The following is a 42,912-nucleotide window of genomic DNA, read 5'->3' as shown; positions in this document are numbered from 1 at the left end:
TGCCCGGATGGCTCGAAGCGGATGATCCGATGGAACCCGAGCCTCGCAGCTCACATAGGAAAAAAGCCCTTCCGTCCCATCATCTCCACCGCGCATCTCATCCTCCAATCTCTCCGGCGGAATCGAATCACGGACTGGCCCCAGACGAAAGAGTTTTTCCGCAGCCTGTTAGGTCTTTGTTTGATGCATGTCGTTCACCCAAAACCGCTGCGCACTTTTGGGCGACATGCTGTTGTCTTGATGCATGTCGTTGTCCCAGAACCGCTGCACACTTCTGGGCGACATGCATTGGTCAATTGGGCGACGGCAGACCGGTGATGCCGGGACGCGCCGGCCGTGCCTGGCGTTTGAACTCGAGGCCGATATGGACGAGCAGCGCCGTGACCACGATGGCGCCGCCGATGATGGTGCGCACCGACGGCACCTCGGAATGGACGAGCCAGACCCAGATCGGCCCAAGGATCGGCTCGAAGGTGCCGAGCAGCGCCGCGATCGCCGCCGGCACGAGCCGGGCGCCCATGGCGAAAAAGGCGAGGCCGACGCCGAGGTTGATGACGCCGAAGGCGAAGAGGAAGCCCATGTCGCGTCCGGACACGGCAAACTGCGAGGCTTGAGATGCCGCTAACACGCAAGCGAGCAGCGCCGCGAGGCAATTGGCCGGCACCATGCGCACATGGGCGAAGCGCCGGGTGATCACAGTCGCCACGGAAAACACCACCGCAATCAGCAGCGCCAGGCCGTCACCGATGGGGGACACGGCCCCGTCGAGGGATTCGGAGACCATGATCGCGACGCCGGTGATCACTGCGGCAATGGCGACCCAGGTCGCCGGGCTGACACGCTCGCGAAACAAGAGCCACGCAAGGAGCGCCGCCAGCAGCGGCACTCCGGCCTGCATCAAAAGGATGTTGGCGACCGTGGTGTAGGCGAGCGCCACGACGAAGCTGGTGGAGGCGGTGGCGAAGCAGAGGGCGACTCCAAGCCCGGGCAACCCCATGTCGCGGAACAACCTCAACGTGCCGCGCCAACCGTCGCGCCAGACCATGAAGGCAATAAGGAAGGCCACCGCCCAGAGGGAGCGCCAAAACACCACGGTCCAGCTGTCGTCGATATGGATGAAGCGGGCGATGGTGCCGCCGAAACTCCACATCAATGCCGAGAGGAAGACCAGGAGCATGCCGATCCGCTCCTCGCGCGGCGAGACGGCAGGCAAGGCGGCACGGGGCGAGGCGGTATCGGTCATGGACACGATTGTCAGCGAGTTTGCGGGCTGCACGATGCACCAAGGACGACAGAACCGTGTCTCAGACGACAAGACCGCGGCTTAGACGACGGGACTGTGTCGCAATCGCCTAGCGCAAAGACGCCGGGTCGGCGTGATCCAGCGCCCGGCGAAGCTTAGGGCACGTCCGCCCCGTCATCCCTGGAAATCGAAGGCGCTGAGGCCCGTCACCATCTCGTCGAGGCCGAGCGGGCGTGTCACCGGCGGCTCGGCGCGCGCCAGGCAGCCGGCGCGCTCGCAAAGCCTGCAGGCGGGGCCGACCGGGGTGGCGAAGCCTTGCCCGGGCTTGCCGGAGGATCCGGCCGGCAGCGCCGCCCCATAGACGATCTCGTCGCGGAAACCGATATCGCAACCAAGCAGGAGCGCGGTGCGACGCGGCCGTTCGGAGAAGGCGCCTTGCGGGCCTTCCAGCGTGCGGGCGATGCAAAGGAACTCGGCGCCATCGGGCATTTCCACCGCCTCGACCAGGATCTGGCCCGGCTGCGAGAAGGCCGCATGAACGGGAAGCTTGGGGCAACCGCCGCCGAAGCGGCTTTGCGGATAACCCTGGCTGCCGGCCTTGCGGAAGCGGTTGCCGGCATTGTCGACTTCCAGCATGAAGAACGGCACGCCGGCCGCGCCCTGCCGCTGCAGCATGGTCAGGCGGTTGGCCGCCTGCTCGAAAGAGACGCCAAAGCGGGAACGCAAGACATCGATGTCGTAGCGGGCGCGAACGGCGGCGGCGTGGAAGACCTGATAGGGCATCATCAGGGCGTGCGCGGCATAGCGGCCGAGCTCGAAGCGGGCGAGCCGGCGCGCCTCGTCCGTGCCGAGCTTCAGCCCCTGGATCTCGCCCGCGACGGCCACCGACATGCGCATCAGGCTCGCCTCCATGGCGACCTCGCGCAACTGGTCGAAAGGCGACAGCCGCTCCGACAGGAACAGGCGCTGCGAATGGCGGTCGTAGCGGCGGCGCCAGTTGGGCATGGTGGCGACCGGCAGCACCTTGACGACGATGCCGTGCTCGCGCCGCAACCAGGCCTTGAGCGCGCCGAACAGATCGTCGCCGGGATCGAGGACCGATGTGAAAGCCTCCGCCTCCTCCTCCAGCGCAGCAAAGTGGTTCGGCCGGCGTTCGAACACTTCGTGGACCTCGTCGGCGGGAAGGCGCGTGCCGGACAGCGCGGTCACCCTGCCCTCCTTGGCCAGAAGCTGGTTGAGATCGGACAGACGCTCGGCCTGCTCGCGATAGGCGCGAAAGAGCTTCACCATCGCCGCCGAAGCATTGGGCGCTGTCTCGGCGAGGTCGATCAGTTCCTGATCGCCGGGCAGTTCGCCGGCAAGAAGCGGATCGCTGAACGCTTCGCGCAAGGCCGCGATCGAGCCTTTTGTCTCTCCCTGCAATTCATGCGGATCGACCTTGTAGACGGAGGCCAGCTTGAGGATGAGCTGCACCGTCAGCGGCCGCTGGTTGCGCTCGATGAGGTTGAGGTAGGAGGGCGAGATGCCCAGTCCCTCGGCCATTGCCGTCTGGGTCAGCCCCCTGGCGTTGCGCAGCCGGCGCAGCCGCGGCCCGGCAAAGATCTTCTGCTCGGCCATCCGTTCCGCCCTTGACAAGAATTTACATGCGCATCGAGCCCGATGCTCGCCCTGCCGGTTTTACAATCGTGACAAATTTACAGAGCTGACTTGTCAATGGCAACACAGCTTTTCCTTTATTTTTGGCGCCAAATGGCGGTTTCCCTGGGCCTATTTCGCGTCGCAATGTAAACGATGTCACACGCAGACGTCGCGGGATATGTCCATTGCGATGCGGCGCTGAAGCAGTTTCAAACGATCCGGAGTGACCAATGACCGATTTTTACAACCTCGTCCCCTCCGCGCCGGAAGGCCGTTTTGACGGCATCGAGCGCCCCTACTCGCCAGAGGATGTGAAGCGGCTGCGCGGCTCCGTGCAAATCCGCCAGACGCTAGCCGAGATGGGCGCGAACCGGCTATGGAAGCTCATCAACGAGGAGGATTTCGTCAACGCGCTCGGCGCGATGTCCGGCAACCAGGCCATGCAGCAGGTTCGCGCCGGACTGAAGGCGATTTATCTCTCTGGCTGGCAGGTGGCCGCGGACGCCAACACGGCTTCGGCCATGTATCCGGACCAGTCGCTTTATCCGGCCAACGCGGCGCCGGAACTCGTCAAGCGCATCAACCGCACCCTGCAGCGCGCCGACCAGATCGAGACGTCCGAAGGCAATGGGCTTTCGGTCGAGACCTGGTTCGCGCCGATCGTCGCCGACGCGGAAGCCGGCTTCGGCGGCCCGCTCAACGCCTTCGAGATCATGAAGGCCTTCATCGAGGCAGGTGCCGCCGGCGTCCACTATGAAGACCAGCTGGCGTCGGAAAAGAAGTGCGGCCATCTCGGCGGCAAGGTGCTGATCCCGACCGCGGCGCATATCCGCAACCTCAACGCGGCACGCCTGGCGGCCGACGTGATGGGCACGCCGACGCTGGTCGTGGCGCGCACGGACGCGGAAGCGGCGAAGCTCTTGACTTCCGACATCGACGAGCGCGACCGGCCTTTTGTCGATTACGATGCAGGCCGCACGGTCGAGGGTTTCTACAATGTGAGGAACGGCATCGAGCCTTGCATCGCGCGCGCCGTGGCCTATGCGCCCCACGCCGACCTGATCTGGTGCGAGACCTCGAAGCCGGATCTGGCGCAGGCCAGGAAGTTCGCCGAGGGCGTGCACAAGCACCATCCGGGCAAGCTGCTCGCCTACAACTGCTCGCCGTCGTTCAACTGGAAGAAGAACCTCGACGATGCCACGATCGCGAAGTTCCAGAAGGAGCTTGGCGCGATGGGATACAAGTTTCAGTTCATCACGCTGGCCGGCTTCCACCAGCTGAACTTCGGCATGTTCGAGCTGGCGCGCGGCTACAAGGACCGCCAGATGGCAGCCTATTCGGAACTGCAGCAGGCCGAGTTCGCGGCGGAAGCCAACGGCTACACCGCAACCAAGCACCAGCGCGAAGTCGGCACCGGCTATTTCGATGCCGTGTCGATGGCGATCACCGGCGGCCAGTCTTCGACCACCGCCATGCATGAATCGACCGAGCACGCCCAGTTCAGGCCGGCGGCCGAGTAACGGATAACAACCAGAGGAAACGCCCGCAGGGCATTTTTAATCGAGGAGAAGACCAATGGCATCGATAAGCCGCGTCAAGGAAAGGGCGGAAGAGCAATCGAGCGCGATGAGCGTCGACCAGCAGGCGACGATCCGCATGCTCGCCAACGATCTGCACAGGCTCAACCAGTCGGTCATGAAGGCAGTCGAGGCCGGCGTCTCGGTGGAGCTGGTGCGCTCGGCCAGGCACCATGGCGGCGACGGAAACTGGGGTGACCTTCTGATCCCCGTGATCGTCACCCATCAAAGCCATACTTGACGTAACGTCAACAGTCTCGGCGACAGTCTTCCGTGCGTTATACGTTCGGGAGACTGTCGCATTTTTTCGATTTGCCTTTGCCGTCGGGGGGCACGACTTGCGCTGAATTTAGGATTTTCTTGCTATATTTTCGGCCTCGGCCATTTCAGCTTGACACCGGCCGCGATCTCACTCAATTCTGCCTCAGGTTTCAACCCTGCATTGAACCAGAGTGCCAGCCCGCCGATGTGTCCCGCCGACCGTGACGACCACTCCGAAAAACATCCGAGACCGGCAGCCCGCGCGATGGCGGCGGATTTTTCCAAGGTGCTGGTCGTCGGAAAATCATCGATCAACCGGGTCGTGGTGTCGAAAATCGTCGAGAAATCGGGCCTGAAGCCGATCTCGGAACCGCCCGAAGCCGCCGAGAAGACACTGGCCCGCCAACTACCCGGCGCCGTCATCCTGGACGGCGGCCCCGACGACAAGGATTGCGACCGGCTGATGTCGGCCATCGACGCGCTGCGGCGCGTCTCCGGCAAGCCACTGCCCGCGGTTATCCTGCTCTCAACCAGGAATGGCACGCCGGAGAGCCTTGGCCTGTCGAGCGTGGTCGATGCGGTCGTTGCCAAGCCGATCACGCCCGAGAGGCTGCAACCGGTGGTCGATCGCCTGACAGGGCGCGGTTAGATTGGACGGCGTTCAGCCGGCCTTTGCGATGGCTTCGACCAGGCTCGGCAACTCGCCGAGATCGGCGATCTGGCGGAAACGCGGCGCCGCAACCGGCGCCTCGGCATGTTCGACCGCCCAGGTCAATTCGTGCGGCACATGGATGCCCCAACCGCCGGCCTCGATGGCAGGCACGACATCCGACTTCAGCGAATTGCCGACCATCATGCTTTTTTGCGGTCCGTCGCCATGGCGACTGAAGATGCGGGCATAGGTGGCGGCGCTCTTGTCGCTGACGATCTCCACCGCGTCGAAGAGGTCACCCATTCCCGACTGCGCAAGCTTGCGCTCCTGATCGAAGAGGTCGCCCTTGGTGATGAGCACCAGATGGTAGGAGCCCGCCAGCTTTTCGACCGTCTCGCGCGCATGCGGCAGCGTCTCGATCGGATGGCGGAGCATCTCGCGGCCGGCAGCCAGGATCTCGCCGATGATCGAACCAGGCACCTCACCACCGGTGATCTCGACCGCTGTCTCGATCATCGACAGGGTAAAGCCCTTGATGCCGAAGCCGTAGATAGCGAGGTTGCGCCTTTCCGCCTCGAGCAGCCTTGCCGCGATATGCTCGTGGTCGCCGTGCTCCGCCAGCATTTCGGCGAAGCGTTTCTCGGTCATGCGGAAGAACTGCTCATTCTGCCACAGCGTGTCGTCGGCATCGAAGCCGATTGTGGTCAAATGAGAGGCGGGCATGTGTTGGCACCGTTCTTCATGGACGGCCGGTGTACCTGTTGTTGCGGCGCGCCGCCAGCCTGAAGACGGATGCCTGCTTCTCCCGCCTCCCCTTCCCTTCCCCCGTAGCGCCCGGCTATAGTCTGAAATCCGCAACACAATCTGGTGAATGATGCCGCCTGAAAAAAGGGAAGTCCGTCCGTCAAGCCGGGGGGGACGCGCTCGCACGCCTGCCTTCTTGAAAAACGAACGCGGTGTGAAGAACTGGAAGGAGGCCAGCGCCTGGCTGGAGTGGCGCGGCATCGAGGATATCGAGTGCATCACGCCGGACCAGGCGGGCGTCGCCCGCGGCAAGATGATGCCGTCGAAGAAATTCACCTCCAACACCTCGCTGGCGCTGCCGTCGGCCGTCTTCATGACGACGATCTCGGGCGGCTACCCGGAAGACGGCAACGGCTTCCACTATCCCGAGGATGACGGCGACCTGAAGCTGTTGCCCGATCTGTCCACGTTGACCGTCGTGCCCTGGGAAGAAGACCCGACGGCAGCGGTGATCTGCGATCTCGTGCACCAGGACGGCCGCTCCGTCGAATTCACGCCGCGCAACGTGCTGAAGCGCGTGCTTGCCGCCTATGATGAGCGTGGGCTCAAACCGGTGGTGGCGCCCGAGATCGAATTCTATCTGGTGCGCAAGAACCCCGATCCGGACTATCCGCTGACGCCGCCCGTCGGACGCTCGGGGCGGCCGATCGGCGGCGGCGCGGGCTATTCGATCGCCGGCGTCAACGAGTTCGACGAGTTGATCGACGACATCTACCATTTCTCGGAGCGGCAGGGCCTGGAGATCGACACGCTGATCCATGAGGAGGGCGCCGGCCAGCTCGAGATCAATCTGCGTCACGGCAACCCGATCGAGCTCGCCGACCAGGTGTTCATGTTCAAGCGCACCATCCGCGAGGCGGCCCTGAAGCACGAGATCTACGCCACCTTCATGGCCAAGCCGATCCAGGGGCAGCCGGGCTCCGCCATGCATATCCACCAGTCCGTGATCGACAAGAAGACCGGCAAGAACATCTTCTCGGCCGAGGACGGCTCCGAGACAGACGCTTTCTTCCACTTCATCGGCGGCATGCAGAAGCATGTGCCGAACGCGCTGGTGATGTTTGCGCCTTACGTCAATTCCTATCGCCGGCTGACGCAACAGGCATCGGCCCCGGTCAACAACAAATGGGGCTATGACAACCGCACCACCGCCTTCCGCGTGCCGCGTTCGGATCCGGCGGCGCGGCGCGTCGAAAACCGCATCCCGTCCTCCGACGCCAACCCCTATTTGGCACTGGCCGCGTCGCTGGCCTGCGGGCTGATCGGCATGACCAGGAAGGTCAACGCGGAGCCCCCGGTGCTGACCACGGCCAACGCCGACGAGATCGACCTGCCGCGCAGCCTGCTGGAAGCGGTCGACCTGTTCGAAGGCGATCAGGAGCTAGCGGCCATCCTCGGCACATCCTTCGCCGCCACCTACGCAGCGATCAAACGGGCCGAATTCGAGACCTTCATGGAGGTCATCAGCCCGTGGGAGCGGGAATATCTGCTGCTGAATGTGTGAGTGGCGACTTCGTCGCGTGAATGGTGAGTGGTGAATGGTGAGTAGTTTCATCTTGGATGGTTGAACGCGGCCAGCAGGTTTTGCCGAGCTATTCACCATTCACTATTCACCATTCACTGGCTTTCCCGTGCCCTACCAATCCCCCATCTCTCCTGGCCGATCCTGGTATGAGGATACGGTCGGCCCTCGCCCCGAATATCCGCCTCTCGACGGCGACCGGACCTGCGACGTTGTCATCATAGGCGGCGGCTTCACCGGCTTGTCGGCGGCAGCGCATCTGGCCAAGGCCGGCACCGATGTGGTGCTGATCGAAGCTTATCGCTTCGGCGACGGCGCATCGGGGCGCAATGGCGGCCAGCTCGGCACCGGGCAGCGCGCATGGGCCGAGGAACTGGAGGCCGAATATGGCCTTTCCCGTGCCAAGGCGCTGTTCGATATGGCCGAGGAAGCCAAGGCGCATCTGCTTGACTTCGCGGCCAGCAACGCGATCGACATCGACTATATGCCGGGCCAGCTTTCGGTGGCGCACAAGCAACGTTACGTCGACGACTACAAGCGCCACGCCGAGATCATGGCAAGCCGCTTCGGCTATCCGCATGTCAGCTTCATGGACGCGGCGGAGACGGCGCAGCGGCTGGGCTCGACGCGCTACTTCGGCGGCACCCGCGACATCGGCACCGGTCACATCCATCCGCTGAAGCTGGTGATCGGCACGGCGAAAGTGGCGGCGGCCGCGGGCGCGCATCTCTTCGAGCAGACGCCGTCCACCGGCATCGTTTCCAATGGCGGCAAGGTGAAGGTCGCGACGCGCAAGGGCACGATCACAGCCGACAAATGCCTGATCGGGGTCAATGCCTATGGCGGCAATCTCGAGCCGGTGAGCGCGGCGCATATCATGCCGATCGGCTCGTTCATCGGCGCGACCGTGCCGCTGGGCTCGGACTCGAAAGTTCTGCCCGGCGGCGAGTCCGTCGACGACTCCCGTTTCGTGGTGCGCTATTTCCGCAAGTCGAAAGACGGCCGGCTGTTGTTCGGCGGCCGCGAGGTCTATGCCGTCAACGATCCGAAGGACATCCATATCCACATCCGCAGGCAGATCGCCGAGCTCTACCCGGACCTCAAGGATGTCGAGATCACGCATGGCTGGGGCGGCTATGTCGGCATCACGATGCCGAGAAAGCCGTTCGTGCGCGAAGTGATGCCGAATGTGATTTCGATCGGCGGCTATTCCGGCCACGGCGTCATGCTGTCGAACTTCTTCGGCAAGCTCTATGCCGAGACCATTGCCGGCAATCGCGACCGCTTGAAACCGATCGAGGACCTGAATATCCCCGCCTTCCCCGGCGGCCGCCGCTTTCGCGCGCCGCTCTTGTTCCTCGCGCTCAGCTGGTTCGCCCTGCGCGACAGGATTTAAGGCTGGCAGCCCAGCCGGAGCAACCGATTCGACGCAGGCGGCTTGCACGCGGCAGGTTGTGGAAGCCTTAACGGACGGCGAGAATTTCGCAATTTGGCTCACTCATGCCATAATCAGCAGTAAAAGATGCAATTATGGGCGAAAATCCGGGGATTTCGCGGACCTTGTTCGCAATGATTTTCGGGACCGATGCTGATCGAAGCCAATCGTTGTGGCGGTGATCGAAAGAACGTCGGCCCGCTTGTTGGAGGTGGTTTGAGTGAACGAGCCCTTCAGTTTCGGCACGCCGGAACGGCAGCGCTTCACAATGCAGTTCGGCTATAACGTACGGCCATCCTTCTGGCAGAAGATGCAGTCGAACGCGCATCTGGTCATTGCAGCGGTGGGCACGGTCGCGCTGCTCGGCGTGGCCGCGGTGGCGCTCTGGTTGTGCATTCCTGGCGGAGGCCGGCAGGTTGCCGCGGCCAGCGCCGAGCAAACCGTCCCGACAATCCCGGTGAAGACGACGAAGATCGCTCCCGTGGCGGCGGCGGTGACCGTGGCCTCGGCACCGCAGGTCGCGCCCAAGGCGGATGCCGTTACGCCTACGACGGCGGCCCGCGTAGCCAGCATTCCGGCGCTGGCGTCGAACAACCCCCGCTGGACTGCTTCCGACTCCAAATCCCCGTCGGAGCAGGCAGCGGATAAACCAGTTCCATCGGAGCAGGCCGCCGAGCCGACCGCTACGCAATCAACCGACACGGCCTTCGCCGAACCGACCGCGGAGAACGACGCCTCGGACGCGCTGGCGCAGGTTGCCGCACCCGCACCGGCGAGCGAGACGGCCGCGAAGACGCCGGGCGACAAGATGGACGGCGCTCAGACCGCCGCCATTCCCGAGGCCAAGCCGCAGGCTCCCGATGCCGATCCGGCAGCAACGGACAACGCGGCGCAGCCCAAACCGGAACCCCAGAAGGTCGGCGCGACCGCCAACGGACGCATCTTGAGGGCCGTCACCATGCGCTCCGGGCCGAAGAAGGGCGCAGCCGCGATCGTCACCGTGCCCGCCAAGGCATCGGTGCAGGTGATGAACTGCAAGCAGTGGTGCGAGATCGTCTATAACGGCAAGCACGGCTGGGTCTACAAGAGCTACGTCAAGACGGGCGCGTGAGGCCGTTGTGCCGACGCCGCCGCGTCCTAACCGCGATGCCATCAGCCGCCGAAGAGGCGACGCAGGCGCTGCCACCGGCGATCATTCCTGCGTTTTTTGACGAACTGCCGATGCTCCTCGAATGGCACTTCGAAAAGGCCGCAATCCTGGCAACCTTCCTTTTTCCCGCAAGCGGGGATCCAGCATTTGACGTCATGCGTCCAGGCGAGCGCCAGACGCTCCAGGTGAAGACTGGAAGAACTCTTGAGCAGGATGAGTTCGCCGGGCACCGCCGTGCGCCGGAGATGATCCGAAACCTCTTTCGGCGTGCGCAGCTCGACGAACCGGCCGCTGTCGCGATCGGCCTGGCTGGCCTTCGAACGATGCGCATGTTCTCCGACATAGATCACCTGGTCGGCAATCTCGCGCGCACTGTCATAGGCGCGCGCATATTTTGCGTTCGAACCGGCAAAGTCGGATAGCTGGCCGAGCACGATCCGCTTTCGCCCGGCCGCTGATTTCGCCACCATGTCGAAAGCGAGCGGCAGCGAATGCCACGGCGCTTTGGCGGTGTCTACGACGAAATGCGGTCCTCCGTCGGCGACCATAACGTGGCAACGGTTCGCCAACGGCTCGAATGTCGCGATCCTTTCCTCCACCATTCGCGCAGGCACGCCAAGCTCGAGCGCGGTCGCGGCCGCGGCAGCCGTCGGCAGCCAGAAATGCTCGCCCGGAAACGGCGTTTCGAGCTTCAGCGCCCCGCCCCGCCAATGGAGCATAAAGCCGAGCGTGCGTGGATAGGCGGCGCTGATGTCGGTGACGCGATAATCCGCCGTTTCCGACTCGCCGAACGTGACGACCCGATGCGCATCGCCGGATGCCATGGCAAATACATTGGGATCGTCGGCATTGAGGACCGCGAGACCGCCAGGCCCCAACGCCTCGACCAGCGCGCGCTTTTCGCGAGCGACGTTCTCCAGCGTCTTGAAGCTGGAAAGATGCTCGAGCCGCACCATCGTCACGACGGCCACATGCGGCTTCAGCATCTGCGCCATGGGCCTGATCGTATCGACGCCGAAAGCGCCGGCCTCGAAGACGACGTAGTCGACCTCGCCATCCTTGTTCATGCGCTTGTAAAGCGTGCTGACCAACGACTTTATCGTATTGGCCAGGACCCGCGTGTAGACCCGCCGGTGGCCGGCCAGGATGTGTCCGAGCAGGCTCGCCGCAGTCGACTTTCCGGAGCTGCCGGTTACGCCGATGAAAGTGGCCTTGCTTCGCGCCCGCGCACGCTTCGCCCTGTAGATTTTGAGGCGCTGGCCCAGGTCCTCGCGAATTTTTCGCAGTCTGGCATTCATGGCACTCGCCTCATCCGGGCACCGTTATGCCTTTCGCCGGATCGTCGAGTCAAACCGGGCCGCACCTCCATTACCTAGATGCAGCGCCCGCCGTCGACCTCCAGCGCCACCCCGGTTATGAAGGCCGCTTCGTCCGAGGCCAGCCAGAGCGCCGCATTGGCGATATCCAGCGGTGTCGAAAGCCGGCCGAGCGGGATCGAGGCGCGGAATTTTTCACGGATTTCAGGCGTGTCGGCACCCATGAATTTCTCCAGCATGCCGGTCTCTCCGGCAACCGGGCAAAGGCAGTTGACGCGGATGTTCTTCGGCGCCAGCTCTATGGCCATCGACTTGGTGGCGGTGATCGCCCAGCCCTTGGAAGCATTGTACCAGGTCAGTCCCGGCCGCGGCCGCAGTCCGGCCGTCGAGGCCGTCGTCAGGATGACGCCGCCGCCCTGCCGGTCCATGATCGGCACGACGGCGAGCGCCGCATGGTAGATCGCCTTCATGTTGACCGCGGTGATCAGGTCGAAGGTTTCCTCGTCGACGCCGAGCATATCGCCGTTGCGGTGGGTGAAGCCGGCATTGTTGACCATGATGTCGATGCGGCCGAACGCGCTCTTGGCAGCGTAGATCATCTCGTCGAATTCAGAACGCAGCGACACGTCGGTCTGGGTCCAGATAGCCTTGTTGCCGATCTCGTCGGCCACCCGCTCGGCGCCCTTGGCGTTGAGATCCGCGACGACCACGCGCGCGCCCTCTTCGGCAAAGCGCTTCGCCATGCCCGCGCCGAAGCCCGACGCGGCACCGGTGATGATGGCGACCTTGTTTTCCAGACGCATGGCCTTCCCGCTCATTGGATTCCCGCAGATTTTGACGTGACTTTTCCACCTGCCGTCCGCCCGCCCTAGGCCCGGCAATATCTCCCTTAGCTTTCGTCACATTCGCGTTCTATGGTGCAGGTGCGAACGTTGCCGGAAGCCATGGCTTGCCGACAAGCTTGCCGGCAGCGCGCGAGTGTCGGGAAACATGTGGGCCGATGCAAGTGCAAGCGATTGGTCCTGCCTGTGACACCATGGCACTGGAAAATTTAAATCGATTAGAATATACCAACGAAGCTGCCGGTATCAGGCATCAAATCGGACTGACCATGACCAGCCAGATCATTCCTGTCGATCCTTTCGACTTCATCATCTTCGGCGGCACCGGCGACCTGTCGGAACGCAAGCTCCTGCCTTCGCTCTATTATCGCCAGCGCGACCATCAGTTCTCCGAGCCGACGCGCATCATCGGCACCTCGCGCGCCAAGATGACCGACGCCGAATTCCAGGCTTTCGCCAGGCAGGCGATTTCGTCTCACGTCAAGCCGGCCGATATCGACCAGAAGGAACTGGAAGTCTTCCTGGCCAGGCTTTCCTATGTTTCGGCCGACGCGACCAGCGGCGCAGGCTTCGACAAGCTGAAGAAGGCGATCGGCGACAGCGACCGCATCCGGGCCTTCTATCTCGCGGTGGCGCCGGCGCTGTTCGGCGATATCTCGCATCAGCTCAAGCAGAACAAGCTGATCACGCCGAATTCGCGCATCGTGCTGGAAAAGCCGATCGGCCGCGACCTCAGCTCGGCGCGCGCCCTCAACGACGCGGTCGGCGACGATTTCGACGAAGGCCAGATCTTCCGCATCGACCACTATCTCGGCAAGGAAACGGTGCAGAACCTGATGGCGCTGCGCTTTGCCAATGCGCTCTATGAGCCGCTGTGGAATTCGGCGCATATCGACCATGTTCAGATCACGGTCGCCGAGACCGTCGGCCTCGAAGACCGCGTCACCTATTACGACAAGGCCGGCGCGCTGCGCGACATGGTGCAGAACCATATTCTGCAGCTGCTTTGCCTCGTCGCCATGGAAACGCCGTCGTCCATGGACGCCGATGCGGTGCGCGACGAGAAGCTGAAGGTGCTGCGGGCATTGAAGCGCATCAACGGCAACGAAGCGCCCAAGCATACGGTGCGCGGCCAGTATCGCGCCGGCGCCTCGGCGGGCGGTCCCGTCAAGGGCTATGTCGAGGAACTCGGCAAGGACAGCAACACCGAGACTTTCGTCGCCGTCAAGGCCGAGATCGGCAACTGGCGCTGGGCCGGCGTTCCCTTCTATCTGAGGACCGGCAAGCGACTTGCCACCCGGGTCTCGGAAATCGTCATCGAGTTCAAGCCGATCCCCTATTCGATCTTCGGCGACAGCGCCGGACCGATCTTCGCCAACCAGCTGGTGATCCGGCTGCAGCCGAACGAAGGCGTCAAACAATACATCATGATCAAGGATCCCGGCCCGGGCGGCATGCGCCTGCGCCAGATCTCGCTCGATATGAGCTTCGCTCAGTCCTTCGACGCGCGCGCGCCGGACGCCTATGAGCGGCTGATCATGGATGTGGTGCGCGGCAACCAGACGCTGTTCATGCGCCGCGACGAGGTCGAGGCGGCCTGGAAATGGATCGACCCGATCCAGAACGCGTGGGAAAGCGCCCGGCAGGAAGCCCAGGGCTATACGGCCGGAACCTGGGGGCCGTCGGCCTCGATCGCGCTTATCGAACGTGACGGACGGACATGGCACGAGAGCAATTGAGCGAGGTCAGCTACGGCTGGAACGGCTTTGCCGATCGCCAGGACCTGGCGACGGCGCTTGCCGGCGAGATCGCAGACTGGTTGACCCGGGCCGTTGCGGAACGCGGCACGGCGCTGCTCGCCGTGTCCGGCGGGACCACGCCGGCGAAGCTGTTCGCCGCGCTGTCGACCACGCAGATCGCCTGGGACAAGGTCACCGTGACGCTGGTCGACGAGCGCTTCGTGCCGCCCTCCTCGCCGCGCTCGAATGCCGGGCTGGTGGCGGCAAACCTGCTCCAGAACAAGGCGGCGGCGTCGCGTTTCGTGCCGCTCTACCATGAGGCGGCAAGCATCGAGGAGGCCGCGGCGGCGGACAGCGAAGCGCTGCGGTCGCTGCCCTGGCCGCTCGACGTGGTGATCCTCGGCATGGGCGGCGACGGCCATACGGCTTCGTTCTTTCCGGATGCCGGCAACCTCGAGGAGTTGCTCGACCCGGCGTCCCGGCGCATCGTGCTGCCGGTGCATGCGGCGAGCGGCGGCGAGCCGCGGCTGACGCTGTCAATGGCACGCATCGTCGCCGCCGGCTTCGTCGCGCTGCATATCGAAGGCGAGGACAAGCGCACAGCGTTCAACGGCGCGATGGGTCCAGGCGCTAAAAAGCCGATCCGCAGCGTGCTCGAAGCGGCGCCGAGACGGACAGAGGTGTTCTGGGCACCCTGATTTCATATGAGGACAGCCCGGTGGCAGGGGAGGACGCTTACCGAGCTCGAAAGGACGGACCATGACAGCCAGACGCGATATCGAAGCCATCACGGAACGCATCCGCCAACGTTCGAAAGCCGGGCGAGAAGCCTATCTCGGCCGCATCGCCGGAGCGTCAAGCAATACCGCCAATCGGGCGGTGCTGGGCTGCGGCAACCTCGCCCACGGTTTTGCCGTGTGCAGCCCGTCGGAAAAGATCGCGCTTGGCGGGGACCGCGTGGCGAATCTCGGCATCATCACCTCCTACAATGACATGCTGTCGGCGCATCAGCCATTCGAGACGTTCCCGGCGCTGATCAAGGAAGCCGCGCGCGAGGTGGGCGGCATCGCTCAGGTCGCCGGCGGCGTGCCGGCGATGTGCGACGGCGTCACCCAGGGCCAGCCCGGCATGGAGCTGTCGCTGTTCTCGCGCGACGTGATCGCGATGGCGGCGGCGATCGGCCTGTCGCACAACATGTTCGACGCCGCCGTCTTCCTCGGTGTCTGCGACAAGATCGTGCCCGGGCTGGTGATCGGCGCGCTTACCTTCGGGCACCTGCCGGCGGTCTTCATCCCCGCCGGACCGATGACGACCGGGCTCGCGAACGACGAGAAGGCCAAGGTCCGCCAACTCTATGCCGAAGGCAAGGTCGGCCGCGCCGAACTGCTGGAAGCGGAGTCCAAATCCTATCACGGGCCGGGCACCTGCACGTTCTACGGCACCGCCAATTCCAACCAGATGCTGATGGAGATCATGGGGCTGCACACGCCCGGCGCCTCCTTCGTCAATCCAGGCACGCCGCTGCGCGACGCGCTGACCAGGGAAGCGGCCAAGCGCGCGCTGGCGATCACTGCGCTCGGCAATGCTTACACGCCGGTTGGGCGCATGATCGACGAGCGCTCGATCGTCAACGGCGTGGTCGGTCTGCACGCCACCGGCGGCTCGACCAACCATACGATCCACCTGATCGCCATGGCCGCCGCCGGCGGCATCGCGCTCACCTGGCAGGACATTTCCGACCTGTCGGAGGCCGTGCCGCTGCTCGCCCGCGTCTACCCGAACGGGCTTGCCGACGTGAACCATTTCCATGCCGCCGGCGGCCTCGGCTTCCTGATCCGCGAGCTGCTCGACGAAGGCCTGCTGCATGAGGATGTGCAGACGGTGTGGGGCGAAGGCCTGCGGCCCTACGCGGTCGAGGCGCGGCTTGGCGACGACGGCAGCGTGGTGCGCGAAGCGGCACCGGCCATCAGCGGCGACGAAAAGGTGCTGGCCCCAGTGAAGAAGGCATTCCAGCCGACCGGCGGACTGAAGGTGCTCGGCGGCAATCTTGGCCACGCCGTCATCAAGACCTCGGCAGTCAAGCCCGACCGGCGTGTCATCGAGGCGCCGGCAAAGGTGTTCGACAGCCAGCAAGGCCTGAACGACGCCTTCAAGGCCGGGACGCTGACCGGCGACTTCATCGCGGTCATCCGCTTCCAGGGCCCGAAGGCCAACGGCATGCCGGAACTGCACAAGCTCACCACCGTGCTCGGCATTCTGCAGGATCGCGGCCAGCGCGTGGCGCTGGTAACCGACGGGCGCATGTCGGGCGCTTCCGGTAAGGTCCCGGCGGCGATCCATGTAACGCCGGAAGCGGTCGAGGACGGCCCGATCGCCAGAATCCACGACGGCGACGTCATCCGCCTCGATGCGGATGCCGGCACGCTGGAGGTTCTGGTGCCGGGAACGGAATTCGCGCTGCGCCGCACGGCGGACGCAGACCTGATCGGCAACGAATTCGGCTTCGGCCGCGAGCTGTTCGCCGGCTTCCGGCAACTGGTCGGCCGCGCCGACCACGGGGCGGCGGCGTTCGGAAACGCCTGACGTTTCCGGTGTCAAAAGAGAAAGGGCGGCCTCGCGCCGCCCTTTCTCTTTGTTCCGGCGGAAACGACTACTGAACCGCGATCTCGGTCCGCTCGCCGGCCTTGATAGTCACCGGCATTTCCTTGTCCTGGCCCTGGTCGGAGGCGTGACGCACGACCACATAGTCGCCGGCGGGAATCGTCTGCTGCCAGCTGTCTCCATAGGTCAAGCCCAGCGACTTGCGCTTGCCTTCGATATCCTTCTTCGACGAGAACACCTCGATCGAGTAAGCGCCAGGCGCCGACATCGCCAGCACGCCTGCGTCCAGCGTGACCTTGATGTCCTGGTTGTCGCCGGCCTTGATGGTGAAGGGCTGCTCGGCAACGGCCAGATCAAGCGTGGTGAGCGCGACATAGTCGTCCGGCGGCAGCCAGAACTTGCTGTCGGGACCATAGGAGTGCTCGACGCTTTCGCGGGAACCGTCGATCTTCTTCTTAGCCTTGACGATTTCGAAGCTAATGCCGGAATTGTCGGCCTTGTCACCGCCTGCCGTATAGAAGGCATTGAGCACGGCGTGGCCGACGCCGACGACGACGTCCTTCTCGACGGTCTGTCCGGCTGCAAGCTGGATCGTCTCGCTCACCGTGCCGGCGCCGATCTGCACCGTCACCTTCTGCTCGCCGGCGGGCACCGTGGCCTTGGCGTCGCCATAGTGGGTGGTGCTGCCGCCGGGATAGGCGAAGTCGACACGCGCCTCGCCGCTGATCTCCGATCCCTGGCTCGCATGCGGATGGATAACCAGCGTCCCGCCGTTCAGCGTGAACAGCGGCTTGTAAACCTGACCGGCCTCTATTCTGATCTTCTGCTCGCTTCTTGCCTCGTCGTCGCGGCCGACGACGATATAGTCGCCTGGTTCGAGATTGGTTTTCAGCTCGCCATACTCGGTCATGACCTGATCGCCGCGCGAGCCGTCCGCATTGGCCTTGTAGATTTCCCAGGCATTGCTGTTGTCGGATTTCTCGGGACCCCCCTCGGCCATGACCACGCTCGGCATGAAATTGAATTCAGGCTTGGCGGGTTCGGGCGCTGGCGCGGGTGCCGGAGCCGGCTCAGGCGCCGGAGCCGGGGCCGCCACGGTCTCGACCAGGGCGTCCTGCAACGCCTTCTCGTCGGAGGCCTGGATGTATTTGCCGCCGGTATTTTCGGCGAGGCAGGCGATCTGCTTGCCCTCGTCGGCGGTCAGGCCGAAGCCGACGACATCGGCGGTGAAATCGACGCCGCTTTCCTTCAGCTCCTTGCCGAGCGCGCAGGGATCACCGCCGCAGGTCTCCAGCCCGTCGGTGATCAGCACCACTGTTGCCTTGTCCTCGGTATATTTCAGCGCCTCGGCGGCCTGCTTGACGGCGGCCGTGAGCGGCGTCTTGCCCAGGAATTTCATGCTGTCGGCCGCCGCCGAAATGGCGCTGGCGGAGCCAGCCTGCGGCGGCACGATCAGCTCGATGTCGTCGCAGCTGCCTTTGGTGCGGTGGCCATAGGCCATGAAGCCGATCTCGTCGTCGGCCGGCACCGACTGCAGCACCGTGCGCAGCGATTCACGCGCGATCTCCAGCTTCGGCTTGCCGTCGATCTGGGCCCACATCGAGCCGGATGCATCGAGAATGATGATGACCTTGTTGGCGGCAAAGCCAAAACTGGTCATCGACAAAAGGAGGGCCGCCGCAGCGACGCTCCGTATCAGTCCCGCCATGGATGTCTCCTGATTATTCCCTCGTCCCGCGCCCGGAAAGCTATTTTAGGTGGCCTGCGGAGACAAGCTGCAAAGCTGATGCATGTCGCGCAAAACGTGTGGCCGGGTTTGCGTCCGGCGCGACGCGTTTCACTCAGGAGCCTGGCGCCTGTATCGGGACAAATCCCTCGGCCTCGACGATTGCCCGATAGCGCGGATCGGCGCGCAAGCTCCTGAAGGCCGGATCGATACGCACGCCAAGCAGATCGTCCTCCTTGCGCCTTGCCGATTCCTCAAGATAGCGGATCGCGTCGTCGCCGCGGCCGAGCATCGCCGCGGTGGCTGCTACCTTGTAGGCAGGTTCGCGGTCGCGCTGGTATTGCCGCAGCTGCTCGGCGAACATCGCCTTCAACAGGCCATCGCCGCCCTCCTCATCCAGACCCTTTTCGGCGGCATCGGCGATCGCCCGGTGGGCATCGTTGCCGGAGATGACGGCGGCAAGCCGATACTCACGCAGGAAATCGCTCCAGCGATGCTGGTCGAGATAGATGGTGGCGAGATATTCGGGCGGCGAACGCAGGTTCGGCTCCGCCTCGGCAAGCGGCTGCAGGATCGCCAGGGCCTCGTCGACGCGGCCGGTATGGAACAGGATGAGCCCTTTGTTGGCGAGGATGCTGCGCGACTGCGGGTTGAGCTCCTGCGCCTTGCCGATCTCGCTCAGCGGCCGTTCCGTTTCGCCTGCGACCATGAGCGTCAGCGCATACCAGTGGTGGGTCTGGGCCGAGGCGGGATCGAGCCGGATCGCCCGCTCGAACAGCGCGCGCGAGCGGGCAAAGTCCTTGTCCCAGTAGAAAGCCGCGAAGGCGAGCGCGGCATAGCCGCCGGCATTGTTAGGGTCGAGCGCGATGGCGCGATTGGCGGCCGCCTGCGCCTTCGGATAAGCGTCCCTCGCCGGCATCAGTGTGAACTGGCTGACCATGTTGTAGGTGTCGGCCAGCTTGGCATAGGCGTCGGCATATTCGGGATCGAGCGTGGTCGCCTCGGTGAGCAGTTGCATGGCGCGGTTCAGCCCGCTCGCCTGCCTCGTCTCCAGGTAATAGACGGCGTCGAGATAGAGATCCTGGACCTTGGGGTCCGGCCTGTGCGCAGCACGGCCCGGCAAGATGGGAGCATCGCGCATCAAAAGGATTCCGGCGACGGCGACCACGGCAAAGAGCGCGATCGCGCTGGCGATGAGGAGAGCCGGCCGGTAACGGGAAGAGCCGGGCACCCGTGAGGTCCGATCAGAGTCGGCCGATGGAAGCTGCGGCATTTCACCGAACGCCGCCGCGGCGGCCTCGGTCGCGGGCACTTCAGCCGGTGCGGCCGCGTCGCCCCGCAGCCATCGCTCCAGCTCATCGGTATAGGCAAAGACGAGGTTCCTCGCCCCGCCGGAAATCCGGTGAACCGGCAGGCCGCGTTGGCGCTCCCAGCGCCGCACGGTGCGCTCGTCGCGGCCGAAGAAGGCAGCGATTTCCTTCCAATCGTTCAGCCGACGGTCGCGCCCGCTCGCCAAAGCCTGCCCCCTAGTGCCCGTATCTGCCCGCATTTGCCGCACGCGCCCAGGTCGGGCTTCGTCTAGCATCCGGGCATCGCTGGCTCGACGCCAACCGACGGCACATCCCCGGCGGCCAAACTTGCTTGGCTTGCCAAGGATTTCAACCCGGCGAAAATGTGAGGTGCCGGCACCGCCGGATCCGACGATCTTTCTGCGAGATCAATAGGTGGTGCGCCGCTCTTCCGATGGCGGCCGGCCGAACTGCAGCCGATAGCTCTGCGCGAAATAGGAATGCGAGGTGAAGCCGGTGGCGATCGCCACGTCGAGGATCGGCATGTTGGTCTGGCGCAGCAACTCGCGCGCGCGTTCGAGCCTCAGCCGCATGTAATAGCGGCCGGGCGTCACGCTGAGGTGGCGCAGGAACAGGCGCTCGACCTGCCGCACCGAAAGCCCTGCTGACTTGGCGAGCTGCACGGCCGACAGTGGTTCGTCGAGATGGTCGGCCATCAATTCGACGATGCGCCTGAGCTTCTCCGACTTGCCGGTGAGGTCGCGCTCAGGTCCGACGCGCTGGCGGTCGCCTGCCGAGCGGATGCGCTCGTGCTGGAACTGGTTGGCGACGCCATTGGCGAGGTTGGAGCCGAAATCGCCGCGCACGATCTCCAACATCAGGTCGATCGAGGTCGTGCCGCCGGCGCAGGTGTAGCGCTTGCGGTCGATCTCGAAGACGTTGCCGGTGCAGTTGATATCGGGAAAGCGCTCCATGAAGCCGGCGCGGTTCTCCCAATGGATGGTGCAGCGGTAACCGTCGAGCTGCCCGGCCTCGGCCAGAAGATAGGAGCCGACCGACAGCGCGCCGAGCGCATTGCCGCGCCGGCCCCAGCTGCGCAGCGCCGCCAGCACCTTGCTCTTGCCGGGGAATTCCGTGGTGAGCCCGACCGAGACGAACAGGATGTCGACCGGCGGCATGTCTGCGACCGAATAGTCGATCTTCAATGGCAGGCCGTTGGAGGCCATGACCGCGTCGCCATCGGCCGAAATCGTCGTCCAGCCGTAGAAGTCGCGGCCGAGCAGGCGGTTGGCCGAGCGGAAGCAGTCGATGGCCGCGGCCAGCGAGAACATCGAGAATTTGTCGACGAGCAGGAAGCCGAACTGACGGCCGCCCTGGACGGGATCGTTCGTGATCGGCCGTTCGACAGGAGCAGTAAGGTTCGGCAAGGATCTGCTTTCGATCAGAAGGACGGCCGCTTCAGCCCGGCCGCGAGGTAGGCGGAAGCTACAGTGTTCGCCATCAGCATGGCAATGGTCATCGGTCCGACGCCGCCGGGGACCGGCGTGATGGCGCCGGCGACCTTGGCCGCCTCGGCATAGGCGACGTCGCCGACCAGGCGGCTCTTGCCTTCGCCCTTCTCCGGCGCCGGGATGCGGTTGATGCCGACGTCGATGACGGTGGCGCCGGGCTTCACCCAATCTCCCTTGACCATCTCGGGACGGCCGACGGCGGCGACCAGGATATCGGCGGTACGCGCCAGCGCCGGCAGGTCCCTGGTGCGGCTGTGGGCGATGGTCACCGTGCAGTTGGCGGCGAGCAGCAGATTAGCCATCGGCTTGCCGACGATGTTGGAGCGGCCGACGACGACGGCGTTGAGGCCGGAAAGGTCCTTGCCGCGCACGCGCTCGATCAGAAGCATCGAGCCCGCCGGCGTGCAGGGCACGAAGGCCGTCTCGAGCTCGCCGGTGCCGAGCTTGCCGACATTGATGAAGTGGAAGCCGTCGACATCCTTCTCCGGCGCGATCGTCTGGATCACCTTGCCGGCGTCGATATGGCCCGGAAGCGGCAGTTGCACGAGGATGCCGTGGATCGACTTGTCGACGTTGAGATCGCCGATGATCTGCAGCAATTGTTCTTCGCTGGTGTCGGCCGGCAGCGTATGCTGGAGCGAATGGAAGCCGCATTCCTTGGCGGTGCGCGATTTCGAGGCGACGTAGACCTGGCTTGCCGGATCCTCGCCGACGATCACCACGGCAAGGCCGGGCTTGGTGGCTCCCTTGGCCGACAGCTCCGCGGTCAAAGCCTTGACCTTCGAAACCACGTCCTCGGCGACACTCTTTCCATCAATCACTTCGGCCATCACCAATCCTCAGCTTCGCTACGAGGCCGATAGTTGGCCTCATTCCTCGATCGGCATTGTCGATCCACCAAAGCGAGACGCTTGCGGCCGAAATGCAGCGCGGCATTTTCACGAAAATTCGACAAGGCAATCCCGTCAAAGCGTCGTCTGATGCCGTAAACCCGAAACCGGCCGCTTTTATCGAACCGCAAGCGGTCAAGAAATATGGGGTGTCAATAATATGACGCTTCAGAAATAGCGACGGCGCGAGCGGCTTTCGGTCAGCTCGCGCACCGCCTCGCGGAACTCGCGCAGGCTGGCGCGGATCTCGTCGATCTCACCCTGCTGGTCGGCGACTGGCTGACGAGCCTCGTCGCTGATCGGCGACTGCGGATGATAGGATGTGGACGATGCCGGATAGTGATCTCCATAGGGATCGGTGCGGCTATGATCCGGCCGATAGGAATAGGAATAGCCCTGCTCGTATGGCGGTTGAAAATTCTGTCGCGCCGGGGTTTCAGCCCGAGAATAGCGTTGTTCCCGGTCAGGCGCGCGCCAGACGCTTTCGGGCGGGACGGAGTCCAGATCCACAGTTTCAGCCGGCTCGCGCCGCACGAAATAGCGGAGCGCCGAGGCCAGCGAGCCGAAAAGCCCTGGACGGCCGGCGTCATTGTCCGGCGTCGGCGGCGGTGTGACAGGTTGAGCCGCAGGCGGCGCAGCCACCGACACCGGTTTAGCGGCCGGAGGTGAGGCAGGCGGCGGTGTGAAAGACGCGGCTGGCGGCGGTGTGAATGCCGGAGCCGGAGGCGGCGTAAATGATTTGGCCGGGGGTGGCGTGAAAGTGGGAGCGGGAGGCTGCGGCGTGAAAGACCCGGCCGGCGGTGGCGCGACCGGCGGCGGTGTCACAAGCGGCGGCGCTGGCGGAGCGGCACGGTTGGAAATGTGCCCTACCGTTGGAGCACGATCACCGACCCGGCGGCGCGAGCGCGTGTCGGCCGTCTCGCGCAGGCTGGCAAGGATGCCACGCAACGCGCCGAGGCCGATCCCGGCGAACAGGCCGGCAAACAGACCGGCCACGGCCATCACGGCGCGCGACGGTCCCTTGGCCTGCAGCGGCGCATAGGCCTCCGAAATGACGCTGATGTTGGCGGTGTTGATATCCTTCTGCTCGCCGGTCTCCTTGGCGCGCAGCAGGAACTGCTCGTAGACGGAACGCTTGGCGGCTGCCTCGCGCTCCAGCTCGCGCAGCGAGACCAGGTTGTTGTTGACGTCGCCGCTCTGCACCTTGGCCTGCGCCAGGCGCGAGGAAAGGTCCTGCTCGAGCTGGACGGAGCGCTTCAGGTCGACCTGCAGCGAAGACGCGATGCGCTGCAGCTCGGCGCCTATGCGCTCGCGCGCGCCGGCAAGCTGGGCATTCAACGCCTCGATCTCCGGATGGCGCGGCCCGAGCTTGACCTCGGCACGGTCGGCTTCCTGCTTCAGTGCCGCATATTGCGAGCGCAGCTCGCTCATCATGTTGGAGTTGATCTCCTCGGGCAATGTGCCGCTGAGGACCGAATTGACGTTCAGCGAGCGCGCCGAGGCCGCGCGGGCATTGAGCTCCAGCGTGCGGGCGCGGGCGACGGAGAGCTGCTCGTTGAGCTTCAGCATCTGGTCGTCGCTGATCAGGTGGCCCTGCGCGTCGACGAGGTCGTGCGTCGCCCTGAAATCCTCGACATTGCGTTCGGCCGTCTCGACGCCCTTGCGCAGTTCGTCGAGCCTGGCGGTGAGCTCGTCATTGGCGCGGCCCGCGGTGCTCGACTGGATCTCGCTGGAAATCTGCTTGAAAGCCTTGACCATGGTGTTGGCGATCAGCGCGGATTTCTCGGCGTTCTGCGTCGTGGCGCTGACCGAGACCACGAAAGTCTTGCCGCCACGCTCGACGTCGAGGCTGTCATACAGTTTGCCGACCGCCAGCGCGCGCTTGCGCGCTTCGTCCGCAGCACTCGCATCCTGCCGCGACAGGATCGAGCGGAGCGTCGACATCAGGCCGAAGCCGCCATTTCCCTGGCCGTTGAACTCAGGGTCGTCGGTGAGGTTGAGATCGGTGACGACCTTGTTGAGGACGGTGCCAGAGGTCAGGATGCGGACTTGGTTCTCGACGATGGCAAGCGTCGCATCCGAGGCGACCACGTTCTGCGTCAGGTCGCGGTCGGTGAGCTTGAGGTCGCGCGGATCGACGATGACGTCGGTGGTAGCCTCATATTTCTTCGGCGTCGACAAGGCGATGGCGACGCCGAGCGCGGCGCCCAGGATGGTCGTCGACAGGATCAGCGCCTTGGATCGCGTGATACCGTGCACGACCTGCATCGGGTCGATCAATGGCTTCCATTCCTGGGAATCGTCCCCGGCTGGCGACCGGCTCGTGTGACGCGGTTCGGCGGCAGCTTGCGGCCGCTGGCTCTCCGCTGGGGCTTCATGGAGCGGCTCGGGCGACGCAGGCCGATTTTTTCCGCGCCAATCACGTTCGGGCTCGACCGGCTGGGATTCCGCTTGCCCCTGGTCGTGGCCAAATCCGTCGGTACCGGCAGGCCGCGGATTCAACTTCCCTTCGCGCTCGGAACGCGCGGCGCGATGGCGCGCGGCGGCGTCCTCGCGCCAGGAAGAGTTGGCCCGGTCGCCGATCGAAACCGTGTTGTCGTCGCCACGCATGGCCTGACCGAGCGCCAGCAGGGAACGCTCGCGCCTCCAGTCATCACGGTTATCCCTGTCGACCATTGTTCTGGAACTTGCTCTCTGGCGGCTTGGGCGCGGCGGATGGGCTAATCGTTAAGCCACGCTAAACGGGCATAGGAAACAAAGGGTTAATTTTGCGCCCGGACCCGCACGGTTTCTGGCCTTGTTCGCGGTATTTCGGCTCCGCCGGAGCCCGTCGCCAGAACGCCGCGTTAAACTTTCCGGCCTATCTATCGGCCCCGACATGACCCAGGCCAGCGACATGCCGCAAAGGCGGAGCTTCGCGCGGATCGGCCACTTCGTGGCCACCCGCCGGAAACTGGTATTCGACTATCTCTCGGCGATCAGCGGCGCCGGCGGCCGGCTGGTGTTCTCGCTTGCCTATTTCATCGCCCTGGCCAACACGCTTTCGATCGCCGAGTTCGGCATGTTCGCCACCGCCTCGGCCGCCGGCATCATGCTGTCGCGTATCCTCGCCTTCGGCTTCATCTCGGCGCTCTACCGCACCGCCACGATCCGCCCCAACCTGATCGGCACATTCACCGCCGGTTTCCTGCTTCTTAGCGTGTTGTCGCTGCCGTTCCTCGCCGCGGCCTCCTACATCGTTTACCTGATCTTCTTTTCCGGCACCGTGCCGCTGTCGGCCTTCGCGGCGATCGTCTTCGCCGAGGCGCTGTTGTGGCGGCCGGTGGAAGTGGCGCTGATCGTCAACAACGGGCTCGGCAAGTTCGGGCGCGCGGCTGTGCTCGCCATCCTGGCGACGGCGCTGCGGGCGGTCGGCGCGATCCTGATCATGCTTGCCTCGCAACACAGCATCGGCGTCTGGTCGCTATTCTACATCGGCGCCAACGCAGCCTCGCTCATCGTCGCCTTCGCCTTCTTCTATCCGCGCCAGCGGCTGCGGCTGCGCAGCGAGCTCTATTTCCGGCGGCTCGCCGATTCCGTCTATGTCGCCGGCTCCGAAGTGCTGTTCTATCTGCAGATGGAGTTCGACAAGCTGCTGGTGCTGTCGATCGGCGGACCGCATCTGGCCGGCATCTATGCCATCATCATGCGGCTGGTCGATCTCACCGCGATCCCGATCCGCACCTTCTCGATGATGCTGGTGCAGCGCATGATGCGGGCGCCTGAGCTCCTGTCGCGGCTGGCGGTCAAGAGCGGCATCGAGGGCGGGGTGTTCCTGGTCTCGACGATGGCGCTGCTGTCGCTCGGCATCGTGCTGCATTTCTTCCCGAATGCCCTCGGCAAGAACGTCGCAGAGGCGGCACCGCTGGTGGCGCTGGCGGTCTGCGTGCCTGGACTGCGCAACCTCGTCGAATACCAGGCGGAGCTTCTCTTCGCGCGCGGCCAGACGGCGGTCAGGGCGATCAATCTTGGCCTGCTCGCCGGCTTGAAGGCGGTTCTGCTCACCTATGTGCTGACGACCATCCCCGACACGGCCAATCTGGTGCTGTCGCTCAACATCGTCTTCCTGCTGCTTTATCTCGCCTCGATGCTGCTGACCTATTCGGCGATGCGTCGGCCAGCCAAGGCGATCTGATTCAGGTGAGGCCGGTCTGCAAATGGCGGCTTCCTGCGCTTCCGGTGCTCACGTACTTTAAGTACGCTCCGCTCCGGTTCTCGGAACCCACCTTGTTTGGTCGCTTCGCGCCCGTCTTCGACTCCGACTCGGCCTGACCTGAATCTCAGTGCGGCTTATTGCAGTCCGATCAGGCGGCGGATGCGGCCGATGTCGGTGCCGATGAAGGACTGCATGCCGATCGCCACCTGTTCCGGCGCCATGGTGTCGACGAAGCCGCGGAACTCGTCATCCGAGAGAGGCTCGCCGTTCCAGTGGACGCGGCAGAACTCGTCCGAACCGCGGAAATGGCCGGCGCCGTCGAGCACGTCGTCGACATAGCGGCCATAGATCATGCATTCGGAGAATTTTCGCGCCGAGCCGAGGACGCCGACCCAGTCGCGGCCATGCACCTTCTCAATGCGCTCGCACATCGCGTTGACCGTCTCGCGGCGCCAGGCGATCAACGTCGAGATGTAATCGTGGCTCGTTCGATTGGCGGGATCGATGCCGAGTGCTGTGCCGGCATTGCGCGACCAGATGCGATGCTCGTCGTGTCCGTGGTTCGACAGCACGCCGTCACGCCGGAACAGCCGCACCTTGCCGTCGCGCCAGAAGGCGCCGGTGCCGAAGGGCTTCAGGAAGGCGACGTCGGAATCGCAGAAGACCAGCACGTCTTCCTTCGCCTGCCCGGCAATGGCGATGCGGCGAAGCTGCTGCACGTGCCAGCCGCGCAGCGGCTGCGTTTTCAGACTCAGCCAGATGCGGCGGCGAAAGCCACTCAGCGGATCGTCGAAGACATGCAGCCAGCGCGGCAACAGATCCCGCTCGTCGACGACGCTGCGACGGCTGCCCTCCAGCTGGCGAAACAGCGCGACGTCGCGATGCTCGGTGAGGATGTAATGATGCGCCATGCCGGTAACATGACGATCGATGGTTTCGCACAACAGCCGGCAGCGCTCGAAATCCGGCGCATAGCTCGCGGTGACGATCGCGGCCAAGGGTGTGCGCGGCAGCGGTTCGATTTTGGTCGCGGTATCCGGCACGAAGCGGCTGTTCACCGGCGCGCCTCCAGCGGTCGCGGTCCGAGCGACAGCTTCTGCCTGACGACGCGCCACAGGAAGAGCGGATTGCCGACGATATAGCGGCGCCACAGGCGGCCGGGTTCGATCCACAGGCGGAACAGCCATTCCAGCCGCAGCTGGCGCAGCCAGAGCGGCGCGCGCGGCACCGAGCCGCTCATGAAGTCGAGAAGCGCGCCGACGGCGACCGGCAGCGTGCAATGGCGGCTGTCGATATGGCGCTCGATCCACAATTCCTGGCGCGGAACGCCCATGGCGACGAGCAATATATCGGGCCGCAGCCTGGCGATGCGCTCGAGGATCGCCGGCTCCTCGGCGGCGGAGAAGAAGCCGTCATGGATGACAACGAAATTGTGCTGCATGGAAAGCGTCGACAGCTTCGCGCATGCGGCTTCGGCGTTGGCGCGCGTCGTGCCGAGCAGCGCCACCGTCAGCGGATGCGACGACGCCTGCAGGAAGGCCGGAATGAAATCGGTGCCGTTGAGGTTGCTCGGGAAAGGCGCGCCGTAAAGCAGCTTTGCCGCCATGTCGACGCCGACGCCATCTGGAAGGATGAGGAAGTTTTCCAGCGCCTCGGCAAAGACCGGATCGGTGCAGGCAAGATTGGCATTATGGGCGTTGAGGAAGCTTACCTTGGTGAAGCGGCGCTCGTCGATCAGCCTGGTAAGCAAGGCGATGGCCTCGTCCCAGCGTATGGCAAGCACCGGAATGCCCAGAATGGTCTTGAGCGTATCAAAGCCGAAGGCGGCGCGCGCGGTGTGCATGTTCATGCGGCGACCTCCTGCCTGACGGCGCCGAGCTTCTCCAGGCCAAGCCCGATCGCGGCGTCGAGCGCCTTGAGCTGGCGGCGGTGGAAGGCGCTGCCATCGACGTCGCGGACATTGGCGGCGGCCGCTTGGAGCGCGGCGGCAAAAGCGATCGGATCGTCGGTCACCACGCAATTGTCGGGGCGATAGCCGATGCCGCGCAGCGAGCGGCTGGTGGCGACGGACGGCAGGCCGAGCTCGAAGGTCTCGATGGTCTTCAGTTGCACCCCGCTGCCGGCAGTGCTGATCAACGGAACGACGGCGCCGCCGCGCACGAAGGCTTGCGCGTCCGGAACCCTGCCGACAAAGGAAACGCCGGGATGCTGCGAGCTGACGCCGGAAGGCATGTTGCCGGCGATCCTGATGCGGAAATCCGGCTTCAGATGCGGCACGACCTTGGTCAGGAACCAGTCGAGCCCGATACGGTTCGGCTGCCAGGTCCAGGTGCCGATCAGCGCGGCGTCGCAATCGATATGGCGCTTCGCCTTGCTTGCGGGCGCCTGCGCGCGGGTCACCAGCGGCAGCACCGCCGCGCGTGTGTCGGAGGCGACGCCAAGTGCCGCGCGGTCTTCCTCGGCCAGCGTGAAGACAAAGCGCGCCGCGCCGCAAAGGCGCTGCTCCATGACCTTGAGCAGCCTGGCCTCGCGGCGGAACATCCAGCGCTGAAGGGCGCTGCCGGCCGCAGCCGCATTTTCCTCGGCCGAGCTATGCTCGACATTGTGCGCCACGAACACGAATGGACGGTCGGCGAGAACCTTCTCGAAGGCGCCGGCGAACTGCACCGAATTGAGCACATAGCCATCGAAGGGACCGGCGCGCTCGATCGCGGCGCGAACCTCGGCATCGGAAACGACACGCAGCTTGACCGAGGAAAATGTGAGGCCGGAGAGAACCGCCTTGCCCAGCCAGGAAAGCTTTTGCAGCGGCGAAGCGCTTTCGGTGCGGACCTCGACGGCGTCGAGCACGATGGTGTTTTGCGGATCGGACGGGGTCTTCCCTGGCCAGATGAAACCGATCACCGTCACGCGCACGCCGGCGCGCCGCAGCGCATCGATGATCGCGGCATTGGCAATCTCGTAGCCCGAGGCGAGCGCGCCATCGGGCACGATCGATGTGGCGAACAGCAGATGCATCTCACCTATCCTTAGGTGCAGCCGGTAGCAAAACGCGGTGAAGCCTTGATTAAATGGCACCGTCAAAGGCCAAAGACCCGGCTTTTCCGACAGCCGGGCGAGAAGGTGATTAACGAAACGTTATCACCGCGATGCTATCGAGGGCGCAAACCCACGCTGCTCAAAAACGGATGATCCCTTTGCCGTCCGACGCTTCTGTATCGATCGCGGGACGGTCGCCGGGGCTCGCCGCCGAGAGCGTCGAGGTGGTGGTGACGCTGCCCACCTTCAAGCGGCCGCAGCAGGTGCTGGAAACCCTGGCTTCGCTCAAAGCGCAGCGGACCGAAAGGCGCTTCGCCGTCATCGTCATGGAAAACGAGGCCGAGGCGCGCGAGGGCGCCAAGGCAGTGCTGCCGCTGTTCGAAAGCAGCGAGATGCCGGGACTTGTAATCGTCGCGCATGAGCGCGGCAATTGCAGCGCCTACAATGCCGGCTGGCAGACGGCGATCCTGCAATTTCCCAACTTCAAGTACCTTCTTGTCATCGACGATGACGAGATCGCCGAGCCGGACTGGCTGGAGCGCATGTGCAAGGCCGCCGAGACGCTTCGCGCCGACATCGTCGGCGGCCCGCAAGTGCCGGTCTTCGCCGATCCGAGCCACGTCAGATGGGCGGAACACCCGGTGTTCGCGCCGCCCTACCGGGAAACCGGTCGCGTTCCGGCACTCTATTCGTCCGGCAATTTGCTGGTGGCGCGCAACGTGCTCAAGGCCATGGGACCGCCCTTCCTCGATCTCAGGTTCAATTTCATGGGCGGCGGCGATTCCGACTTCCTCAGCCGTTCCGCGCAGAAAGGCTTCGTGCTCGGCTGGTGCGCCGAGGCAAAAGTCAACGAGACCGTGCCGGCGCGGCGCGTCGAGGCCGATTGGATCCGCGCCCGCAGCCTGCGCAATGGCGTGATCTCGACGCTGGTTGAAAAGAAGAAGCGCGCCGGCACACCGCTTGCCGGCGTTAAAGTTTTTCTCAAAAGCCTGGCGCTGCTCGCGGCCTCGCCGCTGCGCGGGGCCATCCGGCTGGCGCGAACCGGCTCGCTGACGAGCGGCCTCTATCCAGTCTATGTCGCGCTCGGCCGGGTGCTTGCCGAATTCGGATATGCCAATGAGCAGTACCGGCAGCCTGAGAAGAATTGAGCGCGCGCCGCTCAGCGCCGCCTTCACCAGACAAGGCGTGGCGACGGCGATCGCCGCGCTCCTGTTCACCGTCATCATCGTCTCGTTTCGGCCGTTCCAGCCGGCCGGAGCGGAACTGACCGGCGACGGCGGCGACATCGTCAACCAGCTCGGTTTCGGCTCGCTCGGCGCGATCTCCATCTTCTCGCTGCTCGCCTTCGCCGATCCGCGCGTGGTTCGCTCGCTGGTGAGCCCCTCCTGGGCGCTGATGCTGGGCTTCTTCTTCCTGTCGGTGGTGCTCGCCACGGATCCGCCCGCGGCGATGCGCGCGGCCTCCTTCACCATGATCGCCATCATCACCATGGCGACGATCCTGGTGCTGCCGCGCGACGCCGATTCCTTCGCCCGCGTGATCATCTTCACCGCCGTCGTGGTGATCGGCCTTTCCTATATCGGCCTGGTCGTCTTCCCGCATGAGGCGCTGCACACCGCCGATTCGCAGGAGCCGGAGCATGCCGGCCTGTGGCGCGGCGTCTTCACGCATAAGAACATCGCCGGTCCGGTGATGGCCTGTTTCAGCTTCGCCGGGCTCTATCTGTTCCGGCGCGGCCAGCGCTGGTGGGGCGCAGGCATCTTCTGCGCGGCAATGATCTTCATGCTGCACACCGGCTCCAAGACGACCGCCGGACTGGTGCCGTTCTCGATTATGATCGTCGTGCTGCCCAGCCTCATCGGCATGCGGCTCGGCACGCCGATCCTGTTCGCGCTGGCGATCGTCGCGACCGCCGTCGGCACGCTCGGCATCGTCTTCATCCCGCCGGTGAAGCATCTGGCGGCGATCTATTTCCCCGATCTCACCTATACGGGACGCACTACCCTTTGGGAGTTCGCCGGCGAGATGCTGGCGAAGAAGCCATGGACCGGCTACGGCTATGAAAGCTTCTGGGGGACGCCGCTTTTGCTCAACCAGGACCAGCCCTTCGACCGGCCCTGGGATATCCGCACCATCGTGCATGGCCATGACGGCTATCTCGACATCGCCGTGCTGATGGGCATCCCGGCGCTGTGCGTCGCCGTCTACACCTTCCTGATCGCCCCGTTGCGCGACTACATGCGCATCCCGGCGCGCAAGGAAAACATCTTCCTCGGCGATTTCTTCATGATGGTGGTGCTGTTCACGGCGCTGAACGGCTTCCTGGAAAGCTTCTTCTTCCACCGCGGCGATCCGGTGTGGCTGTTCTTCGTTCTCGGGGTGCTTGGCCTGAGACAAGTCTCGCTGCGGCCGATACCGGTTCGCCTCTCGCATTGATCCTGGCCGATCGGCCTGCGCCAAACTGGACTTTCCCGGTGCCCCTCTAGCGTCTAAGGAGAACCTTTACGGAGGTTTTCATGACGATCAGGCTCGTTCTCGCCGGTTGCGGCAATATGGGTTACGCCATGCTCTCGGGCTGGCTGAAATCCGCCAAGCTCGAACCATCGGCGGTTTTCGTGGTCGAGCCCAATGCGGAACTACGCCAGCGGGCCGAGCATCTCGGCTGCCGCGCGGCCGCCGAGGCCGCGGGCATTCCGGCCGATGCCGTTCCCGATCTGGTCGTCATCGCCGTGAAGCCGCAGGTGATCCGCGAGGTGACGGCTGACTACAAGCGCTTCGGCGACGGCAGGACGACTTTCGTCAGCATCGCAGCCGGCACGCCGGTCGCCACGTTCGAAACTATCCTCGGCGAGCATGCACCGATCGTCCGCTGCATGCCGAACACGCCGGCTGCGATCGGCAAGGGCATGATGGTGGTGTTTTCCAATCCGCTGGTCTCCGACGACGTCCGCCGCTTCGTCCTTGAGCTGCTTTCGGCAAGCGGCGTCGTGACGACGATCGACGACGAGGGCTTGATGGATGCCGTGACGGCCGTTTCCGGCTCCGGTCCGGCCTATGTCTTCCACTTCATCGAGGCGTTGACGGTCGCGGCCGAGAAGGCCGGCCTGCCGGCCGAGACAGCCAAGCTGCTCGCCATGCAGACCGTTTTCGGGGCCGCCTCGCTCGCCGCTGAAAGCGACGAGGAGCCGGGCGTGCTGCGCCAGCAGGTGACCAGCCCCAACGGCACGACCGCCGCCGCGCTTGCGGTGCTGATGGGCGGCGACCGCCTGACGAAACTTGTTACGGAAGCGGTCGAGGCGGCGCGGCTCAGGTCGATAGAGCTGGGGAAGTGATCTTCGCCCCATACAGCATCTCGTCCTGGAGCTTGCGCAGGGCGTAGAGTCGCGTCGTCTTGTCGGGCGACGCATTGTCCTGCGTCAACAACTCGCCCTTCTTCACCGGCTTCAGCACCTTGCCGCCTTCGAGCAAGCCGACCGGGACGGCGCGGCTCGCCCGGGCATCGGCAATGGTCATGGTCCAGGAACGGTAGCAGGTTTCGCCGATCGCATCGAAGGTCTCCCCGGCGGCAAGGTCGCGCTTGGCGACCGCGCAAACCTCCGCCACCGGCCTCGGCAAAGGCACCATGTCGGGCTTGCCGTGGAGCATGATGCGGGCTGCGGTCAGCGGCACTTCCAGCGAGGTCAGGTGATAGGGCCGGAACAGGCCGTAATAAGGACCCTTGCCGACATGCAGATCGTCCATACGCTCGACGACGCGCGGATGCATCGCCTCGACGATGACGAAGACCCCGGGCGCGACGCCTTTGCCGATTGTGTAGTCGACTACGCCTTTCCTCGACAGGAGGCCGCCGTCCTCCTTCGGGATCAGCACCTTGGCCAGCTGGTCGCGATCGGCCTTGGGACCGTGCATGCCGGGGACATCAGGCACCAGTCCGGTGGCGTTGGCGATGGCGCACATCTCGACCATGGTTTTCGAGCCGTCGACGAATTCGACCAGCATGCGCGGGTTCATGTTCCGGCGCGCCGCCTCTTCGCGGTAGTCGTCCGGAACGGCGTCGTGGTTGAGCGGGTTGTTCTTGCCCTTGCCGGCCGCGACGACGGTCAGTCCAAGCGCCGAGGCGAATTCGATGAGTTCCATGCAGCTTGACGGCTCGTCGCCCGCGCCGACCGAATAGATCACACCCAGCCGGTCGGCCTGCTGCTTCAGGTAACAGCCGATGGTCACGTCGGCCTCGACATTCATCATCACCAGATGCTTGCCATGCTCCATGGCCATCAGGTCGAAATCGGCGGCGACGCCCGGTTTGCCCGTGGCGTCGATGACGACGTCGATCAGCGGATTGGTGACCAGCATCTCGTTCGAGGTGATGGCGATGCTGCCTCCCTCGATCGCCTGGCTGACCTTGGAGGCGGTTTCGGCTTCGGCGGCCATCGCCTCGTCGCCATAGGCGATGCGGATCGCCTCGCGGGCGGTGTGCGGGCGCCGCGTGGAGATGGCCGCGATCGTTATGCCCGGCATCAGCATGCCCTGCGTCACCAGATCGGTCCCCATCTCGCCGGAGCCGATGACGCCGACGCGCACGGGCCTGCCCTCGGCGGCGCGCCGGGCAAGATCACGGGCAAGCCCGGTCAGGACGACATTGGTCATGCAAGAAGATCCACTGCTCTTTGATTCGGCCCGCAATACAGGGAACGATCACCGTTTGCCAACCAAACCAGCCGGACATGGCGATTTCTTGCGCATTGTTTGCAAAGGCGCAGCAGATTTCCCGGGAGCTTGTATCCAGCGGCCGAACGATTCGCCATTTGTTTCAGGCCATTAACCATTGCAGCCCGCTTTGAATCAAAAATCCCCCGCCGCAGCGCGTCCTATTTTCTGTGCCATTTTTGCTACAGGCTTTGGCCCTAATGCCCGGAATCGCACTTTTAAAGCGTGTCTAATCCATTATGCACTCACATCCTCGAAAAATCTGATAGATACTGCCCGCAGGCTCCGGTGGCAGGCTTGGGCAATAAGCGCCAATAAAAAAATAGATGGCGCGGGGATAGTCACGGGGTAGAAATGACCAGGACGGGTAAGGTTACCGTCGGCTGGCGCGTCGCGCTTGCCATTACGGTGTCGATGCTGGCTTGCGGTAGCGCCAGCGCACTCACGCTCAAAGAAGCCGTTGCCGTCGCAGTGGAATCCAATCCGGAGATTGGCCAGGCGATCGAAAACCGCGAAGCGATCGAATTCGAGCTGCGCCAGGCGAAAGGCCTTTATCTTCCGAGCGTCGATCTGGAAGCTTCGACAGGCGTTCGCCGCCTGGACAATGACACACGGCGCGCGCTCGACGAGGATCACAAAGCCCTCTATCCGAACGAGGCCGACCTTACCGTCTCGCAGACGCTTTACGACAGCGGCGCAAGGCGGGCGGAACTAAATCGTCAGGCCTCGCGGGTCGACGGAGCTTCCTTCCGGGTTCTGGAGCGGTCGGAGTTCATCGGGCTCGCGGTCGTCCAGGACTATCTGGAATACATGCTGCAGGCTTCGATCGTGCTCGAGGCCAAGAAGAACCTTGGCTTTCATCAGTCCATTCTCAGCGACATCAAGCAAGGCATCGCGGGCGGCGCGCTCAACGACGCCGACCGGCAGCAGGCCGAGGAACGCCTTTATGCCGCCAAGGCGCGGATGCAGGAGGCAACCGAAGAACTCGAGGCGGCCAAGATCCGCTTCTTCAAGAATGTCGGCAAGCCGCTGACCAGCCCATCGCGGCCGGCTGACGTCTCAGCCGCCCTGCCGCGGTCGCTGGACGATGCGATCGGGCTTGCCAGGCAGAACAATCCGCGTGTCCACATGGCCAATAGCGATATCGACGCCGCGGCTTCGCTGGTCGACGCGGCGCGGGCGAAATACGGTCCGACGATCACCGCCGAGGGTGTTGCCCGCGGCGGGTACGATATCGATGGCGATAATGGCGACACCAGCGACCTGCAGGCTCGGGTGGTGCTGCGCTGGAATCTGTACCGCGGCGGCATCGACAAGGCCAACGAGCAGGAGCAGATCCGCCGCACCAGCGAGCAGCGTCTGGCGCTGCATCAGGTGCTGCGCGAGATCGAGGAAGCCGTCCGCACCTCATGGGACCGCAGGTTCCGCCAGGCGGAACTGGCACAGACGCTGCGACAGCAGGCGGCCACCAACGAAAAGCTCGTGGCTTCCTATCGTGAGCAGTTCAAGGTCGGACAGCGTTCGCTGCTCGACGTACTCGATGCCCAGAACACGCGCTTCAACACCGCGACACTGGCCGACACGTCGTCCTACGCGTCGCTGTTCGCGGAGTACCGGCTGCTGGCCGCAACCGGGGAATTGCTGAAGACACTCAACATCCAGCCGGCCAAGCAGTCCGCGGCCTACGCTCGTGAGGAATTCGGTGTGCCGGCTACGGCCGATACCGAGACTTATGCGCGGACGCCGTCGGAGCAGAAGAACGATCTGCCGTTCGACATCCTCGCGCCGGTCAGGAAAAAGTAGCCGATGTAAGCATCGATCCCTCAGTCCTTCGGGGCGGATCGTGAACCAGCAACCTCATATCCTGTCGCCCAAGGAGGCTTTCAAAGCCTGCTTCTGCGCCGTTGCGGCCTATCTCGGCAGGCCGAGCGCGGAAACGGTGCTGTTTGCCGGCGTGCCGATTTCGGAGACGCGCATCGAGCCGGACGAAATCCGCCATCTGGCCGAGCGCATCGGACTGGAGGTCCAGGATTTCAGCCATCGCGATTTCCTGCGCGGCCGCTTCGATCTTCCGGCGATCGTCTTCCGCGTCAGCCAATTGCCGGTCGCGCTCCTGGGGGAAATCGAGGGCGGGCAATATCTGACGGCGCCCCAGGAAAACGGCCGCACCACGATCGACAGGGCGGAACTCGCCGAAAACTACATCAGCGGCGGCACGTCCTTTTCGATCACCTATGCCAACACCGCCGAAGAGATGACCGTCGGCACAGCCGCGCGGATCGAAAGACGCCACTGGCTGACCGGCACCATGGGGGCGTTCTGGCGCACCTACTCCAAGGTGGTGCTGTCGGCGGTCTTCATCAATCTGCTGGCGATCGCCTCGCCGATCTTCACCATGAATGTCTATGACCGCATCCTGCCGAACAAGGCGATCTCCACGCTTTGGGTGCTGGCGCTCGGCATTGGCGCGGCCATCCTGTTCGACCTGCTGCTCAAGACGGCCAGGGCATCGCTGATCGATTATGCGGGCCGCAAGGCGGATCTGCGGATTTCCTATCTGCTGTTCGAGAAGGTGTTGAATTCCTCGCTTTCGGCCCGGCCCGGGTCGACTGGTGAATATGCAAACCGTGTCACGCAATACGAGTTCGTGCGCGAGTTCTTCACCTCGAACACCATCAGCGTCTTCATCGACACGGTCTTCGTGTTCGTCTTCCTGGCTGTGATCTATGCCATCGGCGGCTGGCTGGTGATCATACCGGCGCTGGCTTTCGTCATCTCCGTCATCGTCGGGCTGATAACGCAGCGGCGGATCGGCAAGCGAGTCGCCGCCTCGATGAACGAGGCATCGCAGCGCCAGGCCCTGCTGGTCGAATCCATTTCCACGCTGGAGACGATCAAGTCGCTGCGCGCCGAGGCCTATCTCTTGCGCAAATGGGGCGAGCACTCGAAGAATGCGGCCAACACGTCGGAGAAGATCAAGGAGCTCTCGGCGGCTGCGGGCAACATCACCGGCGCCATCCAGCAATTCGTGACGGTCGCCCTGGTCGTTGCCGGCGCATATGCCTTCTCCGAAGGACAGGTCTCGACGGGCGCCATCATCGGCACCGTGATGCTCGCCGGCCGCGCCGTGGCGCCGCTCGGCCAGATCGCGATCACGCTTGCGCGTTTCCGGCAGGCCATGCTGTCGCTCAGGATCATCAACACGATCATGTCGCAGCCTGAGGACCGCCCCGACACGGTCGGTTTCGTCAACCGGCCGATCCGCAGCGGCGCGCTCGTCTTCAAGAATGTCGGTTTCGCCTATCCCGGCACGGAGAACGAGGTTCTGAGCGGCCTCAACATCGCGGTCAAGCCTGGCGAGCGGATCGGCATCATCGGCCGCATCGGTTCCGGCAAGACCACGATGGGCCGGCTGATCGGCCGGCTTTTCCTGCCGACGTCGGGGGAGCTGCTCATCGACGGCATCGACATCCGCCAATACCATCCGTCGGAGGTTCGCGCCGCGGTCGGCATCGTCGCGCAGGCCGGCGACCTGTTTTCGGGAACCATCAAGGAGAATCTCTTGATGGCGGCGCCGGAAGCGACCGACGAGGAGATCATCGACGCGGCGAAGGCCGCGGGCGTCGACGACTTCGTCTCGCGGCATCCGCGCGGCTACGACATGAATGTCGGCGAGCGCGGCACCAATCTCTCGGGCGGGCAAAGGCAGTCGGTGGCGATCGCCCGGCTGCTTTTGACGAAGCCGAAGATCGTCTTCCTTGACGAGCCGTCGGGTTCGATGGACCTCGCCTCGGAACGGCAGTTGATCAAGCAGCTCAAGGTGGCATTCGACCGCAGCACGACGCTGATCGTATCGACCCATCGCTACAGCATGCTGGAGCTGGCCGACCGCCTCATTGTCATCGATCAAGGCCGCGTCGTCGCAGACGGGCCAAAGGAACAAGTCATCCAGGCACTGCAAAAAGGCAGTGCCTGACCGGAACGCGGACATGCTTGCAAGGGAAGACCGGCCACCTCTTTTCGCCTCGGCGTCCGTCTACATCGTCGGCGCCCTGTTCGTGTGCTTCACGGGCTGGGCATCCTTTGCCGAGGTGGACGAGATCGCGCGCGGCGACGGCAAGGTGATACCTGCCTCGAAAACGCAGGTCATCCAGGCCAGCGAAGCCGGCGTCGTGCAGGAGATCGCCGTCCAGATCGGCCAGACCGTCAAGAAGAACGACCTCATCATCCGTCTCGACAATTCGGGCAACACGTCGAGCCTGGGCGAAGAGAAGGCCAAGGCGCGAGCGCTGCAGGCACGCATCGCGCGGCTGCAGTTCGAGCAGAGCGGCAATGTCGAAGGGTCCTTCCCCTGCCCCACGGAGATCCAGACGGTCGCGCCGGAAATCTGCGACAACGAGCAAAAACTGCTCGTCGCGCGGCGCGACAATTTCGAAGTCAAGCTGTCGGTTCTCAAATCGCGCCTCGACCAGCGCGAGAAGGAGCTGGACGAGGCCACCGCCAATTCCGACCGCCTGTCCAAAAGCCTGGCCGTGACCGACCAGGAAGCGGCGCTGGTGGAACCCATGGTCAAGAAGGGCTTGATGGCTAGGACCGAGCAGATCCGCGTCGAGCGCGAGCAGACGGACCTGCACGGACAGCTGACGCTGGCCGGAGAGACCATCAAAAAGACCCAGGCGGCAATCACCGAGGCGCAGCTTCAGGTGAACGAGCTCGGCCTGCAATTGCAGCAGGAAGCGCTGAGCGACCTGACGCAAGCGCTGGCCGATCTTTCCGTCGTCGACGAAACCATCCGCGGCGCCACCGACAAGGTCGCGCGCACCGATATACGCTCGCCGGTCGACGGCATCGTCAACACGCTCGACGTCAACACGCTCGGCGCCTTCGTGCAGCCGGGCGCGGTCGTGGCCGGCATCGTGCCGACATCCGAGACGCTGCTGGTCGAGGCACGGGTTTCGCCGCGCGACGTCGCCTTCATCCAGCCGAACCAGGAAGCGCTGATCAAGGTCACGGCCTATGACTTCTCGATCTTCGGCGGCATCGAGGGCAAGGTCTCCAACATCACCGCCGACAGCCTCGTCGACCAGAAGACGGGCGAACCCTACTACCAAGTGCGCGTCGCCACCGAGAAGTCGACGCTGACAAGAAACGGCAAGACCTATTCGATCATCCCCGGTATGATCTGCTCGGTCGACATCAAGACCGGACGCAAGACGATCCTCAATTATCTCTTGAAGCCGATCAACAAGGCGCGTCAGGAGGCGATGAGTGAACGATAGCGCCATCCGCCCGGACACTCCGCGCGAACGGCTGCTGCCGGCGCTCGCGGCCGAGGATTTCGGCCCGGAATTCCGTGTCGTGGCGCGCGGCGGCGTGCGTCGCGGCATCCGCCTGGAGCGTGCCTTCTGGGTGTCGCTCAAGCACATGGCGGAAAGCCGCAAATGCACGATCGGCATGCTGGTCGAGGAGATCGCCGAACATCATCCGGACCAGGGCAACCTCACCTCGGCGATCCGTGTCGCCTGCATGCGCGGCCTCGCCGAGGAAAGCATGGAATTGCGCAAGCTCGCCTCGATCCGCACGATCAACGCGATCCTGGTCGCCTGCCCATCACCGGCCTTCGCGCTGTCGTCGTCCAAGAAGATCCTGGCCTTCAACACGCCGTTCCAGCAACTGGTCAGGCGCCAGTTGCCGAGCGCGCCGGGAGACGATGGCCGGCAGGATCTGAAGCTGGCGCTCGATCTCAACGTCACCGACATCTTCGCCAGGCTTGACGCCAATGGCGAAACGCCGGTCACCAGCGGCTTCGTCATCGGCGCCGGCGAGCGGCGCTATCGTGGCCAGCTCAGCGCCGTGCGCGCGCCTGTCGCCGAACCGGAACTTCTGATGGCGTTCGTCTTCAACGGCTAGAGCCAGTCGGCCTACTGCTTCGATGCGACAGTTGGTTCCGGCGAGCCTTCGCCGGGCGCCACCGTCGCAAAGCCGCCAGCGATGTCGGCGATCTGCGCGCCGGACTTCGACCCGTGGATCCAGGCGCGATCGGTGCTGAAGGAATAGAGCGGAACATAGTCCGGCAGATCGCTGTCGCGCAGGACGGCGTTGCCCAGGCTGTCGAGGATGAAGGCGCCGCTTGCCGTGCTGACCGACAGGACTGCATGGAAGAACTTGCGGCGGCGATCCTGGAGCACCACCAGCGACATGCTCTGCGCCGGAATGCCGGCCCTGAGCAGCGCCGCCATCTTGAGTATGGCGAAGTCCTCGCAATCGCCGGCGCGATGCTCGAGGATTTCCGAAGGTTTTGCCCAATAGTCGAGCTTGCCGTAGACGACGCTGTCCTTGCGATAGGCGATCAGGCGGTTGATGCTTGAGTTGACGAAGGACAGCTTGTCGCGAAAGCCCTTGCCGGCGGCAATGTCGATGATCTCGGAGAATGCCGGGCTCTCGCGATCGCAGGCGCTGCCCGCCGTGCAGTCGACGATGGCCTTGTAGACGGGAGCCCAGCGCGCCGCGACCGGGAAGTTGCGCATCGACAGGGCGACGGAGCCGAAAACGCCGGGAATGATGGAGGCGGTCTGGATCGGGTCGATGCCGGGATCGGCCTTGGCGCCGGAAAGCGCTTCAACCTCGGCCGCCGGCGCGTAGCCAGCCGAGATGTCGGCGATGCGGTATACGGCGGCTGGCTGCCAGGACTGCGGCCGGGCCAGCGAAACGCCGCCGAGGCTCGCCGGCGCATCCACCTTTTGCAGGGCCGGATCCAGGCCCAAATCCACGCTGGCGGATGATGGATTTGGCAGGCCGACGAGGCCGACAGCCAGCAAGAGAACCTTGATCCCCGTCATTCCCGGGGCTGCTTTTTGTATTTTCATAACGCCCACCTTTGACTGTGGACGCTACCAATCTTGTCTCAAATTATCGGAAAGGAAGGTGGGTAAATTTCCACGAATCACTCTATTCTATTTTCGATCAAATTTTATTCAAATTTATACTTTGATTTACCAAACCGTCGCCGGGCGCTGCAGCCGATCCCGAGCCCCTTAAGATCATACATAACGGAGTATATCATCGCAATTTACCAAGTGTAAAAAATGCGATTCTCTACATATTTGAATATATGAAATAGATGAAAGGTCTGTTGCAAAGTCCGGGCCTGACATGTCTCTTTCCGGGAAATGCCGGAGGGGCTTGAGCTATGACGACCAATATCGAATTCGACGCCGTTTCAAATTCCTGGGACGAGCACACCAGCGCCGCTGAAAACCATAACTCGACGGGTGTCCAGGTCGCGCAGGCGACCACCGGCCAGGCGGCGAGCGAGCCCGTGCCGGTTGATGTCGGCAGCGGCGCGCCGGCGCAGGGCGCGGCCAATGCGCCGGCTGCAAACCAGCCGGCAGCCAATGCGAACGCCCCCAACGCTCCGGCTTCCAATGCCGCCCAAGGAAACGCACCGGCCGCAAACGCGCCGGCGGCGAACACCGCGGCTGCGAATGTACCGCATGAATATCATGCCGAAGCCGGCAATGTCGTGAAGCTCCCGGCCAATGTCTCGATCGACAACATCAAGGTCGACGGGCACAACCTCGTGCTGGTGCAGCCCGACGGATCCGAGATCGTCATCAAGGACGGCGCGCTCAACGTGCCGACCTTCATCATCGGCGATGTCGAGGTGCCGCGCGTGGCCCTCATCGCCGCCCTCGAGGCGAGCCATGTCGATGTCGCCTTCGGCGCCGACGGCTCGATCTCCGCCGGCGGCAACGGCTCGCCGAGCAGCGCGGGCGGCAATTTCGAACAGCCCCCGGGCGGCATCGGCGACGGCTTCGGCCTTACCGCCCTTCTGCCGCCGACGGACCTGGCGTTCGGCCAGCCGGAGCATCGCGACCTGTTCCCGGGGTTGCTGCCCGATTCCACGCCGACGATCGGTGATCTGAACCCTGAAACGAGCGGCGGCGACACCATCGTCTACGAAAAGGGCCTGCCGACAGGCTCGGGTGAGCTGGCGGACCATGACGGGAGCAACGACAGCGATCCCTCCGAGCACAACACCGGCACCTTCACCATCACCTCACCCGACGGCATCGGCTCGGTGAATATCAACGGCCAGGTGATCTCGGGCGCAGCCCTTGCCGACAGTGCCAACGTGCATGTCAACGTCACCACGCCGCTCGGCATGCTGACCATCACCGGCTACGATGCCGGCACCGGCCAGGTGAGTTATACCTACACGCTGGAGCATAGCGATCAGCATCCGGACGGCAACGGAACCAATTCCACCTTCGACAACATCACGGTGATCGTCACCGACACTGATGGCGACGTCTCGCTTCCCGGCACGCTCTCGGTCAAGATCGTCGACGACGTTCCGACGGCGCATGACGACAGCGCCACGCAGGCGGCGGAGAATGCGGCGGTCGCGGTCGACGTCAAGGCGAACGACACGGCGGGCGCCGACGGCGTCGACTGGAGCGGCGTGACGCACACAGTTCCGCAGAACGGTGCGAACCCGGCGACGGGAACCCTGACCTACAACAGTGACGGAACCTTCACCTACACGCCCGGCGCGGGCGAACAGGGTACGGTGACGTTCGACTACACCATCAAGGATGGCGACGGCGACACCTCGACGGCGACCGTGACGATCACGCTGCTGACCGACTCGACACCGACGATCACGGTGACGCCGACCGGTGGTGAGCCCGCGGTCGACGCGCAGGCGGTGGTCGACGAAAAGGGCCTGCCGGCCGGCACGGGCGAACTGGCGGACCCGGCCCCGAACACGGA

The 42,912-nt window shown here is 64.2% G+C and carries 34 protein-coding genes; 19 read left to right on the top strand and 15 right to left on the bottom strand.

Features of this window, described 5'->3' with window-relative positions; translation table 11 throughout:
* Nucleotides 1-292 precede the first annotated feature (292 nt).
* Complete coding sequence (locus EN852_RS16225) at nt 293-1,243, bottom strand: DMT family transporter (RefSeq protein WP_127875873.1); 951 nt, start codon at nt 1,241-1,243, stop codon at nt 293-295.
* Between the two features lie 174 nt (nt 1,244-1,417).
* Nucleotides 1,418-2,860 carry an XRE family transcriptional regulator gene (locus tag EN852_RS16220; RefSeq protein ID WP_127875874.1) on the bottom strand — a complete coding sequence of 481 codons (1,443 nt, stop codon included), beginning with the start codon at nt 2,858-2,860 and terminating at the stop codon, nt 1,418-1,420.
* 251 nt (nt 2,861-3,111) lie between these two features.
* Between EN852_RS16220 and aceA the strand changes: the two genes are divergently transcribed.
* From aceA to EN852_RS16205, 3 genes are all read left to right on the top strand, one after another.
* The gene (gene aceA, locus EN852_RS16215; protein ID WP_127875875.1) at nt 3,112-4,401 is read left to right on the top strand and encodes an isocitrate lyase; all 1,290 of its coding nucleotides are present in this window, start codon (nt 3,112-3,114) and stop codon (nt 4,399-4,401) included.
* Between the two features lie 55 nt (nt 4,402-4,456).
* Nucleotides 4,457-4,699, top strand: coding sequence for a hypothetical protein (locus tag EN852_RS16210; protein ID WP_042640947.1), 243 nt, complete (start codon nt 4,457-4,459; stop codon nt 4,697-4,699).
* A gap of 285 nt (nt 4,700-4,984) precedes the next feature.
* Nucleotides 4,985-5,368 carry a response regulator gene (locus EN852_RS16205; RefSeq protein WP_189546003.1) on the top strand — a complete coding sequence of 128 codons (384 nt, stop codon included), beginning with the start codon at nt 4,985-4,987 and terminating at the stop codon, nt 5,366-5,368.
* A gap of 12 nt (nt 5,369-5,380) precedes the next feature.
* Here EN852_RS16205 and EN852_RS16200 read toward each other — a convergent pair whose 3' ends face one another.
* On the bottom strand, nt 5,381-6,094 hold the full coding sequence (locus EN852_RS16200; protein ID WP_127875876.1) for an HAD family hydrolase: 714 nt from the start codon (nt 6,092-6,094) through the stop codon (nt 5,381-5,383).
* 151 nt (nt 6,095-6,245) lie between these two features.
* Between EN852_RS16200 and EN852_RS16195 the strand changes: the two genes are divergently transcribed.
* From EN852_RS16195 to EN852_RS16185, 3 genes are all read left to right on the top strand, one after another.
* Complete coding sequence (locus EN852_RS16195; protein WP_127867626.1) at nt 6,246-7,679, top strand: glutamine synthetase family protein; 1,434 nt, start codon at nt 6,246-6,248, stop codon at nt 7,677-7,679.
* Between the two features lie 127 nt (nt 7,680-7,806).
* The gene (locus tag EN852_RS16190; protein WP_127875877.1) at nt 7,807-9,093 is read left to right on the top strand and encodes an FAD-binding oxidoreductase; all 1,287 of its coding nucleotides are present in this window, start codon (nt 7,807-7,809) and stop codon (nt 9,091-9,093) included.
* 259 nt (nt 9,094-9,352) lie between these two features.
* The gene (locus EN852_RS16185) at nt 9,353-10,243 is read left to right on the top strand and encodes an SH3 domain-containing protein (RefSeq protein WP_189546001.1); all 891 of its coding nucleotides are present in this window, start codon (nt 9,353-9,355) and stop codon (nt 10,241-10,243) included.
* Nucleotides 10,244-10,284: 41 nt separating this feature from the next.
* Here EN852_RS16185 and EN852_RS16180 read toward each other — a convergent pair whose 3' ends face one another.
* Together EN852_RS16180 and EN852_RS16175 are read right to left on the bottom strand one after the other, a co-directional pair.
* The gene (locus EN852_RS16180; RefSeq protein ID WP_127875878.1) at nt 10,285-11,580 is read right to left on the bottom strand and encodes a Mur ligase family protein; all 1,296 of its coding nucleotides are present in this window, start codon (nt 11,578-11,580) and stop codon (nt 10,285-10,287) included.
* Between the two features lie 74 nt (nt 11,581-11,654).
* The gene (locus EN852_RS16175; protein WP_127867627.1) at nt 11,655-12,401 is read right to left on the bottom strand and encodes an SDR family oxidoreductase; all 747 of its coding nucleotides are present in this window, start codon (nt 12,399-12,401) and stop codon (nt 11,655-11,657) included.
* 308 nt (nt 12,402-12,709) lie between these two features.
* Here EN852_RS16175 and zwf point away from each other — a divergent pair, with 308 nt between their 5' ends.
* From zwf to edd, 3 genes are all read left to right on the top strand, one after another.
* Nucleotides 12,710-14,179: a glucose-6-phosphate dehydrogenase gene (gene zwf / locus EN852_RS16170; protein ID WP_127867362.1), complete on the top strand. Its 1,470-nt coding sequence runs from the start codon at nt 12,710-12,712 to the stop codon at nt 14,177-14,179.
* Nucleotides 14,161-14,877 (top strand): 6-phosphogluconolactonase, encoded by a 717-nt coding sequence (gene pgl / locus EN852_RS16165; protein ID WP_127875879.1) that lies wholly within the window; start codon nt 14,161-14,163, stop codon nt 14,875-14,877. The genes zwf and pgl overlap by 19 nt, the downstream gene beginning before the upstream one ends.
* A gap of 61 nt (nt 14,878-14,938) precedes the next feature.
* The gene (gene edd, locus EN852_RS16160; RefSeq protein WP_127875880.1) at nt 14,939-16,762 is read left to right on the top strand and encodes a phosphogluconate dehydratase; all 1,824 of its coding nucleotides are present in this window, start codon (nt 14,939-14,941) and stop codon (nt 16,760-16,762) included.
* A 67-nt stretch (nt 16,763-16,829) separates the two neighbouring features.
* On the opposite strand, the gene EN852_RS16155 is transcribed toward edd, so the two are convergent.
* The 5 genes from EN852_RS16155 to EN852_RS16135 all read right to left on the bottom strand — a co-directional run bounded on the left by EN852_RS16155 (nt 16,830) and on the right by EN852_RS16135 (nt 24,464).
* Nucleotides 16,830-18,488, bottom strand: a complete 1,659-nt coding sequence (locus EN852_RS16155; protein ID WP_127875881.1) for a VWA domain-containing protein — start codon at nt 18,486-18,488, stop codon at nt 16,830-16,832.
* Between the two features lie 133 nt (nt 18,489-18,621).
* Complete coding sequence (locus EN852_RS16150; protein ID WP_127875882.1) at nt 18,622-20,055, bottom strand: hypothetical protein; 1,434 nt, start codon at nt 20,053-20,055, stop codon at nt 18,622-18,624.
* Nucleotides 20,056-20,223: 168 nt separating this feature from the next.
* Nucleotides 20,224-21,222, bottom strand: a complete 999-nt coding sequence (locus EN852_RS16145) for a GlxA family transcriptional regulator (protein ID WP_095819786.1) — start codon at nt 21,220-21,222, stop codon at nt 20,224-20,226.
* A gap of 14 nt (nt 21,223-21,236) precedes the next feature.
* Nucleotides 21,237-22,136 (bottom strand): bifunctional methylenetetrahydrofolate dehydrogenase/methenyltetrahydrofolate cyclohydrolase FolD, encoded by a 900-nt coding sequence (gene folD, locus EN852_RS16140; protein WP_127875883.1) that lies wholly within the window; start codon nt 22,134-22,136, stop codon nt 21,237-21,239.
* A 228-nt stretch (nt 22,137-22,364) separates the two neighbouring features.
* Nucleotides 22,365-24,464: a GumC family protein gene (locus EN852_RS16135; RefSeq protein ID WP_281407792.1), complete on the bottom strand. Its 2,100-nt coding sequence runs from the start codon at nt 24,462-24,464 to the stop codon at nt 22,365-22,367.
* 57 nt (nt 24,465-24,521) lie between these two features.
* Here EN852_RS16135 and EN852_RS42345 point away from each other — a divergent pair, with 57 nt between their 5' ends.
* Together EN852_RS42345 and EN852_RS16130 are read left to right on the top strand one after the other, a co-directional pair.
* Nucleotides 24,522-24,920, top strand: a complete 399-nt coding sequence (locus tag EN852_RS42345; protein ID WP_246694305.1) for a hypothetical protein — start codon at nt 24,522-24,524, stop codon at nt 24,918-24,920.
* A gap of 154 nt (nt 24,921-25,074) precedes the next feature.
* Nucleotides 25,075-26,370 (top strand): lipopolysaccharide biosynthesis protein, encoded by a 1,296-nt coding sequence (locus EN852_RS16130; RefSeq protein WP_127875885.1) that lies wholly within the window; start codon nt 25,075-25,077, stop codon nt 26,368-26,370.
* Between the two features lie 155 nt (nt 26,371-26,525).
* Here EN852_RS16130 and EN852_RS16125 read toward each other — a convergent pair whose 3' ends face one another.
* The 3 genes from EN852_RS16125 to EN852_RS16115 are packed head-to-tail and all read right to left on the bottom strand — an operon-like array spanning nt 26,526 to nt 29,409.
* The gene (locus EN852_RS16125; RefSeq protein ID WP_127875886.1) at nt 26,526-27,449 is read right to left on the bottom strand and encodes a DUF6492 family protein; all 924 of its coding nucleotides are present in this window, start codon (nt 27,447-27,449) and stop codon (nt 26,526-26,528) included.
* Nucleotides 27,446-28,240 (bottom strand): WecB/TagA/CpsF family glycosyltransferase, encoded by a 795-nt coding sequence (locus tag EN852_RS16120; RefSeq protein ID WP_127875887.1) that lies wholly within the window; start codon nt 28,238-28,240, stop codon nt 27,446-27,448. Before EN852_RS16120 ends, EN852_RS16125 begins: the two co-directional genes overlap by 4 nt.
* A complete protein-coding gene (locus EN852_RS16115; RefSeq protein WP_127875888.1) occupies nt 28,237-29,409 on the bottom strand; it encodes a glycosyltransferase family 4 protein in 1,173 nt (390 codons plus the stop codon). The genes EN852_RS16120 and EN852_RS16115 overlap by 4 nt, the downstream gene beginning before the upstream one ends.
* A 170-nt stretch (nt 29,410-29,579) precedes the next feature.
* On the opposite strand from EN852_RS16115, the gene EN852_RS16110 reads away from it, so the two are divergent.
* From EN852_RS16110 to proC, 3 genes are all read left to right on the top strand, one after another.
* Entirely contained in the window at nt 29,580-30,578 is a 999-nt protein-coding gene (locus tag EN852_RS16110) for a glycosyltransferase (RefSeq protein WP_127875889.1), read from the top strand.
* Nucleotides 30,547-31,866: an O-antigen ligase gene (locus tag EN852_RS16105; protein WP_127875890.1), complete on the top strand. Its 1,320-nt coding sequence runs from the start codon at nt 30,547-30,549 to the stop codon at nt 31,864-31,866. Before EN852_RS16110 ends, EN852_RS16105 begins: the two co-directional genes overlap by 32 nt.
* Before the next feature lie 80 nt (nt 31,867-31,946).
* Nucleotides 31,947-32,762 carry a pyrroline-5-carboxylate reductase gene (gene proC / locus EN852_RS16100; RefSeq protein WP_127875891.1) on the top strand — a complete coding sequence of 272 codons (816 nt, stop codon included), beginning with the start codon at nt 31,947-31,949 and terminating at the stop codon, nt 32,760-32,762.
* Here proC and EN852_RS16095 read toward each other — a convergent pair.
* On the bottom strand, nt 32,737-34,077 hold the full coding sequence (locus EN852_RS16095; RefSeq protein ID WP_127875892.1) for an NAD(P)H-dependent oxidoreductase: 1,341 nt from the start codon (nt 34,075-34,077) through the stop codon (nt 32,737-32,739). The two genes, proC and EN852_RS16095, sit on opposite strands and share 26 nt — an antisense overlap.
* A 414-nt stretch (nt 34,078-34,491) precedes the next feature.
* On the opposite strand from EN852_RS16095, the gene EN852_RS16090 reads away from it, so the two are divergent.
* From EN852_RS16090 to EN852_RS16075, 4 genes are read left to right on the top strand one after another with little or no spacing between them, the layout of a single operon-like run.
* Nucleotides 34,492-35,940 (top strand): TolC family protein, encoded by a 1,449-nt coding sequence (locus EN852_RS16090; RefSeq protein WP_127875893.1) that lies wholly within the window; start codon nt 34,492-34,494, stop codon nt 35,938-35,940.
* Between the two features lie 40 nt (nt 35,941-35,980).
* Nucleotides 35,981-38,113, top strand: a complete 2,133-nt coding sequence (locus EN852_RS16085; protein WP_127875894.1) for a type I secretion system permease/ATPase — start codon at nt 35,981-35,983, stop codon at nt 38,111-38,113.
* A 13-nt stretch (nt 38,114-38,126) separates the two neighbouring features.
* The gene (locus EN852_RS16080) at nt 38,127-39,416 is read left to right on the top strand and encodes an HlyD family type I secretion periplasmic adaptor subunit (protein WP_127867380.1); all 1,290 of its coding nucleotides are present in this window, start codon (nt 38,127-38,129) and stop codon (nt 39,414-39,416) included.
* Nucleotides 39,406-40,047, top strand: coding sequence for a ribbon-helix-helix domain-containing protein (locus EN852_RS16075; protein ID WP_127875895.1), 642 nt, complete (start codon nt 39,406-39,408; stop codon nt 40,045-40,047). Before EN852_RS16080 ends, EN852_RS16075 begins: the two co-directional genes overlap by 11 nt.
* A gap of 11 nt (nt 40,048-40,058) precedes the next feature.
* Here the strand turns inward: EN852_RS16075 and EN852_RS16070 are convergent, their stop codons facing one another.
* Nucleotides 40,059-40,976: a transglutaminase-like cysteine peptidase gene (locus EN852_RS16070; protein WP_348643443.1), complete on the bottom strand. Its 918-nt coding sequence runs from the start codon at nt 40,974-40,976 to the stop codon at nt 40,059-40,061.
* A 350-nt stretch (nt 40,977-41,326) separates the two neighbouring features.
* Between EN852_RS16070 and EN852_RS16065 the strand changes: the two genes are divergently transcribed.
* On the top strand, nt 41,327-42,912 hold a 1,586-nt coding region (locus EN852_RS16065; protein WP_189545999.1), incomplete at its 3' end, for an Ig-like domain-containing protein.

The organism is Mesorhizobium sp. M2E.F.Ca.ET.209.01.1.1 (genome assembly GCF_004010375.2).
GTDB lineage: Bacteria > Pseudomonadota > Alphaproteobacteria > Rhizobiales > Rhizobiaceae > Mesorhizobium.
Note: the sequence above shows the minus strand (reverse complement) of the source record. Positions and strands in the feature narration are given on the sequence as shown.

What these genes read in the sequence shown, in the direction of transcription:
- EN852_RS16225 (WP_127875873.1), bottom strand. Translation starts at nt 1,243, where the DNA reads ATGACCGATACCGCCTCGCCCCGTGCCGCCTTGCCTGCCGTCTCGCCG.
- EN852_RS16220 (WP_127875874.1), bottom strand. Translation starts at nt 2,860, where the DNA reads ATGGCCGAGCAGAAGATCTTTGCCGGGCCGCGGCTGCGCCGGCTGCGC.
- aceA (WP_127875875.1), top strand. Translation starts at nt 3,112, where the DNA reads ATGACCGATTTTTACAACCTCGTCCCCTCCGCGCCGGAAGGCCGTTTT.
- EN852_RS16210 (WP_042640947.1), top strand. Translation starts at nt 4,457, where the DNA reads ATGGCATCGATAAGCCGCGTCAAGGAAAGGGCGGAAGAGCAATCGAGC.
- EN852_RS16205 (WP_189546003.1), top strand. Translation starts at nt 4,985, where the DNA reads ATGGCGGCGGATTTTTCCAAGGTGCTGGTCGTCGGAAAATCATCGATC.
- EN852_RS16200 (WP_127875876.1), bottom strand. Translation starts at nt 6,094, where the DNA reads ATGCCCGCCTCTCATTTGACCACAATCGGCTTCGATGCCGACGACACG.
- EN852_RS16195 (WP_127867626.1), top strand. Translation starts at nt 6,246, where the DNA reads ATGCCGCCTGAAAAAAGGGAAGTCCGTCCGTCAAGCCGGGGGGGACGC.
- EN852_RS16180 (WP_127875878.1), bottom strand. Translation starts at nt 11,580, where the DNA reads ATGAATGCCAGACTGCGAAAAATTCGCGAGGACCTGGGCCAGCGCCTC.
- EN852_RS16175 (WP_127867627.1), bottom strand. Translation starts at nt 12,401, where the DNA reads ATGCGTCTGGAAAACAAGGTCGCCATCATCACCGGTGCCGCGTCGGGC.
- zwf (WP_127867362.1), top strand. Translation starts at nt 12,710, where the DNA reads ATGACCAGCCAGATCATTCCTGTCGATCCTTTCGACTTCATCATCTTC.
- pgl (WP_127875879.1), top strand. Translation starts at nt 14,161, where the DNA reads ATGGCACGAGAGCAATTGAGCGAGGTCAGCTACGGCTGGAACGGCTTT.
- edd (WP_127875880.1), top strand. Translation starts at nt 14,939, where the DNA reads ATGACAGCCAGACGCGATATCGAAGCCATCACGGAACGCATCCGCCAA.
- EN852_RS16155 (WP_127875881.1), bottom strand. Translation starts at nt 18,488, where the DNA reads ATGGCGGGACTGATACGGAGCGTCGCTGCGGCGGCCCTCCTTTTGTCG.
- EN852_RS16150 (WP_127875882.1), bottom strand. Translation starts at nt 20,055, where the DNA reads ATGCGGGCAGATACGGGCACTAGGGGGCAGGCTTTGGCGAGCGGGCGC.
- folD (WP_127875883.1), bottom strand. Translation starts at nt 22,136, where the DNA reads ATGGCCGAAGTGATTGATGGAAAGAGTGTCGCCGAGGACGTGGTTTCG.
- EN852_RS16135 (WP_281407792.1), bottom strand. Translation starts at nt 24,464, where the DNA reads ATGCAGGTCGTGCACGGTATCACGCGATCCAAGGCGCTGATCCTGTCG.
- EN852_RS16130 (WP_127875885.1), top strand. Translation starts at nt 25,075, where the DNA reads ATGACCCAGGCCAGCGACATGCCGCAAAGGCGGAGCTTCGCGCGGATC.
- EN852_RS16120 (WP_127875887.1), bottom strand. Translation starts at nt 28,240, where the DNA reads ATGAACATGCACACCGCGCGCGCCGCCTTCGGCTTTGATACGCTCAAG.
- EN852_RS16115 (WP_127875888.1), bottom strand. Translation starts at nt 29,409, where the DNA reads ATGCATCTGCTGTTCGCCACATCGATCGTGCCCGATGGCGCGCTCGCC.
- EN852_RS16110 (WP_127875889.1), top strand. Translation starts at nt 29,580, where the DNA reads ATGATCCCTTTGCCGTCCGACGCTTCTGTATCGATCGCGGGACGGTCG.
- EN852_RS16105 (WP_127875890.1), top strand. Translation starts at nt 30,547, where the DNA reads ATGAGCAGTACCGGCAGCCTGAGAAGAATTGAGCGCGCGCCGCTCAGC.
- proC (WP_127875891.1), top strand. Translation starts at nt 31,947, where the DNA reads ATGACGATCAGGCTCGTTCTCGCCGGTTGCGGCAATATGGGTTACGCC.
- EN852_RS16095 (WP_127875892.1), bottom strand. Translation starts at nt 34,077, where the DNA reads ATGACCAATGTCGTCCTGACCGGGCTTGCCCGTGATCTTGCCCGGCGC.
- EN852_RS16090 (WP_127875893.1), top strand. Translation starts at nt 34,492, where the DNA reads ATGACCAGGACGGGTAAGGTTACCGTCGGCTGGCGCGTCGCGCTTGCC.
- EN852_RS16080 (WP_127867380.1), top strand. Translation starts at nt 38,127, where the DNA reads ATGCTTGCAAGGGAAGACCGGCCACCTCTTTTCGCCTCGGCGTCCGTC.
- EN852_RS16070 (WP_348643443.1), bottom strand. Translation starts at nt 40,976, where the DNA reads ATGACGGGGATCAAGGTTCTCTTGCTGGCTGTCGGCCTCGTCGGCCTG.